Consider the following 56,983-nt stretch of genomic DNA (forward strand, 5'->3'; position numbering starts at 1 on the left):
CGGGTCTGTTTCATTGGGGTTGCTTGTCTTGCCATGATTCACCTCGTTGCAGTTTATCGCTTAACGGGGGTGTCCACTGGGACTGGGCAAGATCATACCGCCAGAATGATGGGGACCGCGCCGCGCAGCCCGACCCAGGCGATAAAGGCCTTTTCCCGGTCATGGAAGGCGCGGAAGGGCAGGAGGCCGATGGCCACCGACAGCGGGCGGGCGACCAGGATCATCCACAGCGCCAGACCCAGGGCGGGCAGGGCGATGGGCAGCAGGTTGTGCGGCTCCACCAGCAGGCCCAGCACCAGGAACATGCCGATCTGGGCGAGCCAGGCCATGCCGTCGAGCATGTGCAGCATGCCGTGGCGGCTGCGAATCGGCCGGTTGCCCATCAGCAGGCCGGCGAGATAAACGGCAAGGATGCCGCTGCCATGCACGGTGTTGGTCAGGGCGAAGACCAGCAGGCCGCCACTGATGGCCAGCAGCGGATAGAGGCCGTCGGCGAGGTGGATGCGGTTGATCAGCTGCAGCAGCAGCCAGCCGCCGCCCAGGCCGATCACCCCGCCAATGGCGAATTCGCTGACGAAATGGCCGAGCAGACTCCAGCTGAAACCGCTCTCGCCGCTGGCGAGCATCTCGATCAGGGTGACGGTGAGAAAGACCGCCATAGGGTCGTTGCTGCCGGATTCGATTTCCAGGGACGCCGTGACCCGCTCGTTGAGGCCGCGACCACCGAGCAGGGAAAACACCGCCGCGGCGTCGGTCGAGCCGACGATGGCACCGATCAGCAGGCCCTGCAGCAGGCTGAGATCGAACAGCCAGGCGGCGGCGACGCCGGTCAGGCCGGTGGTGATCATCACCCCCACGGTGGCCAGTGACAGCGCCGGCCAGAGCGCCACGCGGAAACTCGACACCCGGGTGCGCATGCCGCCGTCGAGCAGGATCACCGCCAGTGCCAGGTTGCCTACCAGATAGGCCATCGGATAGTTGTCGAAGGCGATGTGACCGGGGCCGTCGACGCCGGCGAACATGCCGACCACCAGGAAGATCACCAGGATCGGGATGCCGACCCGCGAGGAAATCGAGCTGACCAGAATCGACAGGCCGATCAGCACCGCACCGATCAAGAACAAGCTGTTGATGGTGACAGCGTCCAAGCGTGACTCCTGGGGTAAGGAATTGAAGAACCAGGGGATTTAACCCGCTGGGTGGCCGGGGTGTCAAAGCGCGACGCCGCGGGTGCCCGAGGAAGGCGGTACACTGTAGGGCTGACGCTGGAGTATCCCATGAATTACCGACACGCCTTCCACGCCGGCAACCACGCCGATGTTTTCAAGCACGCCACCCTGTTGCGCCTGGCCGCGCTGCTGGCGCGCAAGGAGACGCCCTTCGTCTATCTGGACAGCCATTCCGGCGTGGGTCGCTATGACCTGGCCGGCGACCAGGCCAGCCGTACCGACGAATGGCGCGAAGGCATCGGACGCCTGTGGGCGCTGGAATCCGCGCCGGCGGCCTTTGCCGGCTATCGCGAAGCGGTGGCGGCGCTCAATCCCGATGGCGGGCTGCGCTACTACCCGGGTTCGCCCGAATTGATGCGCCAGGCGCTGCGCCCCCAGGATCGGCTACTGCTCAATGAGCTGCACCCCGAGGACGGTCGCCTGCTCAAGGAAAACATGGCCGGAGATCGCCGGGTGGCGGTGCATCAGAAGGATGGCTGGCTGCTGCCGCGGGCGCTGCTGCCGGTGCCGGAGCGCCGGGCCCTGCTGCTGATCGATCCGCCCTTCGAGAAGACCGACGAGCTGGAGCGCTGCGTCAAGGCGATCGCGGAGGCCGTCGGCCGCATGCGTCAGACGGTGATCATGCTCTGGTATCCGATCAAGGATCGCCGTCAGTTGAGGCGCTTCCATGCCGGGCTGCAGGCCAGCGGCGCGCCCAAGTTGCTCAACGTCGAATTGCTGATCCGCGCGGCGGACGATCCCACCCGGCTCAATGGCTCGGGACTGGCCATCGTCAATCCGCCGTGGGGGCTTGAAGAAGAATTGCGCGAGTTGCTGCCCTGGCTGGCCGAGCACCTGGCCCAGGGTGAAGGCAGCTGGCGACTGGACTGGCTGATCGCAGAATAGCGAGGCCGGGCCCGTTGGGCTTCGCTGGGCTCAACCCCACCTACGGGAAGAGCCTGGCGCAGGTTGGGTTGAGGCGGCGCTACCGCCGCAGCCCAACAGAGAAAGCCGCCGCAGCGGTTCGGGATCAGACCGCGAGGCTGGGCGGCAGGCAGACACCGGTGCCGGCCAGGCCGCAGTAGCCGTTGGGATTCTTCGCCAGGTACTGCTGGTGATAGGCCTCGGCGTAGTAGAAGGGCGGCAGCGGGGCGATCTCGGTGGTGATCTCGCCATAGCCGGCTTCGGCCAGCTGCGCCTGGAAGGCTGCCTGGCTGGCTTCGAAGGCTTCCCGCTGGCTGTCGTCGGCGTAATACAGGGCCGAGCGATACTGGGTGCCGACGTCGTTGCCCTGGCGCATGCCCTGGGTCGGATCGTGGGCTTCCCAGAAGATCTTCAGCAACGCCTCCAGCGAGGTCTGGGCCGGATCGAACACCACCAGCACCACCTCGGTATGACCGGTCAGGCCGGAGCAGACCTCTTCGTAGGTGGGGTTGGGGGTATGGCCGCCGGCATAGCCGGCCGCGGTGGTCCAGACACCGGGTTGTTGCCAGAAGCGCCGCTCGACGCCCCAGAAGCAGCCCATGCCCACCACCAGACTCTGCAGGCCGGCGGGGAAGGGGCCTTGCAACGGATTGCCGTTGACATAGTGGGCGGCGGGCACGGCCATGGCCGTCTCGCGGCCGGGCAGCGCCTGCTCGGCGGCGGGCAGGTGGGTCTTCTTGGTCAGGATTTCGGAACGCAGGACCATGGGATACCTCGTGGGAAAGGGCCAGGCGAAAGGCTCAGTGTACGCAAAATCGCGGCAGCGGGGTCAGTCCGCGCGGCGGGTCAGCGCGTCGGCAGGTAACGCGCCAGGGCGGCGTCGAGCTGGTCGGCCGGGATGGGCTTGTCGAACAGATAGCCCTGGCCGATATCGCAACGATGGTGGCGCAGGAAAGCCAGCTGTTCGGTCGTCTCGATGCCCTCGGCAACCACCTGCAGCCGCAGGTTGTGGGCCATGGCGATCACCGCGGAGGTGATTTCCATGTCGTCCTGGTTGTCCGGGATGTCCTTGATGAAACTCCTGTCGATCTTGATGACGTCGATGGGGAATTTTTTCAAGTAGCTGAGCGACGAATAACCGGTGCCGAAGTCGTCCATCGCCAGGCTCATGCCCAGGCGCTTGAGGGCTTCGAGGGTGTTGCGGGTGGCGTCGGTGGCATCCAGCAACAGGCTTTCGGTCAGTTCCAGCTCCAGACGCTTGGGCGCGATACCCTCCTCGTCGAGGATGGTGACGAACGACTGCACCAGGTCGGGATCGGTGAACTGCTTGGGCGACAGATTGATGGCGATCTGCAGATCGTCGAAGCCGGCGGCGTCGAGGCGGTGCAACTGGCGGCAGACCTCGCGGATAATCCATTTGCCGATGGGCACGATGAGCCCGGTTTCCTCGGCGATGCTGATGAACTGGTCCGGGCGGATCATGCCCTTTTCCGGGTGCTGCCAGCGGATCAGGGCCTCCAGGCCCAGCAGCTTGGCGCGTTTCAGGCAGACCTTGGGCTGGTAGTGCACCAGCAGTTCGTTCTGCTCCAGGGCCCGGCGCAGGTTGTTCTGCACGAACAGCTTGTTGCTGGCCTCGGCGATCAGCGCCTCGGTGAACACCTGGACCTGATGGCCGCCGGTGGCCTTGGCCCGGTGCAGGGCAAGGCCGGCGTGCTTGATCAGGGTCTGCGGATCGGTCTCGTGCGGTCGCGCGGTGGTCAAACCGATCGAGCAGCTGATCAGGGTCGGGTGGCCTTCCACATAGAGTGGCGGATCCAGGGCCACCAGGGTGTCGCGGGCCAGGCTGTCGGCGGCGACCGCGTCCATGCCTTCGAGCAGCACGGCGAATTCGTTGCTGGCGATGCGGGCGATCAGCGCGCCCTTGCCCAGGGCGCTGCGCAGGCGCCGGGCCAGACCCACCAGCAGCTGGTCGCCGATCCGATGCCCCAGGCTGTCGTTGACCCTCTTGAAGTTGTCGACGTCCACCAGCAGCAGCGAGTGTTCGCGACTCGGATTGGACTGCTCCAGGCGGGCTTCCAGGCGGGCGATGAAGTGGCTGCGATTGGCCAGCCCGGTGAGGCTGTCGCGAAACACCAGTTCGTCGTTGTGCTGTTGGGCGAAGCGGGTCTTGCTGGTGTCCTGGAAGATGCCCAGATAGCCCTGCAGGTCGCCATTGGGCTGCTGGATCTTGGACAGCGACAGCTGGCCCCAGTAGCTCTCGCCATCACGGCGATAGCAGCGCAGTTCACCTTGCCAGCTGTCCTGGTGCGCCAGCCGCTGCCAGGCTTCGTAGAGCAGCTCGCCCCAGTTTTCCAGGGCGGGCAGGGATTCGACGTGCAGCCCCTGCAGCTTGCCGATGGGATAGCCGGTGATCCGCGCGAAGCTGTCGGTGGCGTGCTCCAGGCAACCGCTGGCATCCAGCAGCAGGAAGGCATCGTTGCTGGCTTCCATCACCCGGGTCAGGGGATGGGCGAGCTTGGGCGGGCGCTCCGGTTGCTGGAGCAGGGCAGCCAGGCATTCCGCCAGGCTGCGAGCGAAGGTGACGTCCTCGGCTTCCCAGGTGGCCGCTCGGTCCCGTCGCAGGCAGAGCAGGCCGGTCAGTTGACCGTCGTGCAGCAGGGCCACGTCCAGCGCCGTTCCGCCGCCGCTGTGGGACGGGTGCAGCACCTGGCTGGCGTCTTCGATCACGCCCTGCTCGCGCAACCGGCGCCGGTGGTCGCTGCACAGGGTCGGCAGGCGTTCTTCCTTGCACAGGGTGACGAGGCCATTGCCCTCGTAGCGCCACAGGCTGAGTTCGTCCACGGCAAAGGCGGCCGGGCCCTGGGCGCGCAGCAACTGCACTAGTTCGTCGTCCACCGGTGCCTGGCGCAGGGCCAGGCGGGACAGTTCGAGCAGCAGGGTCTGCCGCGCCTGGGCCATCGCCAGGCGTTGCTGGCTGTGGTCCTGGCTGTCCTGCAGGAGCGCCAGGGTCGAGCGCAGGGCCACGTTATGGGCTTCCCATTCGCCGGCCAGGGCATCGTCGTTCATCACCCGCAGCAGATAGCCGCGCAGCAGCGGGCGACCATGGCGCTGCAGACTCTCGCCGACCTCGACGACCTGGCAGGGCGCCGTGGGGGAGTGGAACAGGTAGCGCACCTGATAGCTGCCGTGTTCGGCCAGTTGCAGCTGGATGTCTTCGTGCAGCCGATGACGGACGCTGGGCTCCATCAGGCTGGCATAGGGGGCATCGATGAGCGAGCACAGCGCCTGGGCGGGCAGGCCTAGGCTGGCTTCGCAGCGGGAATCGAGATAGAGCATCGCCCAGGAGGCTTCATTCAGACGCTCGAAACGCAGCAAGCCCAATCGGGCAGGAGCGCTGAGCGCGCCCGCCTGATCGGCTACCGCGGCATCGGCAGCATCGGAGTGAATACTCATGCGAGGGTCCGCGTCCTTGTGAAGACGGAAAGATGTCCTAGGTTTATCGGAAAGGACAGACAAATCATTAATCCTTTTTCCTTTCCGTCTCGCCAGCACGCTGGGAATGGCTGTCAAGGGTGCCCGATAGAGGCCGGCCCATGCAAGGGGCGGCGCTCGGGGCGCTCATCCTACCTTTTTCCTGGATCTTTCGGTTGATCTGGCAGCAAAAACCCCGCCTGAGCGGGGTTCTTGCGCTACACCAGAAGACGGTAGCGGGAAGCCGTTACCGTCCTGTGGCGGCTTACAGCAGCAGGCCGCGGATTTCCGCCAGCAGATCGCCCAGGCGCTTGGTGAAGCGCGCGGCGGCCGCCCCGTTGATCACGCGGTGATCGTAGGACAGTGACAGCGGCAGCATCAGGCGCGGCTGGAAGGCCTTGCCGTCCCAGACCGGCTGCATGCTGGCCTTGGACACGCCGAGAATCGCCACTTCCGGGGCATTGACGATCGGCGTGAAGCCGGTGCCGCCGATGTGACCCAGGCTGGAGATGGTGAAGCAGGCGCCCTGCATGTCGTCGCCGCTGAGCTTCTTGGTCCGCGCCTTTTCCGCCAGCTGGGCGGCTTCGGCGGCGAGTTGCAGCAGGCTCTTCTGGTCGACGTTGCGGATGACCGGGACCAGCAGGCCGTCCGGGGTGTCCACGGCGAAGCCGATGTGCACGTACTTCTTGCGGATCACCGCCTTGCCGCTGGGGGCCAGGGAGGCGTTGAAGTCCGGCAGTTCCTTGAGCACATGGGCGCAGGCCTTGAGCAGGAACGGCAGGATGGTCAGCTTGACGCCGGCCTTTTCCGCCACGGCTTTCTGGCCGACCCGGAAGGCCTCCAGATCGGTCACGTCGGACTGGTCGAACTGGGTCACGTGGGGCACGTTCAGCCAGCTGCGATGCAGGTTGTTGGCACCGACCTGCATGAGGCGCGTCATTGGCACCTCTTCGATCTCGCCGAACTTGCTGAAGTCCACGGTGGGGATCGGCGGGATGCCGGCACCACCGGTGGCGCCTGCAGCCGCGGCCGGAGCCGCCTTGCTCTTCTGCAGCTGATCCTTGACGTAGGCCTGGACGTCTTCCTTGAGGATGCGACCCTTGGGACCGGTCGGGGTGACCTCGCCCAGATCGACACCGAACTCGCGGGCGACCATGCGCACGGCCGGGCCGGCATGGACCTTCTTGCCCTTGCCGGCGGCAGGGGCGCTGGCGGGAGCGGCGGCCTTGGCCGGCGCCTCGGCCTTCTTCTCGGCAGCCGGCGCGCTGGCGGTGTTGCCGGCAGCCGGCTTGGCCGCCTGCTTGGGCGCGGCACCGGCCACCTTCAGGGTCAGGATCAGATCGCCGGTCTTGGCCTGGTCGTTGACCTTGATGGCAACGCTTTCCACCACGCCCGCCTTGGGCGCCGGGATTTCCATGCTGGCCTTGTCGGACTCCAGCACGATCAGCGACTGCTCGGCCTTGACCTGGTCACCGGCCTTGACCAGCACCTCGATGACGTTGGCACTACCGGTGGAGCCGATGTCGGGGACCTTGATCTCCTCGACCGATTCACCGGCCGGCTCGGCGGCGGCTTCCTCGTGCAGCTCGGGCGCGGCGGCTTCCTTGGCGGGCTGGTCGCCGGCCTTGGATTCGACGCTCTTGCTCGGCTTGGCATTGGCGGCGCCCTTGAGCACCAGGATCAGATCGCCGGTGCCCACTTCGTCGCCGACCTTGACGGAAACGCTCTCCACCACGCCGGCGGCGGGGGAGGGGATTTCCATGCTGGCCTTGTCGGATTCCAGGGTGATCAGCGTCTGCTCGGCGGCGATGGTGTCGCCGGGCTTGACCGCCACCTCGATGATGCTGGCCTTGCCGCTGGAGCCGATGTCGGGGACATGGATCTCCTGGGCTTCGCCTTCGCCGGCGGACGCCGAAGCGTCCTCGTCACCGGCCGGCGTCGGGGTTTCGCTTTCCTCGACCTGGGTCTGCTTGGACTCGGCCTTGGGTTCGGCGGCGGGTTCGCTGCCGGTGGCGGCGTCCTCGCCTTCCAGGTCGATCAGCAGATCACCGGTCTTGAGGGTGTCGCCGACCTTGATGTGCAGGGCGGCGATCTTGCCGGCCTTGGGGGCCGGGATCTCCATGCTGGCCTTGTCGGACTCCAGCACCACCAGGCTCTGTTCGGCCTCGACGGTATCGCCGACCTTTACCAGCAGCTCGATGACTTCGCCGTCGCCACTGCCGATGTCGGGTACGCGGATGGTCTCGCTCACAGTTGTTTCCTCTTATCCGTGTGCCGCATCAGCAATCCAGGGGATTGCGCTTCTCGGTGTCGATGCCGAACTTGGTGATGGCATCGGCCACGACCTTGCGTTCCAGCTTGCCTTGGTTGGCCAGCGCCTGCAGAGCGGCGACGGCGACCCAGCGGCGGTCGACCTCGAAGTGATCACGCAGCTTCTTGCGGCTGTCGCTGCGACCGAAGCCGTCGGTACCCAGCACCTGGAATTCGGTGGGGACCCACTGGCGGATCTGGTCGGCGAACAGCTTCATGTAGTCGGTGGAGGCGATGACCGGACCCTGGCGCTCGCCCAGGCACTGCTCGACATAGGTCAGGCGGCGCTCTTCCAGCGGGTGCAGGCGGTTCCAGCGATCCACGGCCAGGCCTTCACGGCGCAGTTCGTTGAAGCTGGTGACGCTCCAGATGTCGGCGCCGACGCCCATTTCGCGCAGCAGGCCGGCCGCAGCGCGGACCTCGTTGAGGATGGTGCCTGAGCCCAGCAGCTGGACGCGGTGCTTGAAGTCGCCCTTTTCTTCTTCCAGCAGGTACATGCCCTTGATGATGCCGTCCTCGACACCTGCGGGCATGGCCGGCTGCTGGTAGTTCTCGTTCATCACGGTGATGTAGTAGAAGACGCTCTGCTGCAGTTCCATCATCTGATGGATGCCTTCGCGCATGATCACCGCCAGCTCGTAGGCATAGGTGGGATCGTAGCTGCGGCAGTTGGGGATGGTGCCGGCCAGGATGTGGCTGTGACCGTCCTCGTGCTGCAGGCCTTCACCGTTCAGGGTGGTACGGCCGGAGGTGCCGCCCAGCAGGAAGCCGCGGGTCTGGGCATCGCCCGCCGCCCAGGCCAGGTCGCCGATGCGCTGGAAGCCAAACATCGAATAGAAGATGTAGACCGGCAGCATGGGCTGGTTGTAGTTGCTGTAGGCGGTACCGGCGGCAATGAAGGAGGACATGGCGCCGGCCTCGTTGAGGCCTTCCTGGAGGATCTGGCCGTCCTTCTCCTCGCGGTAGTACATCACCTGGTCGCGGTCGACCGGCTCATAGAGCTGGCCGTGGGGCGAGTAGATGCCCAGCTGGCGGAACATGCCTTCCATGCCGAAGGTACGGGCCTCGTCGGCGAGGATGGGCACGATGCGCTTGCCCAGGTCCTTGTCCTTGACCAGTTGCGACAGGATGCGGCCAAAGGCCATGGTGGTGGAGATCTCGCGATCGCCGGAGCCGTCCAGTACCGCCTTCAGGGTGTCCAGCGGCGGCGTGGGGATGCTGATGCTGCGGGCGCGACGCTGGGGCAGGTGACCGCCCAGGGATTCGCGACGACTCATCAGGTACTTCATCTCGGCGCTGTCGTCGGCCGGACGATAGAAGGGCAGCTCGCTGAGCTGGGAGTCGTTCAGCGGGATGTCGAAGCGATCGCGGAATTTCTTCAGCGACTCCACATCGACCTTCTTGGTGTTGTGCGCGGTGTTCTTGGCTTCGCCCGCACCGGTGCCGTAGCCCTTGATGGTCTTGGCCAGGATAACGGTGGGCTGGCCCTTGTGGTTGACCGCCTGGTGGTAGGCCGCATAGACCTTGTAGGGGTCGTGACCGCCACGGTTGAGCTTCCAGATCTCGTCGTCGGACAGGTCCTCGACCATCTTCAGCAGCTCGGGATTGGCGCCGAAGAAGTGCTTGCGCACATAGGCACCGTCTTTCGCCTTGTAGTTCTGGTATTCACCATCGACCACGGCGTCCATGCGCTGCTGCATGCGGCCTTCGGTGTCGCGGGCGAACAGCGGATCCCACATGCGGCCCCAGAGGACCTTGGTGACGTTCCAGTCGGCGCCGCGGAAGATGCCTTCCAGTTCTTGGACGATCTTGCCGTTGCCGCGGACCGGGCCGTCGAGGCGCTGCAGGTTGCAGTTGATGACGAAGATCAGGTTGTCGAGGTTCTCGCGACCGGCCAGGGAGATGGCGCCCAGGGTTTCCGGCTCGTCGCACTCGCCGTCGCCGATGAAGCACCAGACCTTCTGCTTGCCGGCGGGGATGTAGCCGCGGTTCTCCAGGTACTTCATGAAGCGGGCCTGGTAGATGGCGGTGATCGGACCCAGACCCATGGACACGGTCGGGAACTGCCAGAAGTCAGGCATCAGGTGCGGGTGCGGGTAGCTCGACAGGCCCTTGCCGTCCACTTCCTGGCGGAAGTTGTTCATCTGGTCTTCGGAGAGGCGGCCTTCCAGGAAGGCACGGGCGTAGACGCCGGGGGAGGCATGGCCCTGATAGTAGATCAGGTCGCCGCCGTGCTCTTCGTTGGGCGCCTTCCAGAAATAGTTGAAGCCGATGTCATAGAGGGTGGCGCTGGAGGCGAAGGTGGAGATGTGGCCACCCAGATCCGGATCCTTGAGGTTGGCGCGCATGACCATCGCCAGGGCGTTCCAGCGAACCAGCGAGCGGATGCGCCGCTCCATGAACAGGTCGCCCGGCATATGGGCTTCCTTGGTCACTGGAATGGTGTTGCGATAGGGGGTATTGATGGAGTAGGGCAGCTGGGTACCACTGCGGGTAGCCAGTTCGCCCATGCGGGTCATCAGATAATGAACGCGCTCCTCGCCTTCGTGGTCGAGGACGGACTCCAGGGCGTCCAGCCATTCCTGGGTTTCGACGGGATCGAGATCTTGCATGGCTTGCTCCAGGGCGGAAAGGCTTCCAAAATCGGTCGCCTCAGGGTCGCCGCCGGCCTCTTGGGGGCAGCGAAAATTCTTGGATTTATGACCGGACGGTTCCGATCGGCGTGTAGTTTTACTACAAATTCAAATCCGTTTCAGCTCCGAGCTGTAATGCGATAAAAAACAATTCGACGTTTGTCGAACGCGCTGCTCGAGGGCTCGCGAACTCCGAACCGCGGACGTGAAAACGGTTCCCGCTCGGACCAGGTGGTCCGTCGGAATGTCCCTGGTAGGGGGTTCGCGGCAGGGTAGCGGGATTCGACCGTCCCTGCGCAGGACTGCCCATGATACCCCTCCTTCGTCCCGATCTGCCTCCGACTCTCGTCGCATGTGCCGAGCTCGCCGACCGGCGTCTGGCCGATGCCCTGGCCACGCTGCCCGCGGCGGCGGCCCGCCAGGCGAACTGGTCCGCGGCGCAACGCGCCGACTGGCGACGGGTGGCTGCCCTCAGCGACTTCGTCGTCGAGCAATTCTGCCGCCTGCCCGAGCCTTGCCTGGCGCTGGTCGACAGCGGTGACCTTGCGCTGTCGCTGGCGCCGGGGGCCATGGCACAGCGCCTGCGCGACGCCCTGGCCGACTGCCCGGACGAAGCCGAGCTGGGGCGGCGGCTGCGGCGCTTCCGCATGTTGCAGCAGGTGCGCATCGTCTGGCGCGACCTGACCCGGCGCGCCGATCTAGTGGAGACCTGTCGCGACCTCAGCGACCTGGCCGATGCCTGCATCGAACAGGCCTGCGCCTGGCTGTACGCCCAGCAGTGCAGCCAGTTCGGCGTGCCGACCGGGCGCCACAGCGGCCAGCCGCAGCAGCTGGTGGTGCTGGGCATGGGCAAGCTGGGCGCGGGCGAGTTGAACCTGTCGTCCGATATCGACCTGATCTTCGCCTATGGCGAGGCCGGGGAGACCCGCGGCGCGCGACGCGAGCAGGACAACCAGGAATTCTTCACCCGCCTCGGGCAGCGCCTGATCAAGGCGCTGGACGCCGTCACCGTGGACGGCTTCGTCTTTCGCGTCGACATGCGCCTGCGGCCCTATGGCAGCGCCGGTGCCCTGGTGCTGAGCTTTGCCGCCATGGAGCTCTACTACCAGGACCAGGGCCGCGACTGGGAACGCTACGCCATGATCAAGGCGCGGGTGGTCGGTGGCGACCAGGCCAGCGGCGCCGAGCTGCTGACCCTGCTACGGCCCTTCGTCTATCGGCGCTATCTGGATTTCTCCGCCATCGAAGCCCTGCGCAGCATGAAGCAGCTGATCCGCCAGGAGGTGCGCCGGCGCGGCATGACCGACAACGTCAAGCTGGGCGCGGGCGGCATCCGCGAAGTGGAATTCATCGCCCAGGCCTACCAGCTGATCCACGGCGGACGCGATCCGGCGCTGCAGCAGCGCCCGCTGCTCAGGGTGCTGACCAGTCTGCGCGAGCGCGACTATCTGCCGGCCGCGGCCGAAGCCGAGTTGCGCGAGGGCTATTGCTTCCTGCGCTATGTGGAGCATGGGCTGCAGGCCATCGCCGACCAGCAGACCCAGACCCTGCCGGTGGATCCCCAGGGCCGGGCGCGGGTGGCTTTCCTCATGGGCCATGCCGACTGGGATGAATTCAGCGCGGCGCTCGACGGCTGGCGCAGCCGCATCGACTGGCACTTCCAGCAGACCATCGCCGATCCCGAGGAGGAGACCCAGAGCGCCGAACTGGAAGACAGCTGGCTGCCGCTGTGGGACGACCTGCTCGACCCCGAGGAGTCCCTGGCGCGACTGCGCGAGGCGGGCTTCCAGGCGCCGGAGCAGGCGCTGGAATTGCTGGCCAGCCTGCGCGCCAGCGGCCAGGTGCGCGCCATGCAGCGCGCCGGTCGCGAACGCCTGGATGCCTTCATGCCGCGACTGCTGGATGCGGTCAGCGCCGACGAGCAACCCGATCGGGCGCTGGAGCGGGTGCTGCCGCTGGTGGAGGCGGTGGCGCGCCGCTCGGCCTATTTGGTCCTGCTCAGCGAGAATCCGCCGGCCCTGGCGCGGCTGCTGGAGCTCTGCGGCGCCAGTGCCTGGGTGGCCGAGCAGATCGCCCGCTATCCGGCGCTGCTCGACGAATTGCTCAACGAAGGGCGGCTCTATCATCCGCCGCAGAAGCCGGAACTGGCCGCCGAATTGCGCGAGCGCCTGATGCGCCTGCCCGAAGAGGACCTGGAGCAGCAGATGGACGTGCTGCGCCACTTCAAGCGCGCCCACAGCCTGCGGGTGGCGGCGGCGGAGATCGCCGGCAGCCTGCCGCTGATGAAGGTCAGCGACTATCTCACCTGGCTGGCCGAGGTGATCCTCGAAGAGGTGTTCGGCCTGGCCTGGCGCCAGCTGGTGCAGCGCCATGGCACGCCGCAGCGGCGCGACGGCTCGCCCTGCCAGCCGGATTTCGTCATCGTCGGCTATGGCAAGGTCGGGGGCATCGAACTCGGCCACGGCTCGGATCTCGATCTGGTGTTCATCCACGACGCCGATCCCCTGGCCGAGACCGATGGCGCCAAGCCCATGGATGGCGCCCAGTTCTTCAATCGCCTCGGTCAGCGGATCATCCATCTGCTCACCACCACCACCCCGGTGGGCACCCTCTACGAGGTGGACATGCGCCTGCGGCCGTCCGGCGCGGCGGGGCTGCTGGTGAGTTCGCTGGAGGCCTTCGAGCGTTACCAGCAGAGCGAGGCCTGGACCTGGGAACACCAGGCCCTGGTGCGCGCGCGGGTGGTGGCGGGTTGCCCGCGGCTTGGCGAGCGCTTCGACGCGGTGCGGGCGCGTATCCTCGGTCGGCAACGTGAGCTGGCGACCCTGCAGGCCGACGTGGCCGGCATGCGCGACAAGATGCTCGACAACCTCGGCACCGCGCTGACCGCCGGCGGACTGGGGCCGAACGCACGCCAGCCGGAGCAGCTGTTCGACCTCAAGCAGGATGCCGGCGGTATCGTCGATATCGAATTTATGGTCCAATATGCCGTTCTGGCCTGGTCGTGGCAGCATCCCGAATTGCTGCGTTTTCCCGACAACATCCGCATCCTGGAATCTCTCGAAGCGGCTGGTCTGGTACCGGCCACGGACGCCATTGCCCTGCGCGAAGCCTACAAGGCCTACCGCGCCGCGCTGCACCGCCTGGTGCTGCAGAAGCAGCCGGGCAAGGTGCCGGCCGACGGCTTTCTCGCCGAGCGCGACGAAGTACGCCGTATCTGGCACGGCCTGGGGCTGGACACGCCGTCCGGCAATCCGGCCACCTTTTAGGCCGTCATCAGTAAGGAGAGGCAAGATGTCGATGTCCGTGCGCGAGCTTTCGATCAGGCCGAGCCTGAGGGAGTGGGAGTCGGCCACCTGTTAGGTGCCGATCGCCTTCCAGCATGAATATTCTGATCATCGGACCCAGTTGGGTCGGCGACATGGTGATGGCGCAGACCCTCTTCGTCTGCCTCAAGCGCCAGCACCCCGACTGCCAGATCGACGTACTCGCTCCCGAGTGGAGTCGCCCGCTGCTCGAGCGCATGCCCGAGGTGCGCGAAGCCCTGAGCTTTCCCCTCGGCCACGGCGCCTTCGAGCTGGCCACCCGCCGGCGCATCGGCCAGCAGCTGCGCGGTCGCTATGACCAGGCGATCCTCCTGCCCAACTCGCTGAAGTCGGCGCTGGTGCCCTATTTCGCCGGCATCCCCAAGCGCACCGGCTGGCGCGGCGAGATGAGATTCGGCCTGCTCAACGACATCCGCACCCTGGACAAGGCCCGCTATCCGCTGATGATCGAGCGCTTCATGGCGCTGGCCCATGCGCCCGGTGCCGAGTTGCCCAAACCCTATCCCGAGCCGCGCCTGGCCATCGATCCGGCCAGCCGCGACGCCGCTCTGGAACGCTTCGGCCTGAGTCTGGACCGGCCGGTGCTGGCGCTCTGTCCGGGCGCCGAGTTCGGCGAGGCCAAGCGCTGGCCGGCCGAGCACTATGCCGCCGTGGCCGATGCCCGGCTGCGCCAGGGCTGGCAGGTCTGGCTGTTCGGCTCGCAGAAGGATGCCCCGGGCGGTGAAGAGATCCGCGAATGGGTCACCCCAGGCTTCGAAGAAGATGTCTGCAACCTCGCCGGGCGCACCTCCCTGGCCGAGGCCATCGATCTGCTCTCCTGTGCGAGCGCCGTGATCAGCAACGATTCCGGGCTGATGCACGTGGCCGCCGCCCTGGATCGCCCGCTGGTGGCGGTCTATGGCTCCACCTCGCCGGGCTTTACGCCGCCGCTGGCCAGTCAGGTCGAGGTGGTGCGCCTGGGGCTGGAGTGCAGTCCCTGCTTCGACCGCACCTGTCGCTTCGGTCACTACGACTGCCTGCGCCTCTTGCAGCCGAGCCTGGTGCAGGACGCCCTCGACCGTCTGGTCGCCGATCCGGTCGAGGTGAGCTAGATGCGCGTGCTGCTGGTCAAGACCTCGTCCCTCGGCGATGTCATCCATACCCTGCCGGCGCTGACCGATGCGGCGCGGGCCATCCCCGGCATCTGCTTCGACTGGGTGGTGGAGGAGGGCTTCGCCGAGATCCCCGCCTGGCACCCGGCCGTGAGCCAGGTGATCCCGGTGGCCCTGCGGCGCTGGCGCAAGCAGCCCTTTTCCGCCTGGGCCAGTGGCGAGTGGGGCGAATTCAAGAGTCGGGTGCGCGAGCAGCGCTATGACCGGGTGATCGATGCCCAGGGCCTGCTCAAGAGTGCCTGGCTGACCCGCTATGCCGAGGCGCCGGTGGCCGGTCTCGATCGCAATTCCGCGCGCGAGCCCCTGGCCAGCCGCTTCTATGACGAACGCTATCACGTGGCCAAGGGGCAGCATGCCCTGGAGCGGATCCGCCAGCTGTTCGCCCAGGCGCTGGACTATCCGCTGCCGGCCGGCGTGGGCGACTACGGCCTGGATCGGCAACGCCTGGCCGGTCCCAACGAGACGCCCTATGTGGTGTTCCTGCACGGCACCACCTGGGTCAGCAAGCACTGGCCCGAGGCCCACTGGCGCGAACTGGCCGAACGCATGAGCCGGCTGGACTGGCCGGTGCGGCTGCTGTGGGGCAACGAGGCGGAGCACGCCCGGGCCGAACGCATCGCCGACGGCCTGGATGGCGTCCAGGTGCTGCCGCGCCTGAATCTCGCCGGGGTGGCCAAGGTGTTGGCCGGCGCCCGGGCCTGCGTGGCGGTGGATACCGGTCTCGGCCACCTGGCCGCCGCCCTGGACGTGCCCACCGTCTCGCTCTATGGCCCGACCAGTCCGAAGAAGGTCGGCGCCTATGGCCGCTCCCAGGTGCACCTGAGCGCGGTGGGCCTGGATGGCACCGACGAGCCGCGCGATCAGCCCGCCGCGAGTCTCGCCGCCCTGACCCCGGAGCGGGTCGAACTGGAACTGGAAACCCTGCTGTTGGAAGACCTCCCCGCATGACCCTGGCTTTCGTGCTCTACAAGTACTTTCCCTTTGGCGGCCTGCAGCGGGACTTCCTGCGCATCGCCCAGGAGTGCCAGCGCCGCGGCCATGCCATTCGCGTCTACACCCTGATCTGGGAGGGGCCGGTGCCGGAGGGCTTCGATGTGCGGGTGGCCAGGGTCAGCGCCCTGTTCAATCACCGGCGCAACGAGAAATTCCACGCCTGGCTGCAGGCCGATCTGGCCCGCGATCCGGTGGACCGGGTGATCGGCTTCAACAAGATGCCGGGGCTGGACGTCTACTACGCCGCCGACCCCTGTTTCGAGGACAAGGCCCAGACCCTGCGCAATCCGCTGTATCGCCAGTGGGGGCGCTATCGCCACTTCGCCGAATACGAGCGGGCGGTGTTCGCGCCCGAGTCCTCCACCGCGATCCTGATGATCTCCGAGGTGCAGCAGCCGCTGTTCGTCAAGCACTACGGCACGCCGGCGCCGCGCTTCCACCTCTTGCCGCCGGGTATCGCCGCCGACCGCCGTGCGCCGGCCAATGCCGCCGAGATCCGCGCCGACTTCCGCCGCGAATTCGGCCTGGAGGAGGGCGAGCTGCTGCTGGTGCAGATCGGTTCCGGCTTCAAGACCAAGGGCCTTGATCGTAGTCTGCGCGCCCTGGCATCCCTGCCCAGGGAGTTGCGCAAGCGCACCCGGCTGTTCGCCATCGGCCAGGACGATCCCAAGCCCTTCCTGCTGCAGGCCAAGGCCCTGGGCGTGAGCGATCGCGTTCAGATCCTCAAGGGGCGCAGCGACATCCCGCGCTTCCTGCTCGGTGCCGATCTGCTGATCCACCCGGCCTATAACGAGAACACCGGTACCGTGCTGCTGGAGGCGCTGGTCGCCGGGCTGCCGGTGCTGGTCACCGACGTCTGCGGCTATGCCCACTACATCGACGAGGCCCGCGCCGGCGCGGTGGTACCGTCGCCCTTCGCCCAGGAGACCCTGGACCGGATGCTCGCCGAGCTGCTGGCCGATCCCGAGCGTCGCGCGGTGCAGGGTCGCAATGGCCTGGCCTTCGCCGACAGCGCCGATCTCTATTCGCTGCCCGAGCGCGCCGCCGATGTCATCCTGGGGGTGGCATGACTCTCGAGTTGCGTGAGCCCTTCGCCAGCCTCTGGGCCGGCCAGGATCCCTTCGTTGCCGTGGAGGCCCTGCAGGGTCAGGTCTATCGCGAACTGGACGGCCGGCGCACCCTGCGCACCGAGGTGGCCGAGCGCGGCTACTTCGTCAAGATCCACCGCGGCATCGGCTGGGGCGAGATCGCCAAGAATCTGTTGCAGGCCAAGCAGCCGGTGCTGGGCGCGCGCCAGGAATGGCAGGCCATCGAGCGGCTGCATCAGGTCGGCGTGCCGACCATGACCGCCGTGGCCTTTGGCGAGCGCGGCGCCAATCCGGCGACCCAGCACTCCTTCATCATCACCGAGGAGCTGGCGCCCACCGTCAGTCTCGAAGACTTCAGCCTCGACTGGGTCCGCCAGCCGCCCGAGCCGGCGCTCAAGCGGGCGCTGATCGCCGAGGTGGCGCGCATGACCGGCGCCATGCACCGGGCCGGCGTCAACCATCGCGACTGCTACATCTGCCATTTCCTGCTCGACACCGCCCAGCCGGTCACCGTGGCCAATCTGCGGCTCTGGCTGATCGACCTGCACCGCGCCCAGTGCCGCGCCCAGGTACCCCGGCGCTGGCGCGACAAGGATCTAGCCGGACTGTACTTCTCCGCCCTGGGCATCGGCCTGACGCGGCGCGACTTCCTGCGCTTCCTGCGCGGCTACTTCCAGCGCCCGCTGCGCGAAATCCTGCGTGACGAGGCGCCGCTGCTGGCGCGGCTGGAACGCAAGGCCGCCGCCTTGCTGGAGCGCAAGGAACGCTACGGGGACCGGCTCTGATGGCTGACTGGCGCATCGACTCAAGCGTTGCCCACCTGCCCGAATTCGCGACGCTGGACGCGGTGTTCGCCCTGACCGGCGAACGCCTGACCAGCGATCCGCTGTCGGAAGTGGTGCGCATCGAGCGCGACGGCATCCGCTACTACGTCAAGCGCTACCACGGCGCCGGCAAGGGGCTGCGGCGCTATGTCGGGCGGCCGCGGGTCAAGGCCGAATGGCAGAATCTCAAGCGCTTCGCCAAGTGGGGCATCGCCACCGCGCCGGTGGTGGCCTGGGGGATGGAACGCTCGCCCCGCGGGTTCACCCGCGGCGCCATGATCACCCGCGAGATTCCCGACACCCTGGATCTCGCCGAACTGGCCCGGCGCGAGGATCCACGGCTGCGCGACCGGATCTGGGTGGACAACGTCAGCCGCCAACTGGCCGCGGCCACCCGCACCCTGCACGACCACCATTTCGTCCACAACGATCTCAAGTGGCGCAACCTGCTGGTGGATGGCCAGGGCGTGCTCTATTTCATCGATTGCCCGGCCGGCGCCTTCTGGGTCGGCCACTGGCTGCGCTGGCGCATCGTCAAGGACCTGGCCTGCCTGGACAAGGTCGCCAAGTACCAGCTGTCGCGCACCCAGCGCCTCAGGTTCTATCTGCAATACCGCGGTCGCGCGCGCCTCAGCGATAACGACAAGGGGCGCATCCGCGAGGTGCTGGACTATTTCAAGGGGCGGGAATGAACGAGGTATGGGCGGCCGAGGATCGGGCCGTGCTGGCCGGCCAGGGCCTGGACAGCTTCGCGGCGCTGTGGGCGCTGGAGCTGACCGCGGTGGACGAACCCAACCAGGGGCGCGGCGGCTTCAGCCAGGTGTTTCGCCTGGACGTCGCCGGTCATGGCTACTACCTCAAGCGCCAGCGCGACTATCTGACGCGGACCCTGGCCCGCCCGCTGGGCGAGCCGACCTTTGCCCGCGAGAGTCGCAACATCCGCCGCTACGCCGAACGCGGCATCCCGGCGCTGGAGCTGGCCTACTACGGCGAGCGCCGCGACGACCAGGGCTGGCGCGCCATCCTGCTGACCCGGGCGCTGGATGACTGGCGCGATCTGGACAGCTGGCTGCGGGTCTGGCCGCACCTGTCGCCGGACGAGCGCCAGGCGGTGCTGGTCGCCGTCGGCGAACTGGCCCGGCAGCTGCACGGCGCTGGCCAGGTGCACGGCTGCTTCTATCCCAAGCATCTGTTCCTGCAGCGCCAGGGCGAAGGCCTGGTCGCGCGGCTGATCGATCTGGAAAAGACCCGGCCGCTGCTGTTCGGCCGGCGCGATCGCCTGCGCGATCTCGAACCCCTGCTGCGCCGCGCGCCGCAATGGAGTGAATCGGACATAGCCCGCCTGCTGGCGAGCTATCTGGACCAGCCGCTGGACAGCGCCGCCGTGCGGGACTGGAGCCAGCGTCTGGCCGGGCGTCGCCGCCACAAGGAGCGCAAGGCATGACCCTGGAGCAACTGGCTAGGGCCGGTCGTGCACCAGCCCTGCCGCTGCGCATCGAACTGCCCGGTGGCGAACTGGAGTTGCTGTCGCTGCTCAGGGTGCTGCCCGGTCAGCGCTATGTCGGCGAAGCCCGCTGGCAGGGCCGGCGGGTGCTGGCCAAGTTGCTGGTCGGCGAGCGCGCGAGCCGGCAATTCGCCCGCGAGCGCGAGGGCTGTCGCCTGCTGGCGGCCGCCGCGGCGCCGACTCCCGCGCTGCTGGACAGCGGCGAGGCAGGCGGGCAGGGCGCCTGGCTGCTGTTCGACTTCATCGAGGCGGCGCCCAGCGTCGAGCAGCTCTGGCAGCCGCTCGCCACCGAACCGCCCCTGTCGCCGGCGCAGGATGCCTTGCTCGGCGCCGTCCTCGCCACCCTGGCGCGGCTGCATGCCCAGGGCCTCTGGCAGGCCGATCTGCACCTGGACAACCTGCTGGTCAAGGACGGCGCCGCCCTGGTCATAGACGCGGCGGATATCCAGGCCGAGACGGTCGGCCAGCCGCTGTCCCAGGCGCGGGTGCAGGAGAATCTGGCGGTGTTCTTCGCCCAGTTGCCGGCTGCCCTGGATGCCCAGCTGGAAGAACTGCTGATTCATTACCTGCTGGTCAACGCCGAGCACGCCCTGCGCCTCGACGCCCTGCTGGCGCGCACCGCCGAAATCCGCCGCTGGCGGCTGGCCGACTACCTCAAGAAGAGCGGTCGGGAGTGCACCCTGTTCGCCGTCACCCGCAGCGCCTTCGGCCTGATCGCCGTGCGCCGTACCTGGCTGAGTCGTCTGGAAGGCCTGCTGGCCGAACCCGACGCCGCCCTGGCCGGCCTGCCGACCTTCAAGGACGGTGGCGCCGCCACCGTGGCGCGGCTGCAATGGCAGGGCCAGGACCTAGTACTCAAGAGATACAACATCAAGGGCTTCGGCCACTGGCTGACGCGCTTCTGGCGACCGAGCCGGGCCTGGCACAGCTGGCGCGAAGGCCATCGCCTGCTGTTCCTTGGCATTCCCACCCCTGAGCCCCTGGCCGTGCGCGAACGACGCTTCCTCGGCCTGCGCGGTCGCGCCTATCTGGTGACGCCCTTCGTCGACGGGCCCAATCTGCTGGAGCGCTTCGCCCCCTATGTGGATTCCGCCCCGCCCGCGGCTGAGCTGGACGCCCTGCTAGCGCTGGTCGAGGCCCTGCGCCGCGAGCGCCTCGGTCATGGCGACTTCAAGGGCACCAACCTGATCTGGTACGCCGGCCGCTGGCTGGTGATCGACCTCGACGCCCTGCAGGCCCACGGCAGCGACCGTGCCTATGCCAGTGCCTATGCCCGCGACCGTGCCCGCTTGCTGCGCAACTGGCCGGCCGGCAGCGCCCTGCATCGGTTGCTCGACGAGCGCCTGCCGCCGGCTTGAGCGAAGCGCCGCCATCTGTACCGGGGCTGAATCGCCGTGCGCTAAGCCCCGGTCCGGCGTGCGGCCATTACCCGTGGCCTGTCTGAACGGCTATAATTCGCCGTTTTTGAGGCGAGGCGGGCCTGCAGCGGCCTCGCGAAACCCCGGCGAACTCCCCTGGCTTCGCCCTGTACAGAGGCTTTACCTGTGTCCCTGACCGTCCTTGGCCTGTCCGGCGCCCTCAGCCACGATCCCTCCGCCGCGCTCTATATCGACGGCAAGCTGATCGCCGCGGTGGAAGAAGAACGCTTCGTACGCGACAAGCATGCCAAGAATCGCATGCCCTACGAGTCGGCCAAGTTCTGCCTGGAACAGGCCGGGATCACCCCCGCCGACGTCGACGTGGTGGCCATTCCCTATGCGCCCATCAGTCTCTTCGGCGAAGCCCGCTGGCACTACGCCAAGCGCTATGCCTACGCGCCGGATCGCGCCCTGGACGCCATCCTGTTCGGCAATCGCCGCTATCACCGCTACCAGAAGCGCATCGAGTGGTGCCTGGTGCAGCTCGGCTTCGACCTCAAGAAGGTCAAGCTGGAAGCCGTCGAGCACCACCTGGCCCACGCCTCCAGTGCCTATCACTGCTCGGGCTTCAGCGAAAAGACCGCGATCCTCGGCATCGACGGCAAGGGCGAGTACGCCACCACCTTCTTCGGCTACGGCGAGAACGGCAAGATCCACAAGATCAAGGAGTTCTACGACCCGGACTCCCTGGGTGGCCTCTATGGCGCCCTCACCGAATTCCTCGGCTTCGAGATGCTCGACGGCGAATTCAAGGTCATGGGCATGGCGCCCTATGGCGATGCCAGCAAGTACGATTTCTCGCGCCTGGCGAAATTCGAGAACGGCGAGCTGATCATCAACACCGACTACGCCAACGTCATCGGTTTCCGCCGCTACAAGGAAAAGGGCAAGGGCTACTACTTCTCGCCCAAGCTGATCGAATGGCTGGGGCCCAAGCGTGAAGGCGACATCGCCGACGATCCCTACATCCACTATGCCGCCAGCATGCAGGCGCTGTTCGAGAAGCTGGCGCTGGAGATGATGGACTATTACCTGGGCGACATCATCCGCCAGACCGGCAAGCTCGCCTTTGCCGGCGGCTGCGCGCTCAACGTCAAGCTCAACCAGAAGATCATCGCCCGTCCCGAGGTCAAGGAGCTGTTCGTCCAGCCGGCTTCGGGCGATGCCGGCACCGCCGTCGGCGCCGCCGCCTACGTCTCCCATGCCCGCGGCGTGCCGGTGGAGAAGATGGAGCACGTCTATCTCGGCCCCGGCTACAGCAACGAAGACGTCATCGCCGCCTGCGCCCGCCATCCCAACGCACCCAAGTGGGAGCGCATCGACGACATGCCCCAGCGCATCGCCGAGATCATGGTGGCCGGCAATCCGGTGGCCTGGTTCCAGGGTCGCCTGGAATTCGGTCCGCGCGCCCTGGGCGGTCGCTCCATCATCGGCTGCCCCAGCGTGCCGGGCGTGGCCGATCGCATCAACGCCCAGATCAAGTTCCGCGAGCGCTGGCGGCCATTCTGCCCGTCCATGCTCGACACCGTGGCGCCGCAGATGCTCAAGGTCGACCATCCCTCGCCCTTCATGACCTTTACCTTCGAGGTCAACGAAGAGTGGAAGAGCCGGGTACCCGAGGTGGTCCACGAAGACGGCACCTCCCGCGCCCAGGTACTGGAGCGCCGGCACAATCCGCGCTGGTACGACCTCATGGTCGAGCTGGAAAAGCTCACCGGCAACGGCGTCTCCCTCAACACCTCGCTCAACCGCCGCGGTGAACCCATGGTCTGCTCGCCCACCGACGCCCTGAACATGTTCTTCGGCTCGGATCTGCAGTACCTGATCATGGAAGACATCTTGGTGGTCAAGGAGGGGGCTGGCCTATGACGCGTTCCGCCGAACCGCGGGTGCTGCAGTTCTGTCACGGCTACGACGGTCCCTTCCTCGACTGCGCCCGCCAGACCGCCAGCCTCTTCGCGGGCAGCGGCTATCGCGTCACCACGGTCTTTCTCACCGGCACCGCCGACGCCGAGGTGGCGGCCGGCTGCGGCAGCGACGAGGTGCTGTTCCTAGAGTACTCTTCCCGGGACGTGCGCGGACTCAAGCTCGGCGCCATCCAGGCGCTACGCGAGATCGTCCGCTCGCGGGGCATCCGCTTCGTCATCGCCCATAGATTCAAGCCGATCTGGATCGCTTGCCTGGCCACCAATCTGCCGGTGATCGGCGTGCACCATGCCTTTGGCGACTACGACCGGCTCGGCCGGCGGCTGTTCGCCAAGCTGATGAGCAAGCGCCTGACTCTGCTGGGCGTCTCCGACGCGGTGCGCGACGAGCTGCGCCAGCGCCTCAAGGACTGGCCGGCCGAGCGTATCGAAACCCTCTACAACCGCCTGGACGTCGAGGCGGTGGAGCGCGAACTCCTGCCGGCCGACCAGGCGCGCGCCGAGCTCAAGTTGCCCCATGACGCCTGGATCGTCGGTAACGTCGGGCGCCTGCATCCGGACAAGGACCAGGCCACGCTGCTGCGCGGCTTCGCCGCCGCCCTGCCGAATCTGCCGGCCAATGCCCTGCTGGCGATTCTCGGCAAGGGCCGCCTGGAAGAAGACCTCAAGGACCTGGCCCGTGAACTGGCCATCGCCGACCGGGTGCTGTTCCTCGGCCAGGTGGAAGGCGCCCGGCGCTACTTCAAGGCCTTCGACGTCTTCGCCCTGAGCTCGGACCACGAGCCCTTCGGCATGGTCCTGCTGGAAGCCATGGCCGCCGGCGTCCCCCTGATCGCCACCTCCTGCGGCGGCGCCCGGGAGATCGTCGAAGGCGTGGGCTTCCTCTTTCCCCTGGGCGACGCCGAGGCCCTGGGCCAGGGGCTGCAGCATCTGGGCCGCCTGGCGCCGAGTCAGAGACGCGCCTGCGTGCAGCACATGCGCGAGCGCCTGGCCGAACGCTTCTCCGACGAGGCCGTGCGTCGCGACTTCTGGCGGCTGCCGATGGTCGCCGCCTTCAAGGCCCCGGCGCCGTGAAAGTCCTGTTCCTGGTCCAGAAGGAGCAACGCATCCTGCTGGACCACTTCTATGCCAGCATCGCCGCCCACTGCGATTGCGACCTGCGCTGGCTGAGCGACGAGGAACAGGCCGATCTGCGCGGTTATTTCCGCCGCGCCGTGCCCCAGCCCGAGCAATACGACCGCATCCTGCTGTTTCTGCGATTCAAGAAGCAGCTCAAGCAGATCCCCTTCATTCGCAGCCTCCCCAATCTGGTGGAGCTGGAACACGACGCCTACCAGAATTTCATCCCCTGCAAGTACACCGGCAAATTCAGCCGCTACTACCGGGCCATGCCCCACGTCCGGGTGCTGGTTTCCGGCGCCGGGGTGGCGCGGCGGTTGCAGGAGGAGGGGATCGACGCTCACTTCGTGCCCAAGGGCTACGACGACAGCCGCCTGCGCGACCTGGGTGTCGAGCGCGACATCGAGCTGGGCTTCGTCGGCAGCCTGGGCAGCGTGGCCTATAGCGGTCGCAAGCAGCTGCTGGAAGATCTGGCCAGGGTCGAGCCGCTGCTGATCACCAAGACCCGCTCGGGCGACGAATACCTGCAGACCCTCAACCGCATCCGCTTCTTTGTCGGCGCCGATGTCGGCATGGGCGAATACATGATCAAGAACTTCGAGGCCATGGCCTGCGGCTGCGTGCTCTTCACCTATGACCAGGGCGAAGAAGAGAACCAGGCGCTGGGCTTCAGGGATGGCGTCAACGTGGTGCTCTATCGCTCGCTGGACGAATTGCGCGAGAAACTCGCCCGGCTGCGAAGCGATCCGGCGCACGCGGCGGCCATCGCCAGGGCGGGAGAGGCCCTGGCGCGTCACTCTTTCGCCTTCGGCCACTTGGGTGAGCGCATCGTTTCGGCTATAACCCCAGCGCTGCGACCGGCCGTCGCACCGGGGTTCCTGCACCGCCTGCTGGGCTGGCTGGGACGCTGATGCGCCGCGCAAGGTCCGGCTTTCGACTCAACTGGCAGAAAGGGTAGAACGTGCAGTTTTCCGCCGACAGCGACATCTCTGTGGTCGTCACCAGCTGCGGGCGCTTCGACCTGCTGCGGCAGACGCTGGCGACCTTCGACGAATTCAACACCGCGCCCATCCGCCGGGTCTTCATCACCGAGGACTCCGGCGACGAAGCGGTACGCGACTGCATCCCGGACCACTGGCGCGAGCACACCGAGTTCATCGTCAACAACCCCAAGCTCGGCCAGATGCGCAGCGTCGACGCCGCCTATGCCCGGGTCGAGACAAACTGGATCTTTCACTGCGAAGACGACTGGGCCTTCTATCGCCCGGGCTTCATCGAGGATTCCCAGGCGCTGCTGGAGGCCGATCCCCAGGCGCTGCAGGTCTGGCTGCGCAGCCATGCCCATGACCTGGCGATCCACAGCCCCTACGTCTATCTCAAGCCGCGGCAGGTGCATGCCGGCATCGCCTTCTACGAGGTCGGCTCGCACAAGCCCGAATGGCAGGGCTTTTCCTTCAATCCCGGTCTGCGCCGGCGCGCCGACTACCTGCTGCACGCGCCCTATGGCGACCTGGGCGGCGAGAAGGAGCTGTCCCGGCGCTATGCCGACGCCCAGCGCCACGCGCTGATCCTGGAAAACGATGCCGTGCTGCACACCGGCTTCGGCCAGCACGTGGTCAGCGACAAGGACCGCAACGACAAGCGGAAGCGCCGGCGGATGGAACGCATCAAACTGGCACTGGCCTTCCTGGTCGGTGCACTCCTGGGAGCCCTGTTGTGGTGACACCCTTGCTCGATCGCCTGCAGCAGAGTCGCTATTTCACCCTGGCGGTGCTGGTGTTCATGGCCGCCTACCTGTGCATCCCCACGGCGAAGTGGATCAACAGCTACTACTATGCGGCCATCGCCCTGCCGGCACTGATCCTCTTCGTGCTGCGCCCGCGGCTGATCGACTGGCGCTCGCCGCTGCTGCTGCTCTGGCTGGTGTTTCTCGCCTGGTTCATCGTGCCGGGGGTGCGGGCCGAGGAGGGGCAGTTCTTCAAGCACATCCTCTATGTGCTGCTGTTCGTGCTGAGCGTGGCCTGCCTGGTGGATGGCGACTTCTTTCGCCGGCCCGGCTTCGTGCGCCTGGCCTTCTGGGTGGTCTGCGCCTATGCCGTGGGCTCCAGCCTGGTGTTCTGGCTCACCGGCCACTATGCCGTCGGCCAGCGGGTCATCCACCTGCCGGGACGCATTTCCAATCCCATCTATGTGAGCATCTGGATGGTCTGCCTGGGCGGCCTGGCGGCGCCCACCTGGATCCGCGAGCGGCGCTGGATCGAGTTGCTGGCGGCCGTGGTGGTCACCATCGTCGGCATCTCCTTCGCCCTGCAGACCCGCACCGGCCTGGTCGGCATCGGCTTCCTCGCCGCCCTCGGCGTGCTCTTCGCCTTTCCGCGCTTTCCGCTGCGTACCCTGGCGCTGGTGGTCCTGGTCAGTGCCCTGATCGCCGGCGTGGTCCAGGTGGTGCACACCGAAGCCTGGTTCGTCGCCTTCTGGGGCCGGGCGGATTCCGGGCGCATCGAGCTGTTCCACTTCATGATCAAGGACTGGGAGTCCTGCGGCTGGTGGCTGGGCTGCGGTCTGGGCTATCAGAGTCACGACCTGCTGCACGGCACCGAGGCCATCCAGCACCCGCACAACATCTTCGTGTCCTTCGGCATCTACACCGGCCTGGTGTCGCTGCTGATCTTTGGCGTGCTGATGCTGGCCAGCCTGGGCGCGGCCCTGCGCCAGCGCGATCCCTGGGGGCTCTATCTGGCCGTGGCCCTGCTGATGCTCAATTTCGACGGCGCCAAGCTGATCGGCAATCCGGACGAGTTGTGGCCGCTGGTGCTGTTGCCCGCGGCGATGATCGCCGGGGCCGAGGTGCAGCGCCGGCGCAAGCTGGCGCTGGGACAGGCGATGCCGGTCTAGTCCTGGAGTTGCCGGTCGAGCTCGCACCAGTCCAGGGGCTGGCGGCAGGCTTCGGCATAGGCCCTGAGGAAGGGTTCGCGACCGGGTTCGAACAGCCAGTCGCGATCCTCGGTATAGCGCAGCAGGTGGTGGAAGTTGCGCACCCGCAGGCGCAGCGGCAGGCGGCGCGCATGGCAGCGCAGGTCGGCGATGTCGATAAGCCCCAGTTCGCCTTCCGGCGTCAGCACCACGTTGCCCAGGTGCAGCGAACGGAAATAGACGCCACTGTCGTGCAATCTGGCGATGAAGCGACCCAACGCCGGCCGCAGGGTCGCGGCCTCGCTCGAGGTACGCAGTTGACGCAGGGTGGCGCCCGGCAGCGGACTGTAGTGCACCAGGTCGCGCTGCAGCGAGGCGGCGCGATAGACCTCCAGCACCTGCGGGCAGGGGATGCCGCGCTCGGCCAGTTGGCGGGCGTTGTCGGCAAAACGCTGGGCATAGGGAAACAGCGCCGCCGAGGTCAACAGCCGCTTGCGGCGAAAGAGCTTGAGATAGCTGCCATCGGTGAGGCGCAGGACCTTGTCGCCATGGTGGTCGGCTTCCACTACCTGGGCGGCGTCGCGCAGTTCGAGATAGCGCGAATGTTCGAGAGGCTTCATGCAGGACCCGTCAACGTCAGGGCGTGCATGTTACCCGAAGGTGGCAGGCTGTGAAGTGACCCTTGCGACCTATCCGGCCGCTTGTTGCTAGAATCAGATTTTTGCCGGCAGCTTTACATGCGCCCAACACGCCAACTCCTGTATTTCGTCTACGGCGGTGCCCAGGCCTATCGGCAGGAGGTGAAGTTCAGCCTGCTCAGTGCCCTGCATTGGCGCCAGGACCAGGACATCGCCCTCCGGGTCCTGACCGACCGGCCGCAGGACTATCGCGGTTGGCCGGTGGAAGTACTGGCCATTGAGGGCGCGACGCTCAAGGCCTGGCAGGGGCAGCATGGCTATCTGCATCGCAGCAAGGCCTGCGCCATCGCCTGGGCGTTGCCAGACGCCGACAAGACCCTGTTCCTCGACAGCGACACCGTGGTCCAGACGCCGCTGGCAGGGCTGTTCGAGGGGATCAACAGCGGGCGCGGGATGATGGACGTCGAGGAGTGGCCCTGGCGCAAGGCCCGTACCCGCCCTGAATTCGCCCGTTTCGCCGCCGCCCTGGCCGCGCGTGGCCAGGAGCCGGCGGAAGATACCCGGCTCTACAACAGCGGCGTCTGTGGCCTGGCGCGGGTTCATCTGCCGCGGGTCGAACGGGCCATCGCCCTGATCGACGACTGGCATGGCCACGACGAGGAGGTCCATACGCTGGAGCAGATCGCCCTGTCGTTCAGCCTGGCGGATCTGGCCATCAGCGAGGCGCGCGGCCCCGTTCGCCACTACTACGCGGAAAAGCGCTTTCTGCATTTCATGCTGGCGCACTTCTTCGAGCGCTATGGCGAAGACTATTCCCCGGCGCTGCAGCAGCACTGGCAGGAGGTACCCCTGACCAAGCCGCTGCCCGATGTCTGGACCCGACTGCGGGTGAAGTGGCAACTGGCCGGGCTGGACAAGCAGCGCGCGAGTCTGGGGCGCAAGCTGCTCTATGGCTGCCTGGCGCCTCAAGACAGCTATGCCCGCGCCTGTCGCCACGTCTGGTGGGAGCGGGCGCTGAGCGAGCGCCTGGGCGGCGGCGATCGCCAGGCCTTCGCCGAAGGCATCTGGCCCAACGACCTGCCGCGTCCGCACCTGGCCGACGAAGCCAGCGCGGCCCTCGACTACCTGCGCAAGCGGGTGCGCGGCTAGGCCGCCATCCTCAGGAAAGCCCATGCGAACGCTCTTTCTCGTCGTCCTCTATGGCTTGCGCCCCGAGGAGTCGGCCACCCTCGCCAGCCTGCTGGCCCAGCCCCCGGCCAGCCTGCCGGCCGACAGCGCCCTGCTGGTCTGGAACAACGGGCCCCAGCCCCTGGATCAGGCGGATCGCCAGGCGCTGCTCGCCGCGCCGGGCTGGACGGAGGTGCTCATCAGCGAGGACCCCGGCAATCCGCCGCTGAGCCGGGTCTACAACCAGGCCTTGCGACTGGGCGCCGAGCGCCTGGTGATCTTCGACCAGGACACCGTGGTGGACGCCCGCTTTCTGCAGGCGCTCGGCCAGCAGGCCGAGTTGCTGGTGCCCCTGGTGCTGGGGGCGGGCGCCATCCGCTATCCCCATCAGTACAAGGCGGTGGTGATCGCGGAGGGCCCGCTGGATCCCCAGGCCACCGTGACCATCAGTTCGGGGCTGTGCCTGACGCAGGGCCTGGCCGCGCGTATCGCGGCCCGCCACGGCGATGTCTTCGACGAGCGCTTCGCCCTCTATGGCGTCGATGTCTCCTTTTTCCTGCGGGTGCAGGCGCTGGCGCGGGAAGAGCCGGTCGAACTGATTTGCGCGGGCATCCTCGACCATTCGCTGTCCGAGCTGGAAGCCGAGACCCCGGCCCAGCGGCGCTTTCGCGACATCGAGAAATTCTATGTCGCCCTGCTACTGCGCCTGCACTACAAGGGCGCCTCGCGCGGCAAGGTGCTGCGCTACCTGGGGCGGCAACTGCTGGGCAATCGCCTCTATCTATATGGCGTGCTGCCGCAGATGCTGCGGACCATCCTCAGCGGTCGGCATCCGCGGGCGTAGCGCCCGGCAGCGGGCGGATCACCGCCTCGTGGCGGCTGTAGTAGAGGCTGTCGGCAGGGATGTCGCGCATCACCAGGGCGCCGGCGCCGACCACCACGTTGTCACCGATGGTCAGGTGGTCGCCGACGATGCAGACATGGGCGCCGAGGCTGACGTTGTCGCCGATGAAGATGCCGACCAGTTGCGCCGGATCGTCGCTCTTGATGCCGATGGTGGTGTGCTGGCGGATCATCACGTTACGCCCGATCACCGCCAGATTCGACACGCAGATGCCCATGCGATGGGGCAGGCGCAACCCGGGACCGATACGGGCGCCCAGCAGGATCTCGATGTTGTGCCGGCGGATCAGCCGGCGATTGATGCGTTCGGCCAGCTTGCGATAGTTGAGCAGGCCGCGCGGGCGGCAATAGAGAAATTGCGCCAGGCGATACCAGAACAAGAAGCTCGGACTCTCTCCGGCCGCTACGCGCCGGAACAGGCGCTTGAGGCGCAGGGGCTTGCCCGGTGCATCCAGCACCTCCACGCGCCAGAGGTCCTTGAGTTCGGCGAAGGTGGCGATCAGCGGTGGCATGACGGACGTTCCGGAGCAGGGGAGGGCAAGCCTAGCGGAAAATCCCGCCGCTGGGTCGGCGGCGGGTGCGTGTTAACATGGCGCTTTTGCGTCACGACGAGACCATGAGCCAAGACTCCCCTGCGCAGACCTCCAGTCTGAAGATCTATTTCCGCCTGCTCGGCTACGTGCGGCCCTACATCGGCATGTTCGCCCTGAGTATCGTCGGCTTCCTGATCTTCGCCTCCACCCAGCCGATGCTGGCGGGCATCCTCAAGTACTTCGTCGATGGCCTGAACAACCCCAACGCCTCCATGTTCCCGGGCTGGCCCATTGTCGGTGGCCTGCACCTGGTGCAGGCGGTGCCGCTGATGATCATCCTGATCGCCGCCTGGCAGGGCGTCGGGTCCTTTCTCGGCAACTACTTCCTGGCGCGGGTCTCCCTCGGCCTGGTGCACGACCTGCGGGTGGCGCTGTTCAACCACATGCTGCGCCTGCCCAATCGCTACTTCGACGCCAACAATTCGGGTCACCTGATCTCGCGCATCACCTTCAACGTCACCATGGTGACCGGCGCCGCCACCGAGGCGATCAAGGTGGTGATCCGCGAAGGCATGACCGTGGTCTTCCTGTTCGCTTCCCTGCTGTGGATGAACTGGAAGCTGACCCTGGTGATGGTGGCCATCCTGCCGCTGATCGCCCTGATGGTGACCAGCGCCAGCCGCAAGTTCCGCAAGCAGAGCAGCAAGATCCAGTCGGCCATGGGCGACGTCACCCACATCACCTCCGAGGCCATCCAGGGCTATCGGGTGGTGCGCAGCTTTGGCGGCGAGACCTACGAGCAGCAGCGCTTCCTCGACTCCAGCACGGCCAACACCGACAAGCAGCTGACCATGACCAAGACCGGCGCGGTCTATACGCCCATGCTGCAGCTGGTCATCTATTCGGCCATGGCGGTGCTGATGTTCCTGGTGCTCTGGCTGCGCGGCGAAGCCTCCGCTGGTGACCTGGTGGCCTACATCACCATGGCCGGCCTCTTGCCCAAGCCGATCCGCCAGCTCTCCGAGGTCAGCTCCACCATCCAGCGCGGCGTGGCCGGCGCGGAAAGCATCTTCGAGCAACTCGACGAACCCGCCGAGCGCGACGAAGGCCGCGAGGAACGCGAGCGCGTCCAGGGTCGCCTGGAGGTACGCAACCTGACCTTCCGCTATCCGGGCACCGAGAAGGCGGTGCTGGAAGGCATCGACTTCGTCGCCGAACCCGGCCAGATGGTGGCCCTGGTGGGTCGGTCGGGCAGCGGCAAGTCGACCCTGGCCAATCTCATCCCGCGCTTCTACCAGCACGAAGAGGGCGAGATCCTCCTCGACGGCCTGGAGATCCAGGACTATCGCCTGACCAACCTGCGCCGGCACATCGCCCTGGTGACCCAGCACGTCACCCTGTTCAACGACAGCGTCACCAACAACATCGCCTATGGCGATCTGGCCGGGGCGCCCATGGAGCAGGTCAAGGCGGCGGCCGAGGCGGCCTATGCCGACGAATTCATCGAGCGCCTGCCGCAGCAGTACGACACCCAGGTCGGCGAGAACGGCGTGCTGCTCTCCGGCGGCCAGCGCCAGCGCCTGGCCATCGCCCGGGCGCTGCTGAAGAACGCGCCGTTGCTGATCCTCGACGAGGCCACCTCGGCCCTGGACACCGAGTCCGAACGCCATATCCAGGCGGCGCTGGACCGGGTCATGCAGGGCCGTACCACCCTGGTGATCGCCCACCGCCTTTCCACCATCGAGAAGGCCGACCTGATCCTGGTGATGGACAATGGCCGTATCGTCGAGCGTGGCAGTCATGGCGAGCTCTTGGCGCTGAACGGCTACTATGCGCGGCTGCATGCCAAGCAATTCGAGGAGGTCGCGCCGCCGGCGCCGACGATCGAATGCTGAACAGATTCCGCTTCTGGCGCGACCGCGGCTGGACCACGATTTCCGCCGCCGACTATGCCGCCACCTGGCAGCGTCATGGCGGCAGCGTCGCCACCCACCCCGAGGTCATCGCCCGCCTGGCCGAACTGGCTGGCATCCCGGTGCGCTACCTGGGCTGGCCCGGCGCGGACGGCCTGCAGGCGGCGGTACCCTGCTGGGGGCGCGAGCTGGCGCTGTCGCGCTCGGTGCTGAAGAAACGCCGCCAGCGCGCCCTGTTCGACCTGGGCAACGCCGAGATCATCCTGCCGGCCGCCCCTGGCGCGCTGGCGCCCCTGCGCCAGCGCGCCCGCTATCTGTCGCCGCTGTGCGACGAGCGTTTCGCCGGTCTGCGCCGGCAGAGCGAAGAACTGGCCATGCTCCGCGAGCCGGAAGCCTGGTCGAAGAAATTCCGCTACAACCAGCGCCGCGAGCAGCGGCTGTTCGAAGACGCCGGTGGCCGCGTGGTCCCCATGGCCGAGCTGGACAGCGCCGAGCAGGCGCGGATCTATGCCGAGCTGTTCGAGGCGCGCTGGGGCTTCGAGGTACCGGGCAAGGCCCGGCTGGCCGAGGTGTTCGCCCTGCTGCGGGAGTTCATGACCGGTTCGCTGCTCATGCTCGGCGAGCGCCCAGTGGCGATCCAGGTGCTCTATCGGGTGGAAGCGCCCGACTGGATCAGCGTCGAATACGTCAACGGCGGCGTCGATCCCGCGGCCAGCGACCTGAGCCCGGGCAGCGTCCTCACCTATCTGAACACCCAGGCCGCCTGGCAGGACGCCCGCGCCCTGGGCAAGACGTTGCGTTATTCCTTCGGCCGTGCCGATCGCGACTACAAGGACCGCTGGTGCCACCGCGTCACCGTCTTCGAGAGCTGAGATGACCGCCCGCAAACAAGCCCTGCTCAAACGTCACCGCCGCCACAAGCGGCTGGTCCTGGCGGTCATCGCCGTCGTGCTGCTCGGCTGCCTGGCGCTGGGGCCCTGGTGGAGCGCGCCGCTGCTGGCGCTGCTGGTCTGGCTCGGCCACGAGGCCTGGTTCGCCGATCACCTCTTCTATTCGCCGCGCGACAACTACAGCTACCAGTTTCCCGCCGACACCCTGGTGCTGGGCCTGCATCTGCAGCATGGCCGCCTGGCCGCGGTGGAATTGCCGCCGGGCGAGCTGACGCTGTTCCTGGAATGTCGGCTGCGCGCCGGCTGGCTCGGGCGCCTGCTGGATCCCCAGGTGCGCCTGCGCGCGGGCGATGAAACCGATCGCCAGGACTTCGAGCGCGGCGTCGCCGGGCGGCGCTACGTCAATCTCAGCGGCTATGCCGAGGCCCTGCGGCGTGGTGAATTGCACCTCTGGACGCGCTTCTGCCGGCTGCAGGGTGAGTTGCGCCTGCACGTCTTCGCCCAGCCTGATCTCCGCAGCAAGAGAGTCATGGTCATCGCGCCCCACGCCGACGACGCCGAGCTGGCCGCCTTCGGTCTCTACAGCCAGGCGCGGGAAGCCAGCATCGTCACCCTGACCCAGGGCGAGATCGAGGCCGGGCACTACCAGCGCCTGGGTCTCGACCGCCAGGCGGCGGCCCGCCTCAAGGGGCGCCTGCGCACCTGGGACAGCCTGGTCACGCCGCTGTGGGGGGGAGTGCCACCGGCGCGTTGCGTGCAGCTGGGCTACTACTGCCTGCAGCTGCCGGCCATGCGCCAGGCGCCGGAAGACGCCTTCGGCTCCCGCGAGTCCGGCGACAGCGATGTGCGCAGTGCCCGTCGCCACAATCCCCTGCAACTGCCCGGCGATGTCGACGGCGCCCCCACCTGGCGCAACCTGGTGGCCGATCTGGTGGCCCTGCTGGAGCACTTCCGTCCCGAGGTGGTGGTGCTGCCGCATCCGCAGATCGATCCCCATGCCGATCACGTGGCCAGCACCCAGGCCCTGCGTGAAGCCCTGACCCTCAGCCAGTGGCAGCCCGAGCTCGAACTGCTCTACGCCAACCACCTGCACGACAACGACCGCTGGCCCATGGGCCCAGCCGAGGGCGGCATCGCCCTGCCACCCGCCATCGAGACGCCGGCCCCCTTGGTGCCCTGGAGTCCGGTGCTGACCCCCGAACGGCGGCTGGACAAGGCCATGGCCCTGGGGATGCAGCACGACCTGCTGGTGCCGCTGCCGGCCAAGAAGCGCCTGCGCCGGGCCATCCAGTGGCTGCTGGCCGGTCGCCGCTGGCCGCGCACCGGCGAGGACGAATTCTTCCGCAAGGCCGTGCGGCGTCACGAGCTGTTCTGGATAAGCCGCCGCGACGAGCTCTGAACCCGACCTCTCCCGCCGGCAGGCGCTTCCGGGGCGCCTTGGCCCCTATGCTATGATCGCCGCCATTTTCGCGCTTTGGAGCCTGTCCCTATGAAGCTGACCATGCCTCGCTTCGATCTCGCGCCGGTCCTGGTGGTTGGCGACGTGATGCTCGACCGCTACTGGCACGGCACCACCTCGCGGATCTCCCCCGAGGCGCCGGTGCCCGTGGTCCGCGTCGACCAGCACGAGGATCGTCCCGGTGGCGCGGCCAACGTCGCCCTCAACATCGCCGCCCTGGGCGCGCCGGCCTATCTGGTCGGCGTCACCGGCCAGGACGAAGCCGCCGATGCCCTCACCGACAGCCTGAGAGCCGCCCATGTGCAGGTGCGCTTCCAGCGCATCGCCCAGCAGCCGACCATCGTCAAGCTGCGCATCATGAGTCGCCACCAGCAACTGATCCGCGTCGACTTCGAAGAGCCCTTCGACACCGATCCCCAGGCGCTGGCCTCGGACACCGCCGCCATGCTGGCCGGGGTCAAGGTGCTGGTGCTGTCCGACTACGGCAAGGGCGCGCTGAAGAACCACCAGGCGCTGATCCAGCTGGCCAAGGCGCGCAACATCCCGGTGCTGGCCGATCCCAAGGGCAAGGATTTCTCCATCTATCGCGGCGCCAGCCTGATCACGCCGAATCTGTCCGAATTCGAAGCCATCGTCGGCGTCTGCGCCGACGATGCCGAGCTGGTCGCCAAGGGCAACGAGCTGATGGCACGGCTGGAACTGGGCGCCCTGCTGGTGACCCGTGGCGAGCACGGCATGACCCTGCTGCGTCCCGCCCAGCCGGCCCTGCACCTGCCGGCCCGGGCTCGCGAGGTGTTCGATGTCACCGGTGCCGGCGACACCGTGATCTCCACCCTGGCCGCCGCCCTGGCCGCTGGCGAGGACCTGCCCCAGGCCGTGGGGCTGGCCAATCTGGCCGCCGGTATCGTGGTCGGCAAGCTGGGCACCGCCGCCATCAGCGCCCCCGAACTGCGTCGCGCGGTGCAGCGTTCGGAAGGCTCCGAGCGTGGCGTCCTATCCCTCGAACAACTGCAACTGGCCATCGAGGACGCCCGCGCCCATGGCGAGAAGATCGTCTTCACCAACGGCTGCTTCGACATCCTCCACGCCGGTCATGTGACCTACCTGGAACAGGCACGTGCCCAGGGCGATCGGCTGATCGTGGCGGTCAACGACGACGCCTCGGTGACCCGGCTGAAGGGCCCCGGTCGACCGATCAACAGCGTCGACCGGCGCATGGCGGTGCTGGCCGGCCTCGGCGCGGTGGACTGGGTCATCCCCTTCAGCGAGAACACCCCGGAGCGCCTGCTGGAGCAGGTGCGCCCGGACGTGCTGGTCAAGGGTGGCGACTACAAGAGCGTGGAAGAGGTGGTCGGCGCCCAGATCGTGCAAGGCTACGGCGGTGAGGTGCGCATCCTTGGCCTGGTGGAGAACAGCTCCACCACCGCCATCGTCGAGCGCATTCGCAACCGTACCTGAGCCCGGACGCTCGGGTTAAGCTGGCGCAGAACCGCTACGGAGCTGCGCCATGTCCTCGACGCCCCTGCTGATCCTGGGTACTGCCGTTTCCAATGACCAGAGCGCTGGTCAACCGCTCGGCCATCCACTCAAGTTGGCCAACCGCCACGGCCTGATCGCCGGCGCCACGGGCACCGGCAAGACCGTGACCCTGCAGCGCCTCGCCGAAGCCTTCAGCGATGCCGGCGTCGCGGTCTTCGCCGCCGACATCAAGGGCGATCTCTGCGGCCTCGGCGCGGCCGGCGCGCCCCAGGGCAAGCTGGCCGAGCGCATCGCCGCCCAGGGCCTGCCGCACCAGTCCCAGGCCTATCCGGTCACCCTCTGGGACGTCGACGGCCGGAGCGGTCATCCGCTGCGCACCACCCTGAGCGAGATGGGCCCGCTGCTGCTGGGCAATCTGTTGGAGCTGACCGACAGCCAGCAGGCCGCCTTGCACGCCGCCTTCAAGGTGGCCGATCGCGAAGGCCTGCTGCTGCTCGACCTCAAGGACCTCAAGGCGGTCCTCAATCACCTGCGCGAACAGCCCGATGCCCTGGGCGAGGACCGTGCCCTGTTCACTGGCGCCTCGGCCCAGGCGCTGCTGCGCAGGCTGGCGACCCTGGAGCAGCAGGGCGCCGAGGCCTTCTTCGGCGAGCCGGCCCTGCAACTGGAAGACGTGCTGCGCCCCGAGCCCGACGGCCGTGGACGCATCCACCTGCTCGACGCCAGCCGCCTGGTGCACGAGGCGCCCAAGGTCTACGCCACCTTTCTGATCTGGCTGCTGGCCGAGCTGTTCGAGCAGTTGCCCGAGCGCGGCGATGCCGATAAGCCGGTGCTGGCGCTGTTCTTCGACGAGGCCCACCTGCTGTTTGGCGACACCCCCAAGGCCCTGCGCGATCGCCTGGAGCAGGTGGTGCGGCTGATCCGTTCCAAAGGCGTCGGCGTCTATTTCGTCACCCAATCCCCCGCCGATCTGCCGGATACCATCCTGGCCCAGCTCGGCTTGCGCATCCAGCACGGCCTGCGCGCCTTTACCGCCCGGGAGCAGAAGGCGCTGCGCGCGGTGGCCGACGGCTTCCGCCCCAATCCGGCCTTCGACAGCCTGGAGGTGCTGACCGAGCTGGGCATTGGCGAGGCCCTGGTGGGCAGCCTGGAAGACAAGGGCACGCCGGCGATGGTCCAGCGCGTGGCCATCGCCCCGCCGCAATCCCGGGTCGGCCCGCTCAGCGAAGCCGAGCGCCAGACGCTGATCCGTCAGTCGCCCCAGGCGGGTCGCTATGACCGGGCGGTGGATCGCGAATCGGCCTACGAGATCCTGCGGGATCGTCAGGCCGAGCGGGTCCCGGCGCAGGCGCCGGTAGCGGAAAAGACCCAGGCCGGGCAGGGTGGTGCCCTCGGCGATCTGGTGGGCGAGCTCGCGGGCAATGCGCTCAGAAGCGCGGCGCGCCAGGCGGCCAATCAGCTCGGGCGGCAGCTGGTACGGGGACTTCTCGGCTCCCTGCTGGGTGGCAAGCGCCGCTAGCCGATCCGCCGGCAAAAAAAGACCCCGCCTGGGCGGGGTCTTCTAGCTTCACGCAGTCGTTACATGCGCGGGGCGACGGGGTTGGCGTCGTTGGAGATGGTCACTTCCACGCGACGGTTCAGGGCGCGGTCGGAGGCGTTGCTGTTGCTGGCCACCGGGAAGTTCTTGCCATAGCCACGGGCCTGGATGCGGCTCGGCTCGACGCCAGCGCTGACCAGGGCGGTCTGGATGGCCTGGGCGCGACGCTCGGACAGCTGCTGGTTGTAGGAGTCGCTGCCGACGCTGTCGGTGTAGCCCTCGACGATCACCTTGCGCTCGGGATTCTGCTTCAGGTAATCGGCCAGCTTCTGGGCGTTGGCATAGCCCTGGGGCTTGAGTTCGGCCTTGTTGAAGTCGAACAGCACGTTGCCGAAGGTCACCACGGTGCCGCGCTCGGTCTGCTTGGCCTGCAGGGCATCCTGCAGTTGCTTGAGCTGGGCGGTACGGGCGTCCAGGCGGGCCTGGGTGCGCTCGGCATCGACGCCCTGCATCTGGGCTTCGGTCATGCGCAGCTTGATGGTCTGCATGGCCGTCTGGATGCGCTGGTTGGTCAGGTAGGCCAGCTGGTCGACGGTCTTCTCGTTTTCACCGTCCTTGTAGGCCTTCTCGGTCTTCTGCAGCCAGGTACCGGCGTCCTTGGTCTCCAGGGCGGCCAGCTGGGCGGCCTGCGGCTGGGATTCCAGGGCGGAGTAGTCGGACTTGGCCTTTTCCAGGTTGGGGTTGGGCGGCGTGGAGCACGCGGCCAGGGCCAGGCTGAGCAGCGACACGGCAGGGATCAGAATGTGTTTACGCATGATGGTCGTCCTTTTAATTCGTGAAGGGAGGAAAGGGGCGGTCGCTTACTGCTGGACCTTCTTCTGCAGGTTCTGCTGGAGCTGCAGGTTGATCTGACCTTCCTCACGGATCTGCTGGATGCTGTTCTGGGCATCCTTGAGCGCGGCATCGGCCTTGGCGGCCTGGGTCTTGCGGGTGGCCAGGCGGGCATCCCATTCGGCCTGCTCGGCCAGCTGCTTGGCTTCGTCGTACTTCTCGTTGGAGAGAGCGGTCTGGGCCTGGGTCCACTTGTCCTGGGCCGACTTGGTCTCGATGGGCGCGAACTGGTTGCCACCGGAGCTCACGGCCTCGTTGACGGCGGACTGGGTCACGGCCATCTGCGCGGTCGGCGGATTGCCGGCGCAACCGGCCAGCAACAGCGAGCTGCCCAGGGCAAGGGCTGCCAGTTTCAGGGTGCAGGCTTTGGAAAGGGACTTTTGGGCAGTGGCACTCTTCATGGATTCAAGCTCCGTTGTTGATCCGAAAAGCGCGCCGCCGGCACGGGCAGGGCGGGCGCCTGGTCATGTAAAGCCGCATGTGGAAACAAGCCCGGCGCGGCCCTGAGAGGCCCGAGGCGGGTGCTGACAACCAGCCCTCGTCCAGCGCTGCGGTCTGACTCTGTGACCGCTCATCCGACAAAAATGTTCACTGGCTATCGAATTTCGCCAGGGCGCGGAGGCCCTTGGCAGAGCGGTAGCGCTGTAGGTAAAGGTGCAGGTCGGCGGCTAGTCGGGCGTTTCGGACTGCAGGCGATGCAGGTGCTTGCGCGCCAATTCGAGAAAGCGCGGGGTCGTACCGGCATCGGCGTAGAGGGGATCGCCAAGCTCGTCGGTGGCCACCACGTCCTCGCCCTGCACATAGGGAAAGCTGGCCTCCAGCTCTTCGAAGGCGGCCGCCAGCAATTCACCGAGCAGGGCCTCGGGCGTGCGCTGGGGATAGAGTTCGCAGAGGGCCTCGAGACGGGCCGCGGTCTCCAGCTCCAGGTCGAGGTGGTAGCGGCGGGTGGTGCTGGAGGTGGTGGCCTGCTGCTCCCATTGGTGAGCGAGTTCGCGAATCTTCATGGGCATCTCCCGTGGCTTAGGCAAAGGTCGGATATTCAGGTCGAGCGCGGCTGGGCACCCTGCAACAGCCGGGGCTTGCAACCGTGACAGCGGGGTGCTGTCCTCTGCGCTAGACCGCAGCGGTTGCCGTGAGGTCCGAACCGGTACTTTCGAGGAGCACGAGATGGTGGAAATCGATGTTCGCCTGCGCGAGCAGGTGCGTTTGCTGGGTGAGCTCCTGGGGCAGACCATTGCCGACCAGCATGGCGCGGCCTTTCTCGACAAGATCGAGCGGATCCGCAAGGGCGCCAAGGCCGCCCGTGGCGGCTCCGCGGAGGGTGCCCGCCAACTGGGCGACACCCTGGATACCCTGGCCGAAGACGAACTGCTGCCGGTGGCGCGGGCCTTCAGTCACTTTCTCAACCTCGCCAACATCGCCGAGGAATATCACCGGGTCAGACGCCGCACCGAAGACGAGCCGCCGCCCTTCGAGCAGCAGGTACTGCCGGAATTGCTGGAGCGCCTGGGCGCGGCCGGTCACGCGGGTAGCGAGCTGGCCGAGCGGGTGGCGGCGCTGGACATCGATCTGGTGCTGACCGCCCACCCCACCGAGGTCTCGCGGCGGACCCTGATCCAGAAATACGACGAGATCAGCGCGCAGCTGGCGGCCCTCGATCATCGCGACCTGACCTCCGCCGAGGTGGCCGCCATCGAGGCACGGCTGCGTCGGCTGATCGCCGAGGCCTGGCACACCGAGGAGATCCGCCGCCAGCGGCCGACGCCGGTGGACGAAGCCAAGTGGGGCTTCGCGGTGATCGAGAATTCGCTGTGGCAGGTGATCCCCAGCCTGCTGCGCAAGTTGGACGACTGCCTGCAGGAACGCACCGGCCAGCGCCTGCCGCTGACCGCGGCGCCGGTACGCTTTTCCTCCTGGATGGGCGGCGATCGCGATGGCAATCCCAACGTCACCGCCGCCATCACCCGCGAGGTGCTGCTGCTGGCGCGCTGGATGGCCGCCGATCTCTACCTGCGCGATGTCGACCGGCTGGCCGCGGAGCTGTCCATGCAGGCGGCGAGTCCGGCCCTGCGCGAACAGGCCGGCGATCACCCGGAACCCTATCGCAAGGTGCTCAAGGTGCTGCGCGAGCGGTTGCAGATCACCCGCAGCTGGGCGGCCCATGCCATCACCGATCCCCATGCCGGCGCCCGTCATATCCTCAGCGACAACGCCGAGCTGATCGCCCCGCTGCAGCTGTGCTACGACTCCCTGCAGCACTGCGGCCTGGGGGTCATCGCCGATGGCTCCCTGCTCGATACCCTGCGCCGGGCCCGTACCTTCGGTCTCTATCTGGTGCGCCTGGACATCCGCCAGGACGCCGCGCGCCATGCCGCGGCCCTGGCCGATATCTGCCGCTATCTCGACCTGGGCGACTACGCCGCCTGGAGCGAGGCGCAGCGCCTGGAATTCCTGCGTGGCGAGCTCGGCAGCCGGCGTCCCCTGCTGCCGCTGGACGCCCAGCTGGAGGCCGATACCCAGGAGGTGCTCGCCACCTGCCGCGTGATTGCCGCCTCGCCGCCCGATGCCCTGGGCTCCTATGTCATCTCCATGGCCGGCGCGGCGTCAGATGTCCTCGCCGTGCAGCTGCTGCTGCGCGAGTGCGGGGTACGCCAGCCGATGCGGGTGGTGCCGCTGTTCGAGACCCTCGACGACCTGGATCATGCCGGCAGCGCCATCGCCAGCCTGCTCGATCTGCCCGACTACCGCGCGCGCCTGGCCGGTCCCCAGGAGGTCATGATCGGCTATTCCGATTCGGCCAAGGACGCCGGCACCCTGGCGGCGGCCTGGGCCCAGTACCGTGCCCAGGAAGCCCTGGTGGACATCTGCGCCAGTCGGGGCGTGGAGCTGCTGCTGTTCCATGGCCGCGGTGGCACCGTGGGGCGGGGCGGTGGCCCGGCCCACGCGGCCATCCTCTCGCAACCCCCGGGCTCGGTGGCCGGGCGCTTCCGCACCACCGAACAGGGCGAGATGATCCGCTTCAAGTTCGGCCAGCCGGCCATCGCCGAGCAGAATCTGGCGCTCTACCTGGGCGCCGTGCTGGAAGCCACCCTGTTGCCGCCGCCCGCGCCGGAGCCGGCCTGGCGCGAGCAGATGGATCGCCTGGCCCGGGACAGCCTGCAGGCCTATCGCGGCGTGGTGCGCGAAGACCTGCACTTCGTCAGCTATTTCCGCCAGGCCACCCCCGAGCAGGAGCTGGGCCGGCTGCCCCTGGGCAGTCGCCCGGCCAAGCGCCGCGAAGGCGGCGTGGAAAGCCTCAGGGCCATCCCCTGGATCTTCGCCTGGACCCAGACGCGGCTGATGCTGCCGGCCTGGCTCGGCTGGGAAAGGGCTCTGGAAGAAGCCGAGCGCCGGGGCGAGTCGCCGCTGCTGCGCGAGATGCGCGAGCGCTGGCCGTTCTTCCAGACCCGCATCGACATGCTGGAGATGGTGCTGGCCAAGGCGGAGGCCGAACTGGCGCGGCTCTACGACCAGCGCCTGGTGGAAGCCGACCTGCAGGTGCTCGGCAGCCAGCTGCGCGAGCGGCTGCGCCAGGCGGGCGTGGCGGTGTTGCGCCTGACCGGGCAGGGCGAGTTGCTCGAACACCATCCGGAAACCCTGGTGTTCATCGCCGTGCGCAACACCTATCTCGATCCGCTGCACCTCCTGCAGATCGAGCTGCTGGCCCGGGCGCGGGCGGCCGGCGAAAGCCAGCCGGCGGCGCTCGATCAGGCCCTGCTGGTAAGCGTGGCCGGGATCGCCGCAGGACTGCGCAATACCGGTTGAACAGACTGTCGCTTTTGCCGGCGCCCGGGGTCGTCTGGACGGGCCCGGCACCTGCGACGCTTGGTAACTTGTGCGGCCAGGGGGCGCTGTGTATGGTTGGTCCCTTTGGCCGTCTCGTGTCGTCGACAACAATCATCGCGACAGCGCCCTGCGCGGGCTGCCAGTCCGAGACCATTCTAAGGAGCTACAGATGCGCGTAATCCTGCTGGGAGCGCCCGGTGCCGGCAAAGGTACTCAGGCCCGGTTCATCACTGAGAAATTCGGCATTCCGCAGGTTTCCACCGGCGACATGCTGCGGGCCGCGGTCAAGGCCGGCACGCCCCTGGGCCTGCAGGTCAAGGACATCATGGACAACGGTGGCCTGGTCTCCGACGAGATCATCATCGCCCTGATCAGCGAGCGTATCCTCGACGCCGATTGCGCCAAGGGTTTCCTGTTCGACGGCTTCCCGCGCACCATTCCCCAGGCCGAGGCCCTCGAAGCCGCCGGCGTCAAGATCGACCACGTGCTGGAAATCGCCGTGGATGACGAAGAAATCGTCCAGCGCCTGTCCGGTCGCCGCGTGCACCCGGGTTCGGGTCGCGTCTATCACATCGAGCACAATCCGCCGAAGGTTGCCGACACCGACGACCTGACCGGCGAGCCGCTGGTACAGCGCGAAGACGACCGCGAAGCCACCATTCGCAAGCGTCTGGACCTCTATCATTCCCAGACCAAGCCGCTGGTGGACTTCTACCAGAAGCTGGGCGCCGCCCAGGGCACGCCGAAGTGCAGCCGCATCGAGGGCGTGGGTTCGGTGGATGCCATCACCGCCAAGGTGCTGCAGGCGCTGAACTAAGCGCCGGTCACGGCCGCCTGTGCCTGCAGGCGGTCCGGTCAAGGCGCCGTCCTGGCGTCACGACCGATGGGCGGGTCCCCTCGCGACCCGTCTTCCTCTAGAATGCGCAGCCCTTTTCCCAGTTGCGGATCTGCCCCATGTCCATCCTGCTCGCCCTCGACACCGCCACCGAAGCCTGCTCGGTCGCCTTGCACCTGGGCGACGAGATCATCCATCGCTACGAGATCGCGCCGCGCCTGCATGCCCAGCGGGTCCTGCCCATGGTGCAGGAGCTGCTGGCCGAGACCGGTCTGAGTCTGGCGCAGGTGGACGCCATCGCCTTCGGGCGTGGTCCGGGCGCCTTCACCGGCGTGCGCATCGCTATCGGCGTGGTGCAGGGCCTGGCCTTCGGCCTGGACCGACCGGTACTGCCGGTGTCGAATCTGGCGATCATCGCCCAGCGCGCCTGGCGCGAGCGCGGCGTGACCCAGGTGGCTGCGGCCATCGACGCGCGCATGGACGAGGTCTACTGGGGCTGCTATCGCCTCGACGGCGCGGCCATGGTGCTCGCGGGGGCGGAAGCCGTGCTGGCGCCCGAGGCCATTGCCCTGCCGGCCGCCGCCACCGGCGACTGGTTCGGTGCCGGCACCGGCTGGGGCTATGTCGGCCGCATGGCCGTGCCGCTGATCGAGCAGGATGCCACTCTGTTGCCCCATGCCCGGGACCTGGCGGTTCTGGCGGCCACCGCCTGGCAGCGCGGCGAAGCCGTGTCGGCCGAGTCCGAAGCGGCGCAACCCGTTTATCTGCGTGATCGGGTCGCCACTCCCAAGCAGTCGGTCTGACGGCAGGAAACCACGCGTAATAGTCTGACGTCCAAGCTGTAGATGCCGCTCGTCCGCCGGTCGCGACGGGCGTCCGGCCCTTGATTGTCATAGCTTTCGACCCTACTTAGAGTAGTGCCATCCGTTCGGGACCTGCCATGCGCATTGACAGCGGCTATGCCTCCTCTGCTTATCCCCTGAATCGTTCCTCGCGCGCGGTCACGCCCGTACGCGAGGTGGCGAAGGATGAGGACGCCCGCCAGAATGCCATCGCCCGGGAGGCCGCAGGCAATCCCCGGCCCGACGTCGCACCCCTCCGCCGTGTGGAAGCGGCTGCGGCGACCGATGCCGACAATGGTAACGGTAACGGCCTGGTGCTCAGCGAGCGCGAAGGGCGCTTCGCCAGTCAGCTCACTGCCCGTGCCCAGCAGGCCCTGGCCAGCTACGGCAGCACCGCCGCCTTCGGCGCCGAGCCGGACGGCTCCTCCAGCGTCGTGGGCCTCGACCTCTACGCCTGATGCTGCCGTACTTTCTCGGCTGCCCCTCCTGGAACGACAACGCCTGGCGCGAGAGCCTCTACCACGGCTTGCGTCCGGGTGATTTCCTGCCGCGTTACGCCCAGGTGTTCAACGCCGTGGAAGGCAACACCACCTTCTACGCCTGGCCCGCGGCGGACACCATCCGCCGCTGGGCCGAATTGATGCCGACCGGCTTTCGCTTCTGCGCCAAGTTTCCCCGCGACATCAGCCATGCCGAGGATCTGCGGGTGCAACTCGCCAGCGCCCGTACCTTTCTCGAATTGCTGGCGCCCCTGGGTGAACGGGCCAGCCCCCTGTGGCTGCAACTGCCAGCGGGCTTCGGGCCCGATCGGCTCAAGGAACTGCAGGTCTTTCTCTCGGCCATGGCGCCGCGTTGCGCCCTGGCGGTGGAGGTCCGGCACCTGGCCTTTTTCGACAAGGGCGAGTCCGAGCGGGCCCTGAACCGGCTGCTCATGGACCTGGGCGTGGAGCGCGTCGGCCTGGATTCGGCCGCGCTGTTCAGCGCCGATCCGAGTGAGCCGGCCGTGCGCCTGGCCCAAGCCAAGAAACCGCGGGTTCCGGCTCGCGCCCTGGCGTTCAGCGAGCATCCCCAGGTGCGCTTCATCGGCCGCCTGGAGTTGGCCGCCAACGACTACTACCTGGCCAAGTGGGTCACGCGGGTGGCCGACTGGATCGAGGCGGGCAAGGTGCCCTATGTCTTCCTGCACACCCCGGACAACCGCCAGGCGCCCGAGCTGGCCCTGAGATTCCATGCCCAGCTGCGCGAACGCCTGCCCGGTCTGCCGGCATTGCCCGAGCTGAGCACCGCCGACACCGAACAACTCGGTCTGCTCTAGCCCACGCCGGTTGTCGCGATACGTTTGGCGACGTTTTCGCCGGCATTCCCGCGGCTCGCTCCGGTCAGATGAGGTCTACCGCCTCGCGAATCTCCTTCGGCGCGCCGCATGAAAGCCAGACACCTGCTCGGTCTCGTCATCCTGCTCTATGGCGGTCTGCATACCGCCTTCGACCAGGGCTGGCTGCGTATCCCGCCGGCCTACAATCCCTGGGCGCCGCTGGATATCCAGGCCCCCACCAATGCCGTCACTCGCCTCAAGCTCTGGCGTCTGCAGGCTGATGCCGACTATTGCGCGGCGTCCCTGGCCACCTCGGCGCTCAACTATCGGGAATTGCGCGGCAATGCGGGGTCGGCCGACTGTCCGCTGGAGCGGGCCGTGCGCATCCAGCGCGGTGAAGGGGTGAGACTCAGCGGCAGCTTTGTCGCCAGCTGTCCCCTGGCGGTGAGCTTCGCGCTGTTCGAGCGACAGGCGCTGCAGCCGGCGGCCGAAGCCGTCTATGGCCAGCGGGTGGCCGAGGTGGAGCACTATGGCAGCTTCGCCTGCCGCAATATCTATGGCCGCGCCAGTGGCCGGCGCAGTCAGCACGCCACCGCCAATGCCCTGGACATCGCCGGGTTGCGCCTGGCCGATGGGCGGCGCATCAGCGTGGCGCGGGACTGGACCGGCGATCCCCAGGCCCAGCGCTTCCTGCGGCTGGTGCGCGACGGGGCCTGCCGGTCCTTCAATACCACCCTGGGACCGGACTACAACGCGGCGCACCGCGATCATTTCCATGTCGACATGGGTGGCTTTCGCGTCTGCCGGTAGAATGACGGGTCTTTTCGCCTGCGAGTCGCCCATGTCCACCGCCCACCCCGCGCTTATCGTCGAAGCCCTGGAACCCGCCTTCACCGAGGCCGCCGCGGCCTGGGCCGCGCGCCTGGGCCTGCCCCTGGGCAGCGCCACCACCGAGGAATTCGCCGTGCAGGTGGGCGCCCAGGGCCTGCAACTGGTGCAGCGCGGCCCGGAGGCGCCGGGTCCGGTGCGGGTGGATTTCGTCGAGGGCGCGGCGGCGCACCGGCGCAAGTTCGGCGGCGGCGCGGGCCAGATGATCGCCAAGGCGGTGGGGATCGGCCCGGGCGTGCGTCCGCGCATCCTCGATGCCACCGCGGGTCTGGGGCGTGACGCCTTCGTGCTGGCCACCCTGGGCTGTGCGGTGACGCTGGTCGAGCGCCAGCCGCTGATCGCTGCCCTGCTCGAAGACGGCCTTGCCCGCGCCGCACGGGATCACGAGGCGGCTGGCATAGTCGCCCTGATGACCCTGGTGCAGGCCGACTCCACCGCCTACCTGCAGCGCGGAGAGGGCGAGGCGCCCGAAGTAATCTACCTGGATCCCATGTTCCCGCACCGCGACAAGAGCGCCTTGGTGAAGAAGGAGATGCGCCTGTTCCGGCCGCTGGTGGGCGACGACCTGGACGCCCCGGCGCTGCTGGCCGCGGCCCTGGCCCGCGCCAGTCACCGGGTGGTGGTCAAGCGCCCGCGCAAGGCGCCGGCCATCGAAGGCGCCAAGCCCGGCTACGTGCTGGAGGGCAAGTCCAGCCGCTACGATATCTATCCGAAGAAGAGCTTCAAAACTTCTTGAACGAAAAAGCCCGCGGGCGGAAGGACTCCGGCCGCGGGCGCGGGTGTCGCCGACCTCAGGCGGTCGCGGGCTTGGGCGCGCGACGCTTGCGCCAGGCACGGTAGAAGGGCAGGGCCACCATCAGGATGCAGACGATCCAGATAGCCTGGCTGATACCGCTCTGCCAGAGGATGCCCATGTCGCCGTTGGAGATCGACAGTGCGCGTCTCAGGCTGGTTTCCATCAGCTCGCCGAGGATGAAGCCCAGCAGCAGCGGCGACAGCGGGAAGTCCAGCTTGCGCATGATGTAGCCGAAGATGCCCACGCAGACCATCAGCACCAGGTCGAAGGTGGTGGCGTGCACCGCATAGACGCCGATGCCGGTGATGATGGCGATGGCCGGGGCCAGCGACCAGTTCGGCACCTCGAGGATCTTGGTGAACATCTTCACCATGGGCACGTTGAGGATCAGCAGCATCACGTTGGCGATGAACAGCGAGGCGATCAGACCCCACACCAGATTCGGCTCGTTCTGGAACAGCAGCGGGCCGGGGGTGATGTTGTAGAGGGTCAGGGCGCCGATCATCACCGCGGTAGTGCCCGAGCCGGGGATGCCCAGGGTCAGCATGGGAATCATGTTGCCGCACACCGCCGCGCCGATGGCGGTTTCCGGCGCTGCCAGGCCGCGCAGGTCACCCTTGCCGAACTTGCCATCGGCACCGGCCATGCGCTTCTCGGTGGTGTAGGCCAGGGCACTGGCCAGGGTCGCGCCGGCACCCGGCAGCACGCCGATGATGAAGCCGCTCACCGAGCTGCGCAGGTTGACCATGAACACGCTGCGCGCTTCGCGCACGTTGAACAGCATGCGCCCGGTGGCCTTGACCGCGACCTGGCCATGATGGGTCTGCTCCAGCAGCAGGAGCAGTTCGCTCACCGAGAACAGACCCAGCACCAGGATCACGAAGTCGATGCCGTCGGCCAGGTGCACGTTGTCGAAGGTGAAGCGGTAGACGCCGCTGTTGGCATCGATGCCCACGGAGGCGATGGCCAGGCCGAAGAGGGCGGCGACCAGGGTCTTGACCGGCTTCTCGGCGGCCATGCCGGAGAGGCTAAGGATGGCCAGGGCCATCAGCGCGAAGTATTCCGCCGGACCGAAAGCGATTGCCCATTTCGCCAGCAGCGGCGAGAACAGCACCATGCCGCAGGTGGCGATGAAGGCGCCGATGAAGGAGCTCCAGGCCGACAGCGACAGGGCCACGCCCGCCATGCCCTGGCGGGCCAGCGGATAGCCGTCCAGGCAGGTCATCATGGTCGCGGCTTCGCCGGGGATGTTTAGCAGGATCGAGGAGATCCGCCCGCCGTATTCGCAGCCCAGATAGACCGCTGCCAGCAGGATCAGCGAGGTTTCCGGCGGCAGACCCAGGGCGAAGGCCACCGGGATCAGCAGAGCGATGCCGTTGATCGGCCCGAGACCCGGCAGCAGGCCGACCACGGTGCCGATCAGGGTGCCGATGAGGGCCACGATCAGGTTGGTCGGCGTCATGGCGACGCCGAAGCCCTGCATCAGAAAATTCAAGGTATCCATGTCAGCCCTCCAGGAATTCCAGCACGCCAAGGGGTAGGGGGACTTCCATCACCCGATCGAACAGCACATAGAGGCCGATGGCGAGCAGCAGGCTGACCAGGGCGCAGGGCATCAGGCGACCGCCATAGAGCAGACCGCAGAGGGTGGCGGTGATGAAGGCGCTCAGCGGAAAGCCCAGCGGCTGGAAGGTCAGGGCATAGCCCAGCAGGATGGCGCAGCAGGCCACTACCTTGCGCAGCGAGGAGGCGTCCAGCGGTTTCTGGTCTTCGCCATCGCCGATCGGCGTGGGGCGGATGATCAGATAGGCCAGGCCTAGGCTCATCAGCCCGAACATCAGCATCGGATAGGCCCGCGGACCGACCGGCTCGTAGGAAAAGGGCGCCTGGTAATCCCGGGCGATGAACAGCATGACGAGTCCGGCCACCAGCCAGACCGCCATGAAGGCGCGTTGGAAGATCATGTCGACATCCTCGAAGGCGCCCGGAAGGGCGCCAGGGGCGGGGGCTCGTTACTGGATCAGGCCGAATTCCTTGGCCATGCCGCGGTAGCGCGCGACTTCCTTCTGCACATAGGCGTCCAGCTCGGAGCCGGTCATGGCGAAGGGGAAGAGTTCGCGCTGATCACGCAGCTTGGCGAAGTCGTCGGAGGCCAGCAGCTTGTCGAAGCTGGTCTTCCACCAGTTGTACTGCTCGTCGGTGACCTTCGGGCCGACATAGAAGCCGCGGACCACCGGCCAGACGATGTCGTAGCCCTGCTCGCGCGCGGTGGGGATGTCCTTCATCGCCGGTTCGTCGAAGCGCTGCACGGCGAAGACCGCCAGCAGGCGCATGTTGCCGGCCTCGACATGGGGCATGGAGTCGGAGATGTCGGTGCTGCCGACCTGGATATGCCCACCCAGCAGCGCGGTGGCGATCTCGCCGCCGCCTTCCAGGGCCACGTAGCGCAGGTCCTTGGGATTGATGCCGGCAGCCTTGGCGATCAGTGCGGTCTGCATCCAGTCCTGGCTGCCCACGGTACCGCCGGAGCCGATCACCACCTTGCTCGGGTCCTTCTTCAGCGCCTCGACCAGGTCACCCAGGGTCTTGTAGGGCGAATCGGCCTTGACCGCGATGGCGCCATAGCTGGCGCCCACTGCCGCCAGCCAGCGCACGGCCTTCTCGTCGAAGCGACCGAACTTGCCTTGCGCCAGGTTCAGCAGCGAACCGCTGGAGAAGGCGACGATGGTATCGCCGTCCGCCGGCCGCTGGGCCACCACGGTGTTGTAGGCCACCGCGCCCACGCCGCCGGGCATGTAGGTCACGCGCATGGGCTTGTCCAGCAGCTTGGCTTCCACCAGGCCGCTCTGGGCCAGCTTGCAGGTCAGGTCGAAGCCGCCACCCGGGGAGGCCGGGGCGATGCATTCGGGACGCTTAGGTTCGGCCATGGCCTGGGCGGACAGCAGCACGGAGGCGGCCAGGGTCAGGGTGAGGGTGCGCAAGGTGGTGCTCATCGACGTCTTCCTTTTGTTGTTATTTCAGAAGCTGACAGGCGGACACGGCTCAGGCTCGCCAGGGCGGCGATCGTTCGGAGAGGGGGTACGGGAGCACGTGGAGCTGCGCGAGGGCGAGCATGGATGTCGTTCCGCTTGTTATTGTTGTTGGCCAACCAGGGGTGGCGCTTGGGCAAGCATCATGCGGTTCTGGGACCGCTACCTTTCACTCTAGACCGCCAAGCTTTCAACAGCCTTTCAGATGCGAAAGGCGGCGATAGTGGGGTTCCGGCTGCAGGCCAGCCGGCCGGTATCCGGTAAACTCGGATTTTTTGAGCGGGAGCTGTCAGCGTGCGCATCCTATTGGTCGAAGATCATCCGCCACTGGCCGAAAGCGTCGCCCAGGCGCTCAAGAATGCCGGACTCAACGTCGATCTGCTCAACGATGGCGTGGCCGCCGACCTGGCCCTGCAGAGCGAAAGCTATGCCCTGGCCATTCTCGACGTCGGCCTGCCGCGCATGGATGGCTTCGAGGTGCTGGCGCGCCTGCGCGAGCGCGGCGATCGCCTGCCGGTACTGATGCTCACCGCCCGCGGCGAGGTCAAGGATCGGGTACAGGGGCTCAACCTAGGCGCCGACGACTACCTGGCCAAGCCCTTCGAACTCACCGAACTGGAAGCCCGGGTCAAGGCCCTGCTGCGCCGCAGTGTGCTGGGCGGCGATCGCCAGCAGCGCTGCGGCCCGCTGATCTATGACCTCAACACCTCGCGCTTCACCCTGGGCGAGGAGGCGCTGTCGCTCACCTCGCGCGAGCACGCCGTGCTGGCCGCGCTCATCGCCCGCCCCGGACGGGTCATGAGCAAGGAGCAACTGGCCGCCCAGGTCTTCGGCCTGGACGAGGAAGCCAGTCCCGAGGCCATCGAGATCTATGTCCACCGCCTGCGCAAGAAGCTGGAAGCTGGCGCGGTACGCATCGTCACCTTCCGTGGCCTGGGCTATCTGCTGGAAGAGCAGCATGGCTGAAGTGGCGAAGGCGGCCGGCAGTCTGCGTGGGCGACTGCTGCTGCGACTGGTCGTGCTCCTGGCGGTGATCCTGGCGGTCAGCAGCCTGGCCGCCTATCTCAATGGCCGGCGGCTGGCCGACGTGGCCTATGACCGGACGCTGCTGGCCTCGGCCCGTACCATCGCCGCCGGCCTGTCGGCCACCAATGGCACCCTGCGCGCCGACGTGCCCTACATCGCCCTGGACAACTTCGCCTACGACAACGTCGGGCGCATCTTCTACCAGGTACTGGATACCCGCGGCCGGCTGATCTCCGGCTACGAAGAGATTCCGCCGCCGCCAGCGGACGCTCCGCTGACCCGCGACTATCCGGCCCTGGCGCGCTTCTACAACAGCACCTATCGCGGCAAGGACGTACGGGTGGTGAGCCTGGCCCAGCCGGTCAGCCAGCCGGATCTCACCGGCATGGCCGAGATCCGCGTCGCCGAGACCGCCGAAGCCCGCGAGGAGGTGGCCCGCAGTCTGCTCACCGACACCCTGATCCGCCTCGGACTGATGGGGCTGGGTGCCATCCTGCTGGTGTGGATGGCAGTAGGGGCCGCCCTGCGCCCGCTGGAGCGCCTGCGCCAGGCGGTGGAAGAGCGGGGCGTCGACGACCTGCGGCCGCTGCCCGAGGTGCGGGCGCCCCAGGAGTTGCTGCCGCTGGTGCATGCCCTGGAGGGCTTCACCCTGCGCCTGCGGCGGCTCTTCGAGCGTCAGGCGGACTTCATCGCCAATGCCGCCCACGAATTGCGCACCCCGCTGGCGGCGATCAAGGCGCGGGTCGAACTGGGCCTGCGCGAGCGCGAGCCCCAGGCCTGGTACGCCACCCTGGAAGAGACCCGCGCCAGCACCGATCGCCTGGCGCGCCTGGCCAACCAGCTGCTGTCACTGGCGCGGATCGAGAGCGGCGCCCAGGCCATCGCCGAAGGCGGCGCCGAACGCCTGGAGCTCAGCGATCTGGCCAGGGAACTGGCCATGGTGCTGGCCCCCCTGGCCCATGCCAAGGGCGTCGCCCTGGCCTTCGAGCCCTTCGCCAAGGCGCCGGTGATCGGCGAGCCGACACTGCTCAACGAGCTGCTCTGCAATCTGGTGGAAAACGCCCTGGCCCATAGCCAGTCAGGTGGCAACATCGTGGTGCGGGTGCTGGCCCCGGCGGTGCTGGAAGTCGAGGATGACGGCCCCGGCATTCCGGCCAATGCGCGGGCCAAGGTCTTCGAGCGCTTTCAGCGTCTGGATCCGCAATCCGGGGGCGCCGGTCTGGGACTAGCCATCGTCGGTGAGATCTGCGCTGCCCACCGGGCGCGCATCCAGTTGCTGGACGGCGCGCTCGGCGGGCTAAGGGTACGGGTCGAATTTCCCGCCGAGGAAGCCTAGGCTCAACCGAGCAGGGTGCGCGACTGTTCCACCGCGTCCCAGAAGGACTGATCCTGGGCCGGATCCGGCTGGTTGTTCAGCCCCAGGCGGATACCGGCGGGCAGCGTCTGGACCGCGATCTCCTGCTGACCCTGGCGCTGCGCGTGCAGCTGGGTCGCGACCTGCACGATATCGGCGTAGTCGGCCGCCGCGGGCTGCCGCTCCAGTGCCAGATATTCCCGCGGTACGCAGGCGATGTCGGCCGGGAAATCCCAGACCTTGAGAATGCGTTCGCCGATCTGCGGATGAATGCGCGCCGTCACCTGGTCGAGGGTGATGGCGTTGGCCAGCAGGTCTTCCTGTTCTTCGGCATAGGTGAGGATCGGCAGCACGCCGATCTGGTGCACCAGGCCGGCGAGCAGGGCGCGGTCGGCCATCAGCCGCGTGTACTTCTTGCACAGCGCATGGCTGATGGCGGCGATCTCGGTGCCCTGGCTCCAGACCTCGCGCATCTTGCGATCCACGGCGTCGCTGGTGGCCTGGAACATCTGCTGCATGGCCAAGCCCGTGGCCAGATTTGCCGTGTAGTTGATACCCAGGCGCCCGACCGCCATCTGCAGGTCGGTGATCTCCTTGCTGGTGCGCAGGAGCGGGCTGTTGACCACCTTGATCAGGCGCGCCGTCAGGGCGGCGTCCATGGCGATCACCCGGCTCAGCTCGGCAACGCCCACGTTGGGGTCTTCGGCCGCTTCTCTGACCTTCAGTGCCACCTCGGGAAGGGTGGGCAGCACCACGCGATCGGTGTCTATCGCGTGGAGAAGATCCTGGACAACTTTTTCGGCAAGAGGAGTCATGACGTACCTGTGTGAGGAGCGGATAAAGGCGATCCCAACCTTCAGCGCTTTATTTCACGATCGCTATCGAGTGAGTAGGGCAAATCGAGTAAACGGCAGTTTGGCCCGTCCGAGCTGCCCACCGAGACACGTCCGTCCTCGGCGGCATCGCCCTGCAGCACCGCCAGGAATTCGCAACCCGCTGGGCTGGCCGCGGCCAGCACCACCTCGCCCACGCTGCTGCCATGCACCGGCGAGAACAGCTCGGTACCCACGGCAGGGGGCTGCTCGCTGCTGGCGAGGCGATAGAGGCGCCGCTTGAGCTTGCCCAGGTACTGCATGCGCGCGACGATCTCCTGGCCGGTGTAGCAACCCTTGCGAAAGCTCACGCCATCCAGCGCCTGCAGATTGATCATCTGCGGGACGAACAGCTCGCGGGTCGCGCCGAACACCTGGCCCACGCCAGCCCGTACCTGGGCCAGCAGCCATTCGTCGAGTGCCACCTCCGGCAGCGCCGGCGCCGCTGCGTCGGCCGCGCGCCAGGTCTCTACCCGGCTATCCTCCAACCGCAGGGCGAAGCCGCCCTCGAGCGGCGCCACGGCATTGGCCTGCTCGCCCAGCGCCACGTCGGGATAGGCGCTGGCGAAGCCGGCGGCCGAAAGTCCCAGCCGTTGCCATTGCGCGCTTTCGTCGGTCAGCACCGACTTGGAGAAGACCGCATATTTCTTCAGATCGGTCAGCAGCGGCTCGACCAGCTCCGCGGCCATCGCCAGCAGATAGCCGTCGGCCTGCTTGACGATGCGGAAGCTGGAGACCAGCCGTCCCTTGGGCGTGCAGCGCCCTCCCAGGCCGGCCTGGTCGTCAGCGAGATAGTTGAGGTTGCAGGTGACCTGCCCCTGGAGAAACTTGGTCGCATCGACCCCGCGGATGGCCAGGACGCCTTCGTGGGTCAAGCGGCAGAAATACGGCGAGTCGGCCATTGCGGCTGCAGCTCCGTGTCGAGTGAAGCCGCTCATCATAGGCTCGCCCGGGGGGAATGTCAGGCGCACTGCGCGGCGGGGCGCTTCGGGCTTATACTGCGCCGATTGTCGCAGGAGTCCCCATGAGTACCGAAGCTACCGAACTCAACAGATTGTACTGGCACAGCCGTCGCGGCATGCTGGAACTGGATGTATTGCTGGTTCCCTTCGTTAAGGAGGTCTATGCCTCCCTGGGCGCGGAAGACCAGGCCCGCTACCGCAAGCTGCTCGAGTGCGAGGATCAGGACATGTTCCACTGGTTCATGCAGCGCGGTGAACCGGAAGACGCCGATCTGCAGATCATCGTGCGCATGATCCTGGACCGTGTCCAGCCGGCTTGAGCCTTTCGAATGTCGCTGGAGCGCCTCCGCCGGCCTCCTGCGACTGCATGCCCTGGCCGCGTTCGCCGCGGGGATCTGTCCCTGGCTTGCGGCCATTCCCTGGACGCTCAAGCCACTCCTGACGCTGCTGGTGCTCTGGTCCTGGCACCGGGTGCGCCAGCGCCAGCTCCAGCAGCGCTGTCCAGAGGTGCCGCGCGGTTTGCGCCATGGCGCAGAAGGCTGGCAGCTCTGGTCGCCGGCGACCGGCTGGCAGGCCATCCAGCTGCGCCCGGACAGCCTGGCCCTGCCGCGGCTGGTGGTCCTGCGCTATCGGCTGCCAGCGGCGAGACGTACCCGCAGTCTCTGCATCGCCCGCGACAGCCTCGCCGCGGACGCCCATCGCCGCCTGAGAGTCAGACTTCGCTTCGCTCCGCGCCGGTTCGCGGCACCAGAATAGTGTCCCGGGCGCTGCTGGCGAGTTGTGGATAGTCCAGGGTGAAGTGCAGACCGCGACTCTCCTGGCGGGTGAGAGCGCTTTCGATGATCAGCTCCGCCACCTGCGCCAGGTTGCGCAATTCGATCAGGTCGCGACTGACCTTGTAGTTGCTGTAGAACTCGTCGATCTCGTCCATCAGCAGGCGAATGCGATGGCGGGCGCGCACCAGCCGCTTGGTGGTGCGCACGATGCCGACATAGTCCCACATGAAGCGCCGCAACTCGTCCCAGTTGTGGGCGATCACCACGTCTTCGTCCGAGTCCGTCACCTGGCTGGCGTCCCAGTCGGGCAGGTCGCGCGGCATGCCGATCTCGGCCGCTTGCGCCTGGATGTCCAGCGCCGCCGAGCGGGCATAGACGAAGCACTCCAGCAGCGAATTGCTGGCCATGCGATTGGCACCGTGCAGACCGGTACAGCTGGTTTCGCCAATGGCATAGAGGCCGCCGAGGTCCGCGCGCCCGTGCTGGTCGACGCGCACCCCGCCGCAGGTGTAGTGCGCGGCCGGCACCACCGGGATCGGATCCCGGGTGATGTCGATGCCCAGTTCCAGGCAGCGGCGATAGACCGTGGGAAAGTGCTCCTGCACGAAGTCCGCCGGCTTGTGGCTGATGTCGAGAAAGACGCAATCGATGCCCAGGCGCTTCATCTCGTGGTCGATGGCGCGCGCCACCACGTCGCGTGGGGCGAGATCGGCGCGGGGGTCGAAGCGCGGCATGAAGCGTTCACCATCCAGCAGGCGCAGCACGGCGCCTTCGCCACGCAGGGCTTCGGTGATCAGAAAACTGCGCGCATGGGGGTGATAGAGGCAGGTGGGGTGGAACTGGTTGAATTCCAGGTTGGCCACCGAACAGCCGGCGCGCCAGGCCATGGCGATGCCGTCGCCGCTGGCGCTGTCCTGATTGGTGCTATAGAGGTAGGCCTTGCTGGCGCCGCCGGTGGCCAGCACCGTGAAGCGCGCGTGCAGGGTATCGACCTGGCCGCTGGTCCGGTCGAGCACATAGGCGCCCAGGCAACGCGCGCCCGGCCGGCCGAGCTTTTCCGTGGTGATCAGATCCACCGCCACCCGCTGACTGAGCAACTGGATGTTGGGCCGGCCTTCGGCGGTGCGCAGCAGGGTGTCGAAGATGGCCATGCCGGTGGCATCGGCCGCGTGGATGATGCGCCGGTGGCTGTGGCCGCCTTCGCGGGTCAGGTGAAAGCCCAGGCCGCCCTTGCCGGCGTCCTGCTCGCGGGTGAAGGGCACGCCCTGGTCGATCAGCCACTGCATGGCCTCGCGACTGTGCTCGACGGTGAAGCGCACGGCGCCTTCGTCACACAGCCCGGCGCCCGCTATTAGGGTATCCTGCACGTGCGCCTCGACGGTGTCGCCTTCGTCCAGTACGGCGGCGACGCCACCCTGCGCCCAGTAGGTCGAACCATGCGCCAGTTCGCCCTTGCTCAAGACCGCGATGGACAGCGTCGCCGGTAGATTGAGCGCGAGCGTCAGGCCCGCGGCGCCACTGCCGATTACCAGGACATCGAATTCCAGATGACGCGCCATGACGTTTCCTTCTCACCGGGACGGCGAGTATAGGAACAAGGCGGCTGACGGCATAGCCATCGGATGGATCGGCAGGGAACTCGCGGGCGTCAGGCGGGGTCTATGTACAGATAATTGCTCATCCGTGCGGCCGGAATGCCAAGACGAGAATGGGCCATCTGCCAAAGCTAATTCAGTGACACCCAGGAGCGATCAGCAGCCATCTTAGTGCTCGCTCATCAACTGCTGTGGAGGGGAGAACTTTCGTGCAACAGCCCAGTCTAGCAGCGCGCGTCGATAGTGAAAGCAAGGACGATACCGAGCTGCAAGCCAAGGACAGCAAGCAAGCCCTGCCCACCCAGGAGCAGGATCAACAACTGGTCGAGCGCGTACAGCGCGGCGACAAGCGTGCTTTCGATCTGCTGGTGCTCAAGTATCAGCACAAGATTCTCGGTCTGATCGTGCGTTTCGTCCACGATACCCAGGAAGCCCAGGACGTCGCTCAGGAGGCTTTCATCAAAGCCTATCGCGCGCTCGGGAACTTCCGTGGCGATAGTGCTTTCTACACCTGGCTCTATCGCATCGCCATCAACACGGCAAAGAACCATCTGGTTGCCCGGGGTCGTCGTCCACCGGACAGCGACGTCAGTGCCGAAGATGCGGAATTTTATGAAGGCGACCATGCTCTAAAGGATATCGAGTCCCCAG

48 protein-coding genes and 1 pseudogene (1 of these 49 cut by a window edge) are annotated in these 56,983 nt (G+C 67.2%); 33 read left to right on the top strand and 16 right to left on the bottom strand.

Annotation, left to right across the window (positions count from 1 at the left end; genetic code table 11):
* Positions 1-95: 95 nt before the first annotated feature.
* Positions 96-1,148, bottom strand: a pseudogene (locus tag EC839_RS22300) (potassium/proton antiporter); the annotation flags it as partial.
* A 129-nt stretch (positions 1,149-1,277) separates the two neighbouring features.
* Between EC839_RS22300 and EC839_RS22305 the strand changes: the two are divergent.
* Positions 1,278-2,114 carry a 23S rRNA (adenine(2030)-N(6))-methyltransferase RlmJ gene (locus EC839_RS22305; RefSeq protein ID WP_007161944.1) on the top strand — a complete coding sequence of 279 codons (837 nt, stop codon included), beginning with the start codon at positions 1,278-1,280 and terminating at the stop codon, positions 2,112-2,114.
* 124 nt (positions 2,115-2,238) lie between these two features.
* Here the strand turns inward: EC839_RS22305 and msrA are convergent, their stop codons facing one another.
* From msrA to aceE, 4 genes are all read right to left on the bottom strand, one after another.
* A complete protein-coding gene (gene msrA / locus EC839_RS22310) occupies positions 2,239-2,898 on the bottom strand; it encodes a peptide-methionine (S)-S-oxide reductase MsrA (RefSeq protein ID WP_007161945.1) in 660 nt (219 codons plus the stop codon).
* 80 nt (positions 2,899-2,978) lie between these two features.
* A complete protein-coding gene (locus EC839_RS22315) occupies positions 2,979-5,585 on the bottom strand; it encodes a bifunctional diguanylate cyclase/phosphodiesterase (RefSeq protein WP_007161946.1) in 2,607 nt (868 codons plus the stop codon).
* Positions 5,586-5,868: 283 nt separating this feature from the next.
* A complete protein-coding gene (gene aceF, locus EC839_RS22320; RefSeq protein WP_007161947.1) occupies positions 5,869-7,854 on the bottom strand; it encodes a dihydrolipoyllysine-residue acetyltransferase in 1,986 nt (661 codons plus the stop codon).
* Positions 7,855-7,882: 28 nt separating this feature from the next.
* Entirely contained in the window at positions 7,883-10,525 is a 2,643-nt protein-coding gene (gene aceE, locus EC839_RS22325; protein WP_007161948.1) for a pyruvate dehydrogenase (acetyl-transferring), homodimeric type, read from the bottom strand.
* Between the two features lie 329 nt (positions 10,526-10,854).
* Between aceE and glnE the strand changes: the two genes are divergently transcribed.
* The 13 genes from glnE (at position 10,855) to EC839_RS22390 (ending at position 26,789) form a co-directional block, all read left to right on the top strand.
* Entirely contained in the window at positions 10,855-13,815 is a 2,961-nt protein-coding gene (gene glnE, locus EC839_RS22330) for a bifunctional [glutamate--ammonia ligase]-adenylyl-L-tyrosine phosphorylase/[glutamate--ammonia-ligase] adenylyltransferase (protein WP_132833162.1), read from the top strand.
* A gap of 113 nt (positions 13,816-13,928) precedes the next feature.
* The gene (gene waaF, locus EC839_RS22335) at positions 13,929-14,963 is read left to right on the top strand and encodes a lipopolysaccharide heptosyltransferase II (RefSeq protein ID WP_007161950.1); all 1,035 of its coding nucleotides are present in this window, start codon (positions 13,929-13,931) and stop codon (positions 14,961-14,963) included.
* Entirely contained in the window at positions 14,964-15,971 is a 1,008-nt protein-coding gene (gene waaC / locus EC839_RS22340) for a lipopolysaccharide heptosyltransferase I (protein ID WP_007161951.1), read from the top strand. It begins immediately after the preceding gene.
* Positions 15,968-17,086 carry a glycosyltransferase family 4 protein gene (locus EC839_RS22345; protein ID WP_007161952.1) on the top strand — a complete coding sequence of 373 codons (1,119 nt, stop codon included), beginning with the start codon at positions 15,968-15,970 and terminating at the stop codon, positions 17,084-17,086. Before waaC ends, EC839_RS22345 begins: the two co-directional genes overlap by 4 nt.
* Positions 17,083-17,889: a lipopolysaccharide core heptose(I) kinase RfaP gene (gene rfaP, locus EC839_RS22350; RefSeq protein ID WP_007161953.1), complete on the top strand. Its 807-nt coding sequence runs from the start codon at positions 17,083-17,085 to the stop codon at positions 17,887-17,889. The genes EC839_RS22345 and rfaP overlap by 4 nt, the downstream gene beginning before the upstream one ends.
* Positions 17,889-18,620, top strand: coding sequence for a lipopolysaccharide kinase InaA family protein (locus tag EC839_RS22355; protein WP_007161954.1), 732 nt, complete (start codon positions 17,889-17,891; stop codon positions 18,618-18,620). Before rfaP ends, EC839_RS22355 begins: the two co-directional genes overlap by 1 nt.
* Positions 18,617-19,372 carry a lipopolysaccharide kinase InaA family protein gene (locus EC839_RS22360; RefSeq protein WP_007161955.1) on the top strand — a complete coding sequence of 252 codons (756 nt, stop codon included), beginning with the start codon at positions 18,617-18,619 and terminating at the stop codon, positions 19,370-19,372. The genes EC839_RS22355 and EC839_RS22360 overlap by 4 nt, the downstream gene beginning before the upstream one ends.
* Positions 19,369-20,790 (top strand): lipopolysaccharide kinase InaA family protein, encoded by a 1,422-nt coding sequence (locus tag EC839_RS22365; protein WP_007161956.1) that lies wholly within the window; start codon positions 19,369-19,371, stop codon positions 20,788-20,790. Before EC839_RS22360 ends, EC839_RS22365 begins: the two co-directional genes overlap by 4 nt.
* Before the next feature lie 186 nt (positions 20,791-20,976).
* Complete coding sequence (locus EC839_RS22370; protein ID WP_007161957.1) at positions 20,977-22,719, top strand: carbamoyltransferase; 1,743 nt, start codon at positions 20,977-20,979, stop codon at positions 22,717-22,719.
* Complete coding sequence (locus EC839_RS22375) at positions 22,716-23,849, top strand: glycosyltransferase (RefSeq protein ID WP_007161958.1); 1,134 nt, start codon at positions 22,716-22,718, stop codon at positions 23,847-23,849. Before EC839_RS22370 ends, EC839_RS22375 begins: the two co-directional genes overlap by 4 nt.
* On the top strand, positions 23,846-24,805 hold the full coding sequence (locus EC839_RS22380; protein ID WP_007161959.1) for a glycosyltransferase: 960 nt from the start codon (positions 23,846-23,848) through the stop codon (positions 24,803-24,805). The genes EC839_RS22375 and EC839_RS22380 overlap by 4 nt, the downstream gene beginning before the upstream one ends.
* A 50-nt stretch (positions 24,806-24,855) precedes the next feature.
* The gene (locus EC839_RS22385) at positions 24,856-25,617 is read left to right on the top strand and encodes a glycosyltransferase family 2 protein (RefSeq protein WP_007161960.1); all 762 of its coding nucleotides are present in this window, start codon (positions 24,856-24,858) and stop codon (positions 25,615-25,617) included.
* A gap of 5 nt (positions 25,618-25,622) precedes the next feature.
* Positions 25,623-26,789, top strand: coding sequence for an O-antigen ligase (locus EC839_RS22390; protein ID WP_007161961.1), 1,167 nt, complete (start codon positions 25,623-25,625; stop codon positions 26,787-26,789).
* Here the strand turns inward: EC839_RS22390 and EC839_RS22395 are convergent.
* Positions 26,786-27,427 (bottom strand): lipopolysaccharide kinase InaA family protein, encoded by a 642-nt coding sequence (locus EC839_RS22395; protein ID WP_007161962.1) that lies wholly within the window; start codon positions 27,425-27,427, stop codon positions 26,786-26,788. The two genes, EC839_RS22390 and EC839_RS22395, sit on opposite strands and share 4 nt — an antisense overlap.
* 117 nt (positions 27,428-27,544) lie before the next feature.
* Between EC839_RS22395 and EC839_RS22400 the strand changes: the two genes are divergently transcribed.
* Together EC839_RS22400 and EC839_RS22405 are read left to right on the top strand one after the other, a co-directional pair.
* Positions 27,545-28,594 (top strand): hypothetical protein, encoded by a 1,050-nt coding sequence (locus tag EC839_RS22400; RefSeq protein WP_007161963.1) that lies wholly within the window; start codon positions 27,545-27,547, stop codon positions 28,592-28,594.
* Between the two features lie 22 nt (positions 28,595-28,616).
* Positions 28,617-29,456, top strand: a complete 840-nt coding sequence (locus EC839_RS22405; protein ID WP_007161964.1) for a glycosyltransferase family 2 protein — start codon at positions 28,617-28,619, stop codon at positions 29,454-29,456.
* Here EC839_RS22405 and EC839_RS22410 read toward each other — a convergent pair.
* Entirely contained in the window at positions 29,431-30,027 is a 597-nt protein-coding gene (locus EC839_RS22410) for a serine acetyltransferase (protein ID WP_007161965.1), read from the bottom strand. The two genes, EC839_RS22405 and EC839_RS22410, sit on opposite strands and share 26 nt — an antisense overlap.
* 104 nt (positions 30,028-30,131) lie before the next feature.
* Between EC839_RS22410 and msbA the strand changes: the two genes are divergently transcribed.
* The 5 genes from msbA to EC839_RS22435 all read left to right on the top strand — a co-directional run bounded on the left by msbA (position 30,132) and on the right by EC839_RS22435 (position 37,308).
* On the top strand, positions 30,132-31,943 hold the full coding sequence (msbA, locus tag EC839_RS22415; protein ID WP_007161966.1) for a lipid A export permease/ATP-binding protein MsbA: 1,812 nt from the start codon (positions 30,132-30,134) through the stop codon (positions 31,941-31,943).
* Positions 31,937-32,833, top strand: coding sequence for a GNAT family N-acetyltransferase (locus tag EC839_RS22420; RefSeq protein WP_007161967.1), 897 nt, complete (start codon positions 31,937-31,939; stop codon positions 32,831-32,833). The genes msbA and EC839_RS22420 overlap by 7 nt, the downstream gene beginning before the upstream one ends.
* Position 32,834: 1 nt before the next feature.
* Positions 32,835-34,250 (top strand): PIG-L deacetylase family protein, encoded by a 1,416-nt coding sequence (locus tag EC839_RS22425; protein ID WP_007161968.1) that lies wholly within the window; start codon positions 32,835-32,837, stop codon positions 34,248-34,250.
* A 90-nt stretch (positions 34,251-34,340) separates the two neighbouring features.
* Positions 34,341-35,768, top strand: a complete 1,428-nt coding sequence (gene hldE / locus EC839_RS22430) for a bifunctional D-glycero-beta-D-manno-heptose-7-phosphate kinase/D-glycero-beta-D-manno-heptose 1-phosphate adenylyltransferase HldE (protein ID WP_007161969.1) — start codon at positions 34,341-34,343, stop codon at positions 35,766-35,768.
* Positions 35,769-35,817: 49 nt separating this feature from the next.
* A complete protein-coding gene (locus EC839_RS22435) occupies positions 35,818-37,308 on the top strand; it encodes a helicase HerA-like domain-containing protein (protein WP_007161970.1) in 1,491 nt (496 codons plus the stop codon).
* A gap of 59 nt (positions 37,309-37,367) precedes the next feature.
* Here EC839_RS22435 and EC839_RS22440 read toward each other — a convergent pair whose 3' ends face one another.
* The 3 genes from EC839_RS22440 to EC839_RS22450 form a co-directional block, all read right to left on the bottom strand.
* Positions 37,368-38,141, bottom strand: a complete 774-nt coding sequence (locus EC839_RS22440) for an OmpA family protein (protein WP_007161971.1) — start codon at positions 38,139-38,141, stop codon at positions 37,368-37,370.
* A 45-nt stretch (positions 38,142-38,186) separates the two neighbouring features.
* Entirely contained in the window at positions 38,187-38,618 is a 432-nt protein-coding gene (locus EC839_RS22445; RefSeq protein ID WP_007161972.1) for a DUF4398 domain-containing protein, read from the bottom strand.
* 267 nt (positions 38,619-38,885) lie between these two features.
* Positions 38,886-39,221 (bottom strand): hypothetical protein, encoded by a 336-nt coding sequence (locus tag EC839_RS22450; protein ID WP_007161973.1) that lies wholly within the window; start codon positions 39,219-39,221, stop codon positions 38,886-38,888.
* 163 nt (positions 39,222-39,384) lie between these two features.
* Here EC839_RS22450 and ppc point away from each other — a divergent pair, with 163 nt between their 5' ends.
* The 7 genes from ppc to EC839_RS22485 all read left to right on the top strand — a co-directional run bounded on the left by ppc (position 39,385) and on the right by EC839_RS22485 (position 46,658).
* Positions 39,385-42,021, top strand: a complete 2,637-nt coding sequence (gene ppc / locus EC839_RS22455; protein WP_132833163.1) for a phosphoenolpyruvate carboxylase — start codon at positions 39,385-39,387, stop codon at positions 42,019-42,021.
* Between the two features lie 190 nt (positions 42,022-42,211).
* Positions 42,212-42,859, top strand: coding sequence for an adenylate kinase (gene adk, locus EC839_RS22460; RefSeq protein WP_007161975.1), 648 nt, complete (start codon positions 42,212-42,214; stop codon positions 42,857-42,859).
* Positions 42,860-42,996: 137 nt separating this feature from the next.
* Entirely contained in the window at positions 42,997-43,680 is a 684-nt protein-coding gene (tsaB, locus tag EC839_RS22465) for a tRNA (adenosine(37)-N6)-threonylcarbamoyltransferase complex dimerization subunit type 1 TsaB (protein WP_007161976.1), read from the top strand.
* Between the two features lie 137 nt (positions 43,681-43,817).
* Positions 43,818-44,177, top strand: coding sequence for a hypothetical protein (locus EC839_RS22470; protein WP_007161977.1), 360 nt, complete (start codon positions 43,818-43,820; stop codon positions 44,175-44,177).
* Positions 44,177-45,034, top strand: coding sequence for a DUF72 domain-containing protein (locus tag EC839_RS22475; RefSeq protein ID WP_007161978.1), 858 nt, complete (start codon positions 44,177-44,179; stop codon positions 45,032-45,034). The genes EC839_RS22470 and EC839_RS22475 overlap by 1 nt, the downstream gene beginning before the upstream one ends.
* Positions 45,035-45,142: 108 nt before the next feature.
* On the top strand, positions 45,143-45,844 hold the full coding sequence (locus EC839_RS22480; protein ID WP_007161979.1) for an extensin family protein: 702 nt from the start codon (positions 45,143-45,145) through the stop codon (positions 45,842-45,844).
* Between the two features lie 31 nt (positions 45,845-45,875).
* On the top strand, positions 45,876-46,658 hold the full coding sequence (locus tag EC839_RS22485) for a class I SAM-dependent methyltransferase (protein ID WP_007161980.1): 783 nt from the start codon (positions 45,876-45,878) through the stop codon (positions 46,656-46,658).
* Between the two features lie 55 nt (positions 46,659-46,713).
* Here the strand turns inward: EC839_RS22485 and EC839_RS22490 are convergent, their stop codons facing one another.
* From EC839_RS22490 to EC839_RS22500, 3 genes are read right to left on the bottom strand one after another with little or no spacing between them, the layout of a single operon-like run.
* Positions 46,714-48,222, bottom strand: coding sequence for a tripartite tricarboxylate transporter permease (locus EC839_RS22490; protein ID WP_007161981.1), 1,509 nt, complete (start codon positions 48,220-48,222; stop codon positions 46,714-46,716).
* A 1-nt stretch (position 48,223) separates the two neighbouring features.
* Complete coding sequence (locus EC839_RS22495) at positions 48,224-48,682, bottom strand: tripartite tricarboxylate transporter TctB family protein (RefSeq protein WP_007161982.1); 459 nt, start codon at positions 48,680-48,682, stop codon at positions 48,224-48,226.
* A gap of 48 nt (positions 48,683-48,730) precedes the next feature.
* Positions 48,731-49,711, bottom strand: coding sequence for a tripartite tricarboxylate transporter substrate binding protein (locus tag EC839_RS22500; RefSeq protein WP_132833164.1), 981 nt, complete (start codon positions 49,709-49,711; stop codon positions 48,731-48,733).
* Positions 49,712-50,041: 330 nt separating this feature from the next.
* Here EC839_RS22500 and EC839_RS22505 point away from each other — a divergent pair, with 330 nt between their 5' ends.
* On the top strand, positions 50,042-50,713 hold the full coding sequence (locus EC839_RS22505) for a response regulator (RefSeq protein WP_007161984.1): 672 nt from the start codon (positions 50,042-50,044) through the stop codon (positions 50,711-50,713).
* Entirely contained in the window at positions 50,706-52,109 is a 1,404-nt protein-coding gene (locus tag EC839_RS22510; protein ID WP_132833165.1) for a sensor histidine kinase, read from the top strand. Before EC839_RS22505 ends, EC839_RS22510 begins: the two co-directional genes overlap by 8 nt.
* A 2-nt stretch (positions 52,110-52,111) precedes the next feature.
* On the opposite strand, the gene EC839_RS22515 is transcribed toward EC839_RS22510, so the two are convergent.
* Together EC839_RS22515 and EC839_RS22520 are read right to left on the bottom strand one after the other, a co-directional pair.
* Positions 52,112-52,942 carry an HDOD domain-containing protein gene (locus tag EC839_RS22515; RefSeq protein ID WP_027598573.1) on the bottom strand — a complete coding sequence of 277 codons (831 nt, stop codon included), beginning with the start codon at positions 52,940-52,942 and terminating at the stop codon, positions 52,112-52,114.
* A gap of 41 nt (positions 52,943-52,983) precedes the next feature.
* Positions 52,984-53,901 (bottom strand): folate-binding protein YgfZ, encoded by a 918-nt coding sequence (locus tag EC839_RS22520; protein WP_007161987.1) that lies wholly within the window; start codon positions 53,899-53,901, stop codon positions 52,984-52,986.
* 122 nt (positions 53,902-54,023) lie between these two features.
* Between EC839_RS22520 and EC839_RS22525 the strand changes: the two genes are divergently transcribed.
* Positions 54,024-54,281, top strand: a complete 258-nt coding sequence (locus EC839_RS22525; protein WP_007161988.1) for a succinate dehydrogenase assembly factor 2 — start codon at positions 54,024-54,026, stop codon at positions 54,279-54,281.
* Positions 54,265-54,717, top strand: coding sequence for a protein YgfX (locus tag EC839_RS22530; RefSeq protein WP_007161989.1), 453 nt, complete (start codon positions 54,265-54,267; stop codon positions 54,715-54,717). The genes EC839_RS22525 and EC839_RS22530 overlap by 17 nt, the downstream gene beginning before the upstream one ends.
* Here the strand turns inward: EC839_RS22530 and nadB are convergent.
* The gene (gene nadB, locus EC839_RS22535; protein ID WP_007161990.1) at positions 54,674-56,296 is read right to left on the bottom strand and encodes an L-aspartate oxidase; all 1,623 of its coding nucleotides are present in this window, start codon (positions 56,294-56,296) and stop codon (positions 54,674-54,676) included. The two genes, EC839_RS22530 and nadB, sit on opposite strands and share 44 nt — an antisense overlap.
* Positions 56,297-56,625: 329 nt before the next feature.
* Here nadB and rpoE point away from each other — a divergent pair, with 329 nt between their 5' ends.
* A protein-coding gene (gene rpoE / locus EC839_RS22540; RefSeq protein WP_026083736.1) for an RNA polymerase sigma factor RpoE crosses the window boundary here: on the top strand, positions 56,626-56,983 show its 5' portion. The gene runs 224 nt beyond the window's last position; 358 of the gene's 582 nt are visible here — the first part of the coding sequence; its start codon is at positions 56,626-56,628; the stop codon falls past the right edge of the window.

It is taken from the genome of Pseudomonas sp. JUb52 (assembly GCF_004341115.1).
GTDB classification, from domain to species: domain Bacteria; phylum Pseudomonadota; class Gammaproteobacteria; order Pseudomonadales; family Pseudomonadaceae; genus Chryseomonas; species Chryseomonas oryzihabitans.

What these genes read in the sequence shown, in the direction of transcription:
- EC839_RS22305 (WP_007161944.1), top strand. Translation starts at nt 1,278, where the DNA reads ATGAATTACCGACACGCCTTCCACGCCGGCAACCACGCCGATGTTTTC.
- msrA (WP_007161945.1), bottom strand. Translation starts at nt 2,898, where the DNA reads ATGGTCCTGCGTTCCGAAATCCTGACCAAGAAGACCCACCTGCCCGCC.
- EC839_RS22315 (WP_007161946.1), bottom strand. Translation starts at nt 5,585, where the DNA reads ATGAGTATTCACTCCGATGCTGCCGATGCCGCGGTAGCCGATCAGGCG.
- aceE (WP_007161948.1), bottom strand. Translation starts at nt 10,525, where the DNA reads ATGCAAGATCTCGATCCCGTCGAAACCCAGGAATGGCTGGACGCCCTG.
- glnE (WP_132833162.1), top strand. Translation starts at nt 10,855, where the DNA reads ATGATACCCCTCCTTCGTCCCGATCTGCCTCCGACTCTCGTCGCATGT.
- waaF (WP_007161950.1), top strand. Translation starts at nt 13,929, where the DNA reads ATGAATATTCTGATCATCGGACCCAGTTGGGTCGGCGACATGGTGATG.
- waaC (WP_007161951.1), top strand. Translation starts at nt 14,964, where the DNA reads ATGCGCGTGCTGCTGGTCAAGACCTCGTCCCTCGGCGATGTCATCCAT.
- EC839_RS22345 (WP_007161952.1), top strand. Translation starts at nt 15,968, where the DNA reads ATGACCCTGGCTTTCGTGCTCTACAAGTACTTTCCCTTTGGCGGCCTG.
- rfaP (WP_007161953.1), top strand. Translation starts at nt 17,083, where the DNA reads ATGACTCTCGAGTTGCGTGAGCCCTTCGCCAGCCTCTGGGCCGGCCAG.
- EC839_RS22355 (WP_007161954.1), top strand. Translation starts at nt 17,889, where the DNA reads ATGGCTGACTGGCGCATCGACTCAAGCGTTGCCCACCTGCCCGAATTC.
- EC839_RS22360 (WP_007161955.1), top strand. Translation starts at nt 18,617, where the DNA reads ATGAACGAGGTATGGGCGGCCGAGGATCGGGCCGTGCTGGCCGGCCAG.
- EC839_RS22365 (WP_007161956.1), top strand. Translation starts at nt 19,369, where the DNA reads ATGACCCTGGAGCAACTGGCTAGGGCCGGTCGTGCACCAGCCCTGCCG.
- EC839_RS22375 (WP_007161958.1), top strand. Translation starts at nt 22,716, where the DNA reads ATGACGCGTTCCGCCGAACCGCGGGTGCTGCAGTTCTGTCACGGCTAC.
- EC839_RS22395 (WP_007161962.1), bottom strand. Translation starts at nt 27,427, where the DNA reads ATGAAGCCTCTCGAACATTCGCGCTATCTCGAACTGCGCGACGCCGCC.
- EC839_RS22400 (WP_007161963.1), top strand. Translation starts at nt 27,545, where the DNA reads ATGCGCCCAACACGCCAACTCCTGTATTTCGTCTACGGCGGTGCCCAG.
- EC839_RS22405 (WP_007161964.1), top strand. Translation starts at nt 28,617, where the DNA reads ATGCGAACGCTCTTTCTCGTCGTCCTCTATGGCTTGCGCCCCGAGGAG.
- EC839_RS22410 (WP_007161965.1), bottom strand. Translation starts at nt 30,027, where the DNA reads ATGCCACCGCTGATCGCCACCTTCGCCGAACTCAAGGACCTCTGGCGC.
- msbA (WP_007161966.1), top strand. Translation starts at nt 30,132, where the DNA reads ATGAGCCAAGACTCCCCTGCGCAGACCTCCAGTCTGAAGATCTATTTC.
- EC839_RS22420 (WP_007161967.1), top strand. Translation starts at nt 31,937, where the DNA reads ATGCTGAACAGATTCCGCTTCTGGCGCGACCGCGGCTGGACCACGATT.
- EC839_RS22425 (WP_007161968.1), top strand. Translation starts at nt 32,835, where the DNA reads ATGACCGCCCGCAAACAAGCCCTGCTCAAACGTCACCGCCGCCACAAG.
- hldE (WP_007161969.1), top strand. Translation starts at nt 34,341, where the DNA reads ATGAAGCTGACCATGCCTCGCTTCGATCTCGCGCCGGTCCTGGTGGTT.
- EC839_RS22435 (WP_007161970.1), top strand. Translation starts at nt 35,818, where the DNA reads ATGTCCTCGACGCCCCTGCTGATCCTGGGTACTGCCGTTTCCAATGAC.
- EC839_RS22440 (WP_007161971.1), bottom strand. Translation starts at nt 38,141, where the DNA reads ATGCGTAAACACATTCTGATCCCTGCCGTGTCGCTGCTCAGCCTGGCC.
- EC839_RS22445 (WP_007161972.1), bottom strand. Translation starts at nt 38,618, where the DNA reads ATGAAGAGTGCCACTGCCCAAAAGTCCCTTTCCAAAGCCTGCACCCTG.
- EC839_RS22450 (WP_007161973.1), bottom strand. Translation starts at nt 39,221, where the DNA reads ATGAAGATTCGCGAACTCGCTCACCAATGGGAGCAGCAGGCCACCACC.
- ppc (WP_132833163.1), top strand. Translation starts at nt 39,385, where the DNA reads ATGGTGGAAATCGATGTTCGCCTGCGCGAGCAGGTGCGTTTGCTGGGT.
- adk (WP_007161975.1), top strand. Translation starts at nt 42,212, where the DNA reads ATGCGCGTAATCCTGCTGGGAGCGCCCGGTGCCGGCAAAGGTACTCAG.
- tsaB (WP_007161976.1), top strand. Translation starts at nt 42,997, where the DNA reads ATGTCCATCCTGCTCGCCCTCGACACCGCCACCGAAGCCTGCTCGGTC.
- EC839_RS22470 (WP_007161977.1), top strand. Translation starts at nt 43,818, where the DNA reads ATGCGCATTGACAGCGGCTATGCCTCCTCTGCTTATCCCCTGAATCGT.
- EC839_RS22475 (WP_007161978.1), top strand. Translation starts at nt 44,177, where the DNA reads ATGCTGCCGTACTTTCTCGGCTGCCCCTCCTGGAACGACAACGCCTGG.
- EC839_RS22480 (WP_007161979.1), top strand. Translation starts at nt 45,143, where the DNA reads ATGAAAGCCAGACACCTGCTCGGTCTCGTCATCCTGCTCTATGGCGGT.
- EC839_RS22485 (WP_007161980.1), top strand. Translation starts at nt 45,876, where the DNA reads ATGTCCACCGCCCACCCCGCGCTTATCGTCGAAGCCCTGGAACCCGCC.
- EC839_RS22490 (WP_007161981.1), bottom strand. Translation starts at nt 48,222, where the DNA reads ATGGATACCTTGAATTTTCTGATGCAGGGCTTCGGCGTCGCCATGACG.
- EC839_RS22495 (WP_007161982.1), bottom strand. Translation starts at nt 48,682, where the DNA reads ATGATCTTCCAACGCGCCTTCATGGCGGTCTGGCTGGTGGCCGGACTC.
- EC839_RS22500 (WP_132833164.1), bottom strand. Translation starts at nt 49,711, where the DNA reads ATGAGCACCACCTTGCGCACCCTCACCCTGACCCTGGCCGCCTCCGTG.
- EC839_RS22510 (WP_132833165.1), top strand. Translation starts at nt 50,706, where the DNA reads ATGGCTGAAGTGGCGAAGGCGGCCGGCAGTCTGCGTGGGCGACTGCTG.
- EC839_RS22515 (WP_027598573.1), bottom strand. Translation starts at nt 52,942, where the DNA reads ATGACTCCTCTTGCCGAAAAAGTTGTCCAGGATCTTCTCCACGCGATA.
- EC839_RS22520 (WP_007161987.1), bottom strand. Translation starts at nt 53,901, where the DNA reads ATGGCCGACTCGCCGTATTTCTGCCGCTTGACCCACGAAGGCGTCCTG.
- EC839_RS22525 (WP_007161988.1), top strand. Translation starts at nt 54,024, where the DNA reads ATGAGTACCGAAGCTACCGAACTCAACAGATTGTACTGGCACAGCCGT.
- nadB (WP_007161990.1), bottom strand. Translation starts at nt 56,296, where the DNA reads ATGGCGCGTCATCTGGAATTCGATGTCCTGGTAATCGGCAGTGGCGCC.